We start from the raw sequence: 43,902 nt of genomic DNA, 5'->3' as shown, positions 1-43,902 counted from the left end.
ACTTCTTCTGCAAGCTCAAGGAGTTCAAGCGTATCGCCACGCGGAGCGACAAGACAGACAGATCATTCGCAGCGATGATTTATCTCTCCGCTGCAATCATCAATTCACGATAATTCCCAACAGGCCCCAGAAAGCTTCGAAGAATGCCACCTTTTTGAAAAAAGGCAGCACCCAAAAACTTTTGTCATTTTTTATCAATGATTTGTTTTCAAACAGTTTCTTAAAAAAGCATTGCCAAAAGATTTTTCGCGAAACGGATTTCAGCCCGCGTCACGCTGCATGATGGCGGCAAAAAAGCCATCCGTATGGTGCTGGCGCGGCGTCAGGCTGACCTGCCCATCCGTGCTCAGCCCCGCAGGCAGGTCATCCGCCGCACCATCGGGCACGACCAGTGAAAAGCCCGGGTTACGGGCCAGGAAGGCTGCGATCTGGTCGCCATTTTCCTCGCGCAGCACGGAGCAGGTGGCATAGACCATCCGCCCGCCCGGTCGCACCAGGGCTGCGGCGCGGTCCATGATGGCGGCCTGCTTTTCGGTCAGTTCCATAAGGTCCTGTTCGCGCAGGCGCAGGCGGGCATCGGGGTTGCGCCGCCATGTGCCGGTGCCGGTGCACGGCGCATCGACCAGCACGCGGTCAAAGCTGCCACTGCGGCGGCGCGCCCAGCGGTCGCCCGCCACCAGCAGGTGGCGCTCGGCATTATGCACGCCCGCGCGGCGCAGGCGGCGCACCGCCCCTTCCAGCCGGGGTTCGGACACATCGCACGCCACGATATGCCCGCGGTTCTCCATGGTCATGGCCATGCCCAGCGTCTTGCCCGCGGCGCCTGCGCAGTAATCGAGCACGCGCATGCCCGGCCGCGCGCCCACGGCAGCCACCACAAGCTGGCTGCCTTCATCCTGAATTTCGATCAGCCCGCTGCGAAAGGCCGCGCACGACGTAATGGGCTGGCGGCCCGCAACCCGCAGCCCCCACGGCGAGAGCGCGGTATCAACCGCGTGGATGCCCTCCGCCTCAAGCGCCGCCCGTGCCGTGGGGCGGTCGGATTTGAGCAGGTTGACCCGCAGGTCAAGCGTCGCCTCGCCATCCATGGCGGCGAGTTCGGCTTCCAGCCCTTCCCCAAAGGTGCGCTCAAGGCGGGGCAGCAGCCAGTCGGGTACCTCCAGCCGCACGGCAGGCGGCATGTCGGGGTGCAGCAGCCCGTGGCCTTCAAGCTGGGCATACAGGCTGCTCTCCGAGCCGATCAGCCCCAGCGGCGCGTACCGCTCGCCCGTAAAGAGGTGCTGCGGGTTCTCACGCGCCTCCGGGTCGAGCGCCATCATGGCCAGCACCAGCGTGCGCGGCGTGACCTTGCCCCCCACGCGCTCGATCCACCAGTGCAACCTGCGCCAGTGCCGCAGCACGCGCCACACGCGCGCCGAGATGGCCCGGCGGTCGCCGCCGCCAATATAACGCCGCTCCCGAAAGAAGGCATTGGCCAGCGCATCGGCGGGGCGCTGCGGCGTGGCCTCCATTGCGGCAAGCAGGTCAATGGCGGCGGAAAGCCGTGCGCTGGGTGTCATGAATCAGGGAACCGTTATTGTGGAGGGGCCGACAGGATCAGTCCTGCCGGTAGTTCGGGGCTTCACGCGTGATGGATACGTCATGCACGTGGCTCTCGCGCAGGCCCGCGCCGGTAATGCGGCGGAAGCGCGCACGCTTTTGCAAATCGGCAATGGTGGCCGAGCCGGTATAGCCCATGCCTGCGCGCAGGCCGCCCACGAGCTGGTGCACCACCGCCCCCATCGCGCCCTTGTAGGCCACGCGGCCCTCGATGCCCTCGGGCACCATCTTGTGCGTGTCCTTGATGTCCTGCTGGAAGTAGCGGTCCGCCGACCCACGCGACATCGCGCCAAGGCTGCCCATGCCACGATAGGACTTGTAGGTCCGGCCCTGATACAGGAACACCTCGCCCGGCGCCTCTTCCGTGCCGGCAAGCAGCGAGCCGATCATGACCACGTCGGCCCCCGCGCCGATCGCCTTGACGATATCGCCCGAGGTGCGCACGCCGCCATCGGCAATGGCAGGCACGTCAAGTTCATGGCACGCGGCCGCGGTTTCCATCACGGCGGAGAACTGCGGCACACCCACGCCCGCCACCACGCGCGTGGTGCAGATGGAGCCAGGGCCGATGCCCACCTTCACGCAGTCAGCGCCCGCGCCGATCAGCGCCTGCGCGGCCTCGGGCGTGGCCACGTTGCCGGCAATGATCTGGATCTCGTTCTCGATGGCGCGGATGCGCTCGATGCTTTTCAGCACGCCAGCCGAGTGGCCATGGGCGGTGTCGATCACCACCACGTCCACGCCCGCCGCGATCAGTTCACGCGCGCGGGCCACGCCATCATCACCCACGCCGGTGGCGGCAGCACACAGCAGGCGGCCGAGGCTGTCCTTGTTGGCCTGCGGGTACTGCACCGCGCGGTCCATGTCCTTGACGGTGATGAGGCCGATGCAGCGGTCCTCGTCATCCACCACAAGCAGCTTTTCAATGCGGTGGCGGTGCAGGAGCTGGCGGGCCTGGTCACGGTCCACGCCGTTGCGCACGGTCACGAGGTTCTCGCGCGTCATGAGTTCATACACGCGCTGGGCGGGATCGGTGGCAAAGCGCACGTCGCGGTTGGTCAGGATGCCGACCAGGCGGTTGGTCTCGCGCTCGACCACCGGCAGCCCGCTGATGCCGTGGCGCGACATGGTGGCGTTCACTTCCGCCAGGGTCTGGTCGGGATAGACGGTGACCGGGTTGACCACCATGCCCGATTCGAAGCGCTTGACGCGGCGGACCTGCTCGGCCTGCTGCTCGATGGTCAGGTTCTTGTGGATCACGCCCAGCCCGCCATTCTGGGCCATGGCGATGGCCATGTTGTCTTCGGTCACGGTGTCCATGGCCGAGGAAATCAGCGGAATGTTGAGGGTGATCTTGCGGGTCAGCCGGGTTTTGGTCGAGGTCTGCGAAGGCAGCACGCTCGATTCATCGGGAACGACCAGCACGTCATCAAAGGCGAGGGCCTCGCGGATGCGGTCCTCAAGCCGGGGTGTCGATGTGGTTTTGGAAATGGAAGACATGATGCAGGGCCCTCGTCAGCAGATGGCGGCTACCCCGCGCCTCGGGTCACCGACCGTTGGCGCCCCCTCTTAGGGGGCTTGGCGGGCGCTGGCAAGCATTACGCGCGGGCTTCGTGCGCTTTCTGGCCGCATGGGGCAAAAAAACACAGGCAGGCTGCGTTTATGCTGTCAGGCGCAGGCCGTCATACGCCGCCTCGACCCCGGCGGGCAGGTTGGCCAGCATCCAGGCCCAGTCCATGTCCGGCCCCATATGGGTCAGCACGGTGCGGCGCGGCTGTATGACATCGCGCCACGCCAGCACGCGCTCCAGCCAGCCATGCGAGGGATGGGTTTCGCGCTGGAAGCAGTCCACCACCCATGTGTCGACCCCGCGCAGCACGGCAAGGGCGTGCTCGTCCATCTCGGCCACGTCCGTGCAGTAGGCCAGCGGCCCCGCGCGCAGGCCCAGCGTTTCGGTGCGGCCATGGGTCTGGGCAAAAAGCTGCACCTCCATCCCGGCCATGACCTGCGTGGAGGGCAGGCTGACGACATTCACGTCGAATATGGGGCGGAAGATGGCAGGCGGTGTCCAGGGGCGGAAGGCGTAGTCGAAGCGGGTGCGGATCTCCTCGAGCACCGTCTTTGTGCCGTAAATGGGAATGGGGCCGTTGATGATGCGGTTGATGGCGCGCAGTTCATCAAGCCCCAGAATATGATCGGCATGGGCATGGGTGTAGACCACCGCATCGATCATGCCGATGCGCTGCGCAAGAAACTGGTCACGCAGGTCCGGCCCCGTATCAACAAGCAGCCTGCGGCCCGGCCCGTCATCGATCAGCACGGAGGCCCGCGTGCGGCGGTTGCGTGGCTCGGTCGGGTCGCATTCGCCCCAGTCCCCTGCACCATCCGGCCCGCCCAGCATGGGCACCCCCGATGAACCGCCGCAGCCCAGTATGATCATGTCCATGCCGTTATACCGCCTGTGTAAACAGTCGACTGAAATTGCGCGTGGTCATCTCGGCAAATGCCGCATCCTCCATGCCGCGCAGCTCGGCCAGCATGCGCGCGGTATAGGCCACGTAACCCGGCTCGTTGCGCTTGCCGCGCTTCGGCACCGGGGCAAGATAGGGCGAATCGGTCTCGACCAGCAGCCGCTCGGCGGGCACGTCCCTTGCCACGTCACGCACCGCCTGCGCACGGTTGAAGGTGGCGATGCCCGAGAAGCTGATATACCCCCCCAGTTCCAGCGCGCCGCGCGCAAGCGCAGGCCCGGATGAGAAGCAGTGGATCAGGAACGGGAACGCGCCGTGCTTCTCGGTCTCGTCACGCAATATGGCCAGCGTATCGTCATCGGCCTCACGCGTGTGGATGACCAGTGGCAGGCCGGTGCGGCGGGCGGCGTCGATATGCACCCGGAAGCTCTCCTGCTGGCGGGGGCGGACTTCTTCCTTGCCATGGAAGTAATCCAGCCCGCTCTCGCCAATGCCCACCACGCGGGCATCATCGGCCATGGCCGCGAGTTCGGCGCCGGTCGGCAGCGCCTCCTCGTCCACATGGTCGGGATGGGTGCCGATGGTGCACCACACCCGCAGCTCCGGCGCATCGAGCGTGGCCAGCGCCTTCTGCTGCGCCGCGCGTGACAGCCTTGTGCCGATGGTCACCAGCCCGTCCACCCCGGCCTCGCGCGTGCGGGCCAGGACTTCAGGCATTTCCTCAGCGGAGAAGTGGTCGAGATGGCAGTGGGAGTCGGTCAGTCCCGTGCGGGTCATGATGCCTGTGGCTCCTCATGGCGCGGGAACACGCCTTCGGGCTTGGGCAGCACGCGACCTGCGGGCAGCGGGGTGTCGAGGGCTGCAAAATCCCGCTCGCCTTTTTCCACGCCAAGCTGGGTCAGCATCCTGTCCATGCTGCCGGGCATGTAGGGCTGGAGCACGGTGGCGATGATGCGCAGCGCATCGGCCAGCACGCGCAGCACGTCGGCCATGCGCTCGGGGTCGGTTTTCTTGAGCTTCCATGGCGCCTGATGGTCGATATAGGCATTGCAGGCGCGGATCAGCTTCCACACTTCCTCCAGCGCATCGGTCAGGGCCTGACGGTCGATCTGCTGGTGCATGATGTCGGGCAGCAGGCTGGCGGTGGCCAGCAGTTCGCGGTCCTCATCGGTGTGCCTGCCCTGCGCGGGCAGCCTGCCTTCACAGTTGCGCGCAACCTGCGAGAGCGTGCGCTGGGCGAGGTTGCCAAGGTCATTGGCCAGTTCGACATTCATGCGCGTGATGATGGCGCGACGGCTCAGGTCGCTATCGCCGCCAAAGGGCATCTCGCGCATCAGGAAAAAGCGGATGGGGTCGAGGCCGAAGGTCTTCACCAGGTCGCGCGGGTCCACCACGTTGCCCAGCGACTTGCTCATCTTCTGGCCCTCGATGGTCCACCAGCCATGCGAGAACACGCGCTCGGGCAATGGCAGGTCGGCCGCCATGAGCAGCGCGGGCCAGTAAATGGCGTGGAAGCGCAGGATGTCCTTGCCCACAAGGTGCAGGTTGGGCGGCCAGAAGCCCCAACGCGGGGCTGTCTCGTCCGGATAGCCTACGGCCGAGAGGTAGTTGGCCAGCGCATCGACCCACACATACATCACATGCTTCGGGTCCCCCGGAACGGGAATGCCCCAGTTGAAGCTGGTGCGGCTGACCGACAGGTCGCGCAGGCCCTGCTTCACGAAGCTCCTGACCTCGTTGCGGCGGCTGGCAGGCTCGATGAAGCCGGGGCGGGTTTCATAGAGTTCGAGCAGCCTGTCACCGAATTTGGACAGGTTGAAGAAGTAGGACGGCTCCTTCACCCACTCGACGGCGGCACCGGTGGGGGCGACCTTCTTGCCGTCGGGGCCGTCGATGAGTTCTTCCTCGCCATAGAAGCATTCATCGCGGGTTGCGTACCAGCCCTCATAGGCATCGAGGTAGATGTGGCCGTTTTCCTCAAGCTTCTTCCACAGCGCCTGCGCCGCCTGCACATGGCGCGGCTCGGTGGTGCGGATGAAGTCATCGTAGGAGATGTCCATCGTGTCGTACATGTCGCGGAAGTCGGCTGCCACCGCATCGGCGAAGGCCTGCGGCTGCATGCCCTTCGCTGCGGCGGCCTGCTCCACCTTCTGGCCGTGCTCGTCGGTACCGGTCAGGAAAAAGACGTCGAACCCCGCCAGCCGCTTGAAGCGGGCAATCACGTCGGCTGCGACCGAGGTGTAGGCGTGGCCGATATGAGGCGCCCCGTTCACGTAATAGATTGGTGTTGTGACGTAGTAGCGCCGTGTCATGTTTCACTCACCCGCGCAAGGGCCGTAAGGACCGCCTGCTGTTTATCCAGATTGAACTGTTCCGTCTCCGCGCGCAGCCGCATCATGTCCTGCCACAGCAGGGCCAGGCGGGCCGGGCGCAGATCCTCTTTTTGCACCCTGTCCGTGCTGGCGGCCAAGGCGCGTGCCTTCTGAGATATGGCATCACACAGCAGATCGAAAAAGACGTAAAAGTCATTTTCCCGTTTTGTGACCTGCGCTGCGATGTCGTAACCCGCCTCCTCGCCTGCCGTGCCCGCCATCACATCCGCCACCAGCCGCGACAGGGCCGGGCCGTCACCGCCAAGCAGTTCGCGCGCCTTGCCCGGCGCACCATGCGCAAGTGGAATGATGGCCTCGATCTCATCGGGCGGGGGGGCATCGGGCATGGCGGCGAGTGCCGCGCGCATCGTCGCTTCATCAAGGGCCGACAGGCCCAGCACCCGGCAGCGGCTGCGGATGGTGGGCAGCAGGCGGCCGGGCACGGCGGTGGTCAGGATCAGGATCGCGCGCTCGGGCGGTTCCTCCAGAATCTTGAGGATGGCGTTGGCCGCCGTGCGGTTCATGTATTCCGCGCCATCGACGATCACCACCCGCCAGCCGCCCTCGGCCGCCGTGCGCCGCAGGAAGGCACCGATGGGGCGGATGTCATCGCCCACGATCTCGCGGCGCAGGCGATTGCGCTTTTCATCCATGCCGCGCGCAATGACCAGCAGGTCGGCATGGGTGCCAGCCGTGACGCGACGGCCCACCGGGCTGTCATGGTCCTCGGCGCGCAGCAGGGCGCGGGCCATGAGAAAAGCCATGCTGGCCTTGCCAATGCCCTCCGGCCCGGTCAGCAGCCAGGCATGGTGCAGTCGCCCCGTGTGCATGACCGCCTGGAATTCCCGCCATGCCGCGTCATGGCCCAGCAGGCGGCGGCAGGCGCGTGGGTCATGCATGGGGCAGTAGCGGGGCTACGGCATCGCGCAGGGCCTGCTGCACCGCCTGCGGGGTGCCACTGGCATCAATGCGGCGGCAGCGCGCGGCGTCGCGCCGGGCAATGGCGTCAAAACCCGCGGCCACGCGGGCATGGAAGGCGGCCCCTTCCGCCTCGTAGCGGTCGGTGCGGGCATCACCCCGCCCGGCCAGGCGGGCCTGCGCCACGGCAGGGGGCACCTCGAGCATGAAGGTCAGGTCGGGCGTGACCGGGATCAACTCACGCAGGGTGGCGATCAGGCCCAGCATGGCGGGGTCGCCGTGGCTCAGGCCGTAACCCTGATAGGCTTCGGTTGAATCGGTAAAGCGGTCACAGATCACCACGCCGCCACGGGCCAGCATGGGCGCGATGCGCTGATCGACATGGTCGGCACGGGCGGCGAAATGGGCCATGACCTCGGCGCGGGCCGAAAGGCCGTGCCCGCCAAACAGCAGCAGTTCACGCAGCGCCTCGGCCCCCGGCGTGCCACCCGGCTCGCGCGTGAGGTCGACATCATGCCCCTGCGCGCGCAGGGAGTCGGCCAGCAGCCGCGCCTGGGTGGACTTGCCCGCCCCCTCGCCGCCCTCAAGGGTAATGAACAGGCCGGTCATGGCCTAGCCGTGCCCCAGCTTGCGGCCCAGCACCGCCGTGGCGCGGCCCATCAGCCCAAGGCGCGGCACATCGGCCCCCGCCACCAGCGGGATGCGGATCTCGGCCAGGCCCGTATTGGCGATCACCATCTCGCCAAGCTGCTGGCCCGCGGTTATGGGGGCGGGCACGGGGCTGCGGTAGTCCATGCTCACATGCACCCGGTTCTGCCAGCCATGCGGCAGGGTGAGCGTGACATCACGCGTGGCCACCAGCGGCACGGTGGGGGCGTGGCCCAGCCACACCGGGGCATGATCCACCACGGCGCCATTATGGAGCAGGGTCGCGTTCTCGAAATTGACGAACGACCACTCGAACAGCCGCTCGCCCTCATTGGCGCGCGCGTTGCTGCTGGGCAGGCCGTTGATGGCCATGACCACGCGGTTGCCGCCGCGCTCGGCGCTGGCGCACAGGCCGAAGCCACCGGCATCGGTATGGCCGGTCTTGAGCCCGTCAGCCACGCCCCTGACCACCAGCGCGTTGCGGTTCTCCTGCGCGATCTTGTTGTAGCGGAAGCTCTTTTCCGAGAAGAAATGGTAGTATTCGGGGTAATCATGGATCAGGTGCATGGCGATGGTCGCCACATCGCGCGCGGACATGTAATGCCCGTCCATCGGCCAGCCGGTCGCGTTGAGGAAGTGGGTGTTGGTCATGCCCAGTTGTGCCGCCTGCGTGTTCATGAGGCTGACGAACTGGTCTTCGGAGCCTGCAATGCCTTCGGCCAGCACGATGCAGGCATCATTGCCGGACTGGATCACCATGCCCTGGATCAGGTCGGCCACGGCCACGGTACCGTTGAGCGGCACGAACATCTTCGAGCCCTGCATGCGCCATGCCTTCTCGCTGACCGGCAGCATCTGCTCCAGCGTCAGCCTGCCCGCGCGCAGCATGCTGAACACGATATAGGCGGTCATCATCTTGGTCAGTGATGAGGGCGGCATGCGCTCGTCGGCTGCCTTCTCCAGTATCACCGCGCCGGTGGTGTAATCGACGATGCACGCCCAGCGCGCGATGGTGTCGATCGGGCCGATCAGGCTGTTGGCGGGCGAGGACGCAACGACAGGCGCTGCCGCATCGACTGCGGCAGGACCGGCCAGGTGGCGGCGCCGGGCCGCGGGGGCGGCAAGCGCCGTGGTGGAGAAAAGAAGGCTGGTGGCCCCAGCCAGAAGGAAACGTCGGGTGTGCATTGCGTCCTTGGTCCGGTAGGTGCCAGCCGCGCGCAGGACTGGCGTGACGGGAGCCGTCAGGTGATTTCGTTGCCGAGCAGGCCCACGGCCAGCGCATAGAAATCGGAAGGATTATAGCGACGGATCGCGGCGAAATTGCGATAGACCATGAAAGCCTCGCCCCCTGGCCCATCGGGGCGCAGCACCGCGCCGGTCGTGGTGGGGTCGGCAAAGGGAGCGCCGCCCATCTGGCGGATGCCCAGGCTCATCCATTGGGCATGGGTGCGGATGTGGCCGCGCCCGAGTTCGGATTGCGCCACGCTGTCCGGCACGGTGATTTCCTGCCCCCAGCTTTCGCCGCCCACCCAGCCCGAGCCTGCCAGGTAGTTGGCGATGGAGCCAAAGATGTCGGGCATGGAGTGCCAGATGTCACGCCGGCCATCGCCGTCGATATCCACGGCGTATTTCACGTAGGCGCTGGGCATGAACTGCGGCTGGCCCATCGCGCCGGCGTAGCTGCCGGTCATGAGGTCGGGCGTGATGTCGCCCGCGTTGAGGATGGCAAGCGCGTGGAAAAGCTCATCATGGAAGAATTTCGCCCGCCTGCCCTCAAAGGCCAGCGTGCACAGCGCATCGACGACCGTGAATCGGCCGGTCAGCGTGCCATAGGCCGATTCCAGCCCCCATATGCCCATCACCGCGCCGGGCGAGACGTTATAGCGGGTCAGCACCTGCTGCTCGAGCACGTTGCGCTGGGCTGCGAAGGCGGTGCGTCCGTCACTGATCTTGCGCGCGCCGAGCACGCGGCTGCGGTACTGCGCCCAGGTCAGGTGGAATTCGGGCTGGTTGCGGTCGCGCTGGATAACCTGCGCATTGGGGGCGTGAAGGTCGAGCGCCTGGGTTACGGCTGGCGCGTCCAGCCCCTGCCGAATCGCCTCGCGCCGGATGCCGGCAAGAAAGGCGGCATAATCCCCGCCCCCCGCCGGTGCGGCCGGGGGCGTGTGGCGTGCTGCCTGCGCGGGCAGCAGCCATGCGGCACCCGCCCCGGCAAGGGAGGCGGCGGCGGCATGAAGGAGGCGACGACGTACGAGCATGTCAGATGCTGTGCCACGCCCCCACGCCCGTTTCAATCTCTGACTTGCGCCTGCGGCCCCCTGGCGGGTGGCGCGATACATTATGCGACATAATTTCGCGTTTGTGACCATAGGCGAAGCATGCAACAAGAACGCCGGACGCCGCCCCGCGTTGGGCGGATGGCCGATCTTTTTTACCTGCCCGCATGCCCCGCCCGCATGCCGGGCCGACCAGAAGGCACGTTCTTGTCCAGCCACGGTTTACCCTGCCTGCCCCGCCCGGATGTGCAAAAGCGCGCCGCATGCCCGCGTCGCTGACCGCTTTCCTTGCCACGGCGGGCGCCTCCCCCTTCATGCAGGCGCTGGCGATCATCGTCGGCACCTTCATACTGGAGGATGCGGCCACCATCCTGACCGCCATGCAGGTGCGCACCGGCCATGTGGCGCTGTGGGTGGCGCTGGTGGCGCTGTATATCGGCATCGTGGTGGGTGACATGGGGCTGTATGGCATGGGCAGGCTGGCTGCCCTGTGGCCGCCCGCGCGGCGGTGGATCACGCTGCCCGGCGGCGCGCGCGAGGGCAAGTGGTTCGACCGCAACGTGTTCCGCATCGTGTTCATCAGCCGCTTCATACCCGGCGCCCGCTTGCCGCTTTATACCGCATGTGGTTTCTTCCAGGCCCGGTTCGGGCTGTTCTGCATCGCGGCCATCGCGGCCACGCTGATCTGGACAACCATGCTGTTCCTTGTCTCGCTCCAGGTGGGGCAGTTCCTGATCGACCATCTGGGAACATGGAAATGGGCGGGCATGGGCGGTTTTGTCCTGACCATCCTTCTGATAAGCCGCATGATCGCACGTTTGCAGGGTAACGAGACCAGATGACCGACACCACCACCACCGTGAACGGCCGGCCCGATGCGCGGCCTGCCGCCCCCACGGTTTCCGCCTTCGAGTTCTGGCCCGGCTGGATCTTCTATACCCCCATCGTGCTGTACTGGATCCTGCTCGGGCTGCGCTACCGCGATTTCAGCCTGCCCACCGCCGCCAACCCCCGCATCGAGACCGGCGGGCTGTGTGGCGAGAGCAAAAGCTCGATCCTGGACATGGCAGGCGATGAGGCCCGCCAGTGGATCGCCCCCTACGCGGTGCTGACCACGGGCGAGAATGATACCACCCGCGCCCTGGCCGCCATGGAGCAGGCGGGGCTGTCCTTTCCCGTCGTGCTCAAGCCCGATGTGGGCTGCAACGGCACGGGCGTGCGCATCATGCGCGATGCCGACAGCCTGCGCGAGGGCCTGGCCGCCTTTGGCCGCGGGGTTGCGGTCATGCTCCAGCACCTGATCCCCTACGGGCATGAGGTGGGCATATTCTACATCCGCCACCCTGATGAGGTGGAGGGGCGCATCACCTCGCTCACCTACAAGGAAGTACCCTGCCTGACGGGTGATGGCCACTCCACGGTGGAAGACCTGCTCCACGCCGACCCGCGCACCCGCCTCGTGCCGCACATCTATATTCCCCGCCTCAGGCCGCGCCTGCAGGAGGTGCCGCCCGCCGGGCAATCCCTGCCGCTGGTCTTTGCAGGCAATCACTGCAAGGGCTCGATCTTCCATGACTGCGCCACCGACATCACGCCCGCCCTCACCGCGCGGGTGAATGCGATCATGCGCGATATTCCCGATTTTCATTTTGGCCGCATCGACGCCAAGGCCCCGAGCCTCGCCCATCTGCGCGAGGGCAAGGATTTCCAGATCATCGAGATCAATGGCGTGGGCTCCGAGGCCACCCATATCTGGGATGCGCGCACCACCCTGCGCGATGCCTACGCCACGCAGTTCCTGCACTATGGCGAGACCTTTCGCATCGGTGCGAAAAAGCGCCGCGAGGGCTGGAAGAGCAGCGGCGCGATGGCCATGCTGCGCGCCTGGCTGCGCCAGCGCAAACTCATGGCCACCTACCCGCTTAACGACTGAACCCGCGCGGTGGTCATGCATCGCGGTTCCCAACGCGCGGCGCTCCATCATTGCAGGCAGATGCACCGGGCGGTAGCGACCGGATTTTTTCCACCAGCCGCATCCATCGGGCGCCGTGTCCGTGCATGGCGCGGAGCGCACGCGCTCACGCGGCAGGCCGGGTCATAATCAGGCGGTATGAAGGGCGTTTTGTGCCTTTTCGGCCTGCGCGCGAAACCACGGGACCATGCGGCGGATGGCTTCCTCGATCAGGTCGGTCGATACGGCAAAGCTGAAGCGGATGAAATGCTGCCCGTCCACGGGGTCAAAATCGACGCCCGGCGCGGTGGTCACCCCCGTGTCACGCAGCAGTTGCGTGCAGAAGGCGATGCTGTCATCGGTCAGGTGACGAATATCGGCATAGATGTAAAACGCGCCATCGGGCGGGGCGATATGGGTCAGCCCCATTTCAGGCAGGGCCTTGAGCAGCAGGTCGCGATTACGCCGGTAGGTGGCCAGGTGGCCTTCAAGCTCCGCCCCGCAGTCAAACGCCACGAGCGCGGCATGCTGGCTCAGCGCCGGAGGGGTCAGGAACAGGTTGCCCATGCGCGCGCGGGCGGCCTCCACCTTTTCAGGCGGCACGACAAGCCAGCCCAGCCGCCACGGGGCCATGCTGAAATATTTGGAGAAACTGTTCACCACCAGCGCCTGCGGGTCATATTCCAGTACGCTGTGGGCGGGCTCGCCGTAGCTCAGGCCGTGATAGATCTCATCGGAAATGATGCGGATGCCGCGCGCGCGGCACACTGCGGCAATGGCCTGCATCTCATCCGCTGAAAGGATGGTGCCGGTGGGGTTGGCGGGGCTGGCCAGAATCAGCCCGTCAGGCGCCGGGTCGAGGGCTGCGATGGCCTGCGCGCTGATCTGGAAACGCTCGGCCTCCCCACAGGCGATCTCGATGGGGTCCATGTGCAGGGCGCGCAGCACGTTGCGATAGGCCACGTAACCCGGCCGCGCCATGGCCACGCGCGCACCCGGCACGAAGCTGACGGTCACGGCCAGCACCAGCGCGGGCGATGCGCCACAGGTCAGGATGACCTGATCGGGTGCCAGGGTGACGCCATAGGTATCGTGATAATGGCGGGCGATGCGGGCCTTCAGGGGCTGGCTTTCCCAATAACCCATGGGGTCGGTGGCGAGTACGTGCTGCGCGCGCTCGATCGCGGCACGGGGCGCGCCGGTGGAAGGCTGGCCGAACTCCATATGGATGATGCTGCGCCCCTCGCCCGCGAGTTGATGCGCCAGCGCGCTGATGGTCATTGCATGAAAAGGATCAATCCGGGGCACAGTCATCACGACCTCAAGACAGAAATGCAGTTGCAGATCATGCCTGCCATACAAGACAATACCGTGCCCCGTAAGGGCAATCAGGCCAGAACCACGGTGAATGACGCGTGACCGTTACGGATGATGGCCGCAAGGTCAGGTATGATCCGGCCCCGGCAGGCGACCACGCCGCCGGATCAGGTTATGGGCGGCATCTGACAGATACTGGTCATAACCGGGGCCGAAAGGTTCAGGCAGCACACGCTCGAGGGTACCAAGCAGTTCGTCAAAGGCCCAATAGTCTGCATCCCGATTGCCAGGAACCTGAAATTTTCCACATTCAGGGCGGTCCGGTTCCCGTGACAGGATTTCAAACAGGATCAGCGCTTCTGCCCTGCCGAGTGTGATGCTGACAGTCCCTGCCATATCATCGTTTTGTTCAGGAACGACTGCTAATCAATGACATCCTGAATGGTTTTTTCATGCCATGCCGCCGCAACAGGACCATTTAATTACCGGGCAGGCCACCATTGCCGAAGATGTAGTTGCTCACCTGCTGCTCAAGGCTGAGGGGTTCGCGCGTATTGGTGATGACCGTGCCCGGCGCGATGCGGCCCGGGGCCTGCCCGGCCTCGACCATCAGGGCGGTATCGGCCGTGAGCGTGGGGCTACCGATTGAAATGACTGTATCTTCCGGTAGCAACACGGTGCGGTCGAGTGTAAAACCCACATTGGCCATGTAGGTGGCGGGGTCGAGCGCAATGGAGGTGACGCGGCCCACGGGCACGCCATCCATGTCAACATCCGCGCCGACCTTCAGCCCGTTGGCCGACACGAAACGCGCCATGACGGGATAGCGGTCATGTGATCCACCGCTTTGCGCGGCACGGGCGTAAATACAGAAGCCGCCCGCCACCAGAAGGACCAGCCCGCTGCATATGATCGCCCCACTTCTCTGCCGTGCCATGCTGGCTCCCTGCCCGCCCGTGCGCCACACCATCCCGAAAGCTGCCGCAATGCGGTGCGAGGGGAATGCGGCGCGACATCTTGCCTTATCTTTTCATTCTACTGCGTCATGGACGGGGGGACAATGACACTCCTTCAGGCTATCATTATTGCCATCATTCAGGGGGCGACCGAACAGTTCCCCATCAGCAGCCTCGGGCATGCGGCCATCGTGCCAGCCATGCTGCACTGGCCACTCGACCTGCATGGGGAGATGTTCCTGCCCCTGCTGGTCATGCTGCACCTGGGCACCTGTGCAGCCCTTCTGGTCTTTTTCTGGCGCGACTGGGTTGCGCTGTTCACCGGCGCTGCGGGCCGGCATGGCGAGACCTGCCAGATGGACAGCATCCGCATCCTTGCCCTGCTGGTCGTGGCCACCATTCCCGCCGTGCTGATTGGCGGCCTGTTCGAGCATGCCATCCGCAACCTTTTCGGCACGGCGCGTTACGCTGCGGTTTTCCTCACCCTCAACGGCGTCATGCTGCTGGCTGTCGACCGCATGCGCGCCACCCTGCGCCACCACAACGACCGCCCGCTCGCAGCCCTTGGCTTTGGCGAGGCGCTGGTGATCGGGCTGTTCCAGTGCCTGGCCTTCTTCCCCGGCCTGTCGCGCTCGGGCGCGTGCATCGTGGGCGGGCTGCTGCGCGGCCTGTCGCATGAGAATGCGGCGCGCTTCTCCTTCCTCATGGCGCAACCGGTCATTCTGGCCGCCACCGTGCTCGAGGCGCTGAAACTGCGCCATGCCCCGCCCCAGCCCGAGCAGATGCACATGGCCATCATCGCCGCCATCGTGGCCGGTGTCGTGGCGCTGGTGTGCACCGGCATCCTCATGCGCTACTTCCGCGACCATGAGGACTGGGCGCTGCGCCCGTTTGGCTGGTACTGCATTGGCGCAGGCGCAACCGCGTTTCTCTACCTGTCGTTCTGAGCCAGTTGCATGGCGCGCTCAGCCATGGCCCTGGCCGCCATCGCCGAGCCCCATGCCACCGCCACCCGCGCCATTGCGCGGGCCAAGATAGGCCCCCGGCGGCGGCCGCCTGACAGGGGGCGACAGCGCTGCCGGGTCGGTCATCACATCCAGCCCCGAGACGGACGCCACATGCGACAGGCGCTCACGCGGCAGCGCCTCTGGGCATTCATCACGAAGATAGGCGATGATCTGTTCGCGGATCTCGCAGCGCAGGTCCCAGCTCTGCATGGCCGAACGCGCGCTGGCAATCACGCGCACGGTCATGACATGTGCATTGCAGTCAGCCACCTGCACGGCAAACTCCTTGCCATCCCACAAGGGTGCTGAATGCACGATCTCACGCAGGCGCTCGCGGATGCGGTCCATCGGCGCGTTGAAATCAAGATGCAGGAACACAACCCCGATCAGGGCCGCCGAATTATGGGTCCAGTTCTGGAACGTGTTTTCAAGAAAATACGAGATCGGCACGATATGCCGCCGCCAGTCCCACACCCGCAGCACAACATAGGTTGAGGTAATCTCCTCCACCCAGGCCCAGTCGCCATTGATGATGATGAGGTCTTCCATGCGGATGGGCTGGGTCATGGCGATCTGCATGCCCGCGAACAGGTTGGTCAGCAGCGGGCGGGCAGCCAGACCCACGACAAGGGATGCGGCACCGGCGGAGGCGAACAGGCTCAGCCCGTACTGCCGCACCGGCTCGAATGTCATGAGTGCGGCCCCTATGGTGAGCAGGCCGATCAGCAGGTCGCTCGTGCGGCGCAGCACGCGCACCTGTGTCATGTGGGTGCGCAGCAGGATGTCATCCTTGTCATCCTGGCCGTTGATGCGCTTGAGGTAGGCATCGGACAGGATACGGGTGGCCACCACGGCGGCATAGCCCAGCATGAGCACGAACAGCACCACCAGCGCGTGGGTGGTGGCCTGCATGATGTCATAGGGCAGGCCCGACACCGGCAGCGCCGTGCCCACGAACATGATGACCAGCATGATGCGCACCGGGCGCTGCATGGCCATGGTGAACGAACGCACGAAGGCCCCACGCTTCTGCCCCGGTATGCGCACGATGAGTTTCGTGATGAACCGGCTGAACATTTCCGCCACCAGTCCCGCCACGCACAGCATGAGGATGGAGGACAGCAGCCCCGGCAGCCATCCGAACAGGTGCCTGATACGGGTCAGAAGTGTAAGGAATTCGGTTTTCACGAAGGATGCACAGCCTTTTCTGGTCGTTTCCGTTTGAAGGGGTGGGTCTGCCTTAGTACCCCCTACCGGGTGGATGTACCAAATCCGGGGCTTTTTTATGTGTTTTGTACCCGAATGCGAAAACACGGGTTGACTTGCCCCATGAGCACGGGTATTCCGCACTCATCCTAACGCGATGGCGGTGTAGCTCAGCGGTAGAGCAGGGGAATCATAATCCCTTGGTCGGCGGTTCAAATCCGTCCACCGCTACCATCTGCGTTAGGATTGATTTTCAAGGACTTATGCAGAGCGAGATGGCTCGTTATAGGAGCCGATGCTAGTCACTTGATTTCCCCCTTTCTAAAAACGCTAGTCACTCCCCTCGCCTTCTCCCTGATATCAAGCGCGCAGGCAGAGAACTTGGCAATGGCGCTGACGGCACAGGTTTTCTGCTCGGCATGGCGCACATAGACGCTCCCTGATGCTGCCGCTGCGTCGTGCAGCCCGTGATCATCAGTACAAGCCATATGCCCCATATGAAAGGGTGCTGGACAGCCGCAGGCCTGTTAAGGGACTGTCTGCCCGTGACTACGGATCATGACGGATGCGAAGCCACCGCCGCCCACCCCACGCCGGGAGACAGTCTGCTGGGCTGATCTGTAGTAGCCATGCTACGTGCGAACAGTGCCTCTTTCGTCCACGCCCTGGCGCAGCCATCGTTACAGCTCTGCTCTATCACGACAGAATAGCGGAGATTGACCTTAAGATGATGAATATTATTCCGATCATGCCGCGTATATCACCATAACTCACCGCCCAAAACACAATATGTAGTATTCGTTCCTATTTTGTTTTTCGATATATGGTTTTCTAAATGTCATACCATTTTGCACATATGTAGACTGCATACCTCGAGGGTTTGCAAAGAAGAAATAATGTGATGTTGTGCGGGCGACAGGGCAGGATTTTCAACCATTCCTGCGAAAATACGTTAAGAATTTTAGTAAGCTATAAATGGAAGGCTGTGAGGGAATTATGAGCGATTTTCGTCCATGCAAATCCAATCACGCGATAGAGCAAGCTGTGGTCGGAGTACGTATCTCAAAAATTGCACCTGATGACGTTTACAAACGAGCCTGTGAACAAGCTGACGTATTAGCAGTTTCAAACAATCTCCCCGGGAAAATGCAATTAGATCCAATGGCACTGTTCATGGGACGACAAGTTATTTCTCCAGGTTACGCTCCGATGCAAATGGGAACGCCTGGCATGCTATATCAGCGAGTGGCGCCCAATGGAACTGTCGTTGAAGAAATTACTCTTGAGCGGAGCGCTATTACCTACAGAACACATAAGTATAATAGATGGGACGATGTTGTACGAAAAATTCAGGATGTTCTTATTCCTTTAGCTAACACTCTATGTGGTGGTGATCTTTCGTCAGTATCTGTTGTAGAGTTACGATGCATTGACCGGTTCATGCTTCATGGTGATGACGTACCAAGTTTATCAAATGTAATTAGATCTGATTCTCCTTACATATCGTCTAATCTCTTAGATAAAAAAGAAATGCTCCATCAACATATTGGTTGGTTTGAGAGTACAGACCAAAATAGAAGGACACTTCTAAATATAAATATAGACTCTGTAAATGACAGCAGCGAAAAAAGAAATATTATTATATTGCAAGTAATATCGGAACAAGGGAAAGACGGGCATGTTCTCCATGAAGATGGAACCTCTTTAGAAGAAGCTCTACTCAATAAATTCCATCATCTACACGAGCGAGATAAAGAAATTTTGTCTTCTCTTTTGACAGATGAAAAGCAATCTTCCATTAATTTAAATCAATAATTAAACTAAAGGGAGCGAATAAGTGAGCCATTCGCACTTGTCTCAATCGATAACAAACAGTCTTCCACCCATTACCCCATTTTCGAATGAGCTAACCGCTCCTGCCTGGAACACTGACGCCGGTTTAGATTATCTGATTGGAAGTAAAGTTACTATCAATCTGGATGAATATGTTTATACTGACGGAACTTGTGTACAAATATTTGATGATTTTCACAAACAACAAGTGTTTGTAATTAGTAGGATGACAAATGTCGAGAGCATTTCAGGCCTTGTTGTTTTAGCTAAATCTTCCCCTCACATAGATCAGAGATCTAGGTGGAGGCGCATTTCTGAAAGTGGCAAGCATGAATTGAGCATCCTAGAAATCAAGACTATTATTAAGGATATTAGTTCAAGGCTCTCTAAGAATGCATTTGCAGAGATTGGTTCAGATATAGCCTCCCTTGACATTTCTCAGATGGGAGAAGATGCGATAGTTGCGGTATCGAGAACTTTATTCCCTGTATCTAGTAAATTGCCGTATTGGAATCACTTTATTGAGAAAGTCAAAACCGAATCACGTATTGGCCATATCGATATAAAGGTTTTATCTGGGATTTTCTAGCGATGATGCATAAAATAGAAAGCGAACAAATCCTCAAAGACAGTTTCTTAATATTTAGCTTTGCTATACAGCGACAACCGCATGGTCATCACCATTGCGGTTGTCTGTTCGCAGACGACGACGGAAACATTAGCTTTCTTCATCTAGCTTGGAATTATGACCTGCGATGCGATCCAGTGCCCGAGGGTTATTACTGGAATAATATAGAGATGTTACCTTCCCACAAAAAATACCTTGCTGGGCTATGTGGGTGCATACAAGACAAACATCCAGATGTTCCTTATGGACTAGATCCTAATGGAATTTCCTTTAATGAAGATGGAAGCATAAATATTATTAGTGACAGTGGCACAGGTCTAACATGCGCCACTTTTATATTAACATTACTAAAATGTTATGGATTTTTACTTCTTGATGAAAAGACATGGCCAACACAAAAAGATGAAAAAACTCAGCGTACAATTATCATTGGCCTACAAAGAATCCCCCCCCAGGCAACACAAGAAAAAATAGTACAAAATACAAACTGTATAGGAATGAGGTTTTTTTATCCAAACGAAGTTGTTGGCGCATCTCTTTGCAATGAAAAAGAATGGCCTGTTGCTTACGAAAGAGCAGAAGAACTCGCTCGTATTGTAAATACATATACAGACTCTGAAGTATTAGCAATTCCTAAGTCGTAGCGTCAAACCCGTCCCCTGCTACCATCTGCATTAGGATTGATTTCCTATGACTTGGCAGAATGAGATGGCCTTTTAACGGAGCCGATGCCAGTCACTAGTACTACAGTTGCAATTTGTTTTTTCTCTAATTGTTCATGACTCTTATACGTTCCAAAAGACTCGAATTTCAGACTGCAACTGTAGTGCTAGATTTCCCCTTTTCCAAAAACGCTAGTCACTCCCCTCGCCTTCTCCCTAGCATCAAGCGCGCGGGCAGAGAACTTGGCAATGGCGTTAACGGCACGGGTTTTCTGCTCGGCATGGCGGACATAGACGCTCACCGATGCGGCCGTCGTGTGGCCCGTAATCGACATGATCTCCCTCTCCGTGCATCCCATCTCCGCCAGCCATGAGGCTGCTGTAGCGCGCAGGCCGTGCCAGACGATGCCTTGCAGGCCTGCGCCCCGAATGGCCTTGCTTACAGCGGTCTGAAAGGGTCCGAGTTGCCAAGGTTTGCCCGTAGCGCCTGTCAGGATGGTCTGCGCCGTGCGCAGGGTCAGTTCCCTCTCAAGAGCCGCCTTCAATTCAGGATGGCACGGGATCCATACCTTGGCGCCCGTTTTTTCCTGTACGACCTCAATGACATCTCCGTCAAAGCTGCTCCAGGTCATAGCGATCAGGTCGATGCCGCGCTGCCCGGTGCCGAGCGCCAGCAGCAGCGGCAATCGGAATGCAGGCATTTCGCGCAGGAAGGTCTGGATTTCCACACGCGTCCAGGCACGGTAACCCGGTCCTGTCTTGAGGCGCTTTGGCCGCAGGGCGGGATTATCCGTACGCATACCGATCTCGATCGCATAGCTCATCAGAATTGACAGCATCGATACGGTTTTGTTGGCGCGGCGGGGGCTGGGGATCGGATCATCCCCTTCCTTCCGACCCGGTCGGGTCGCGTATCTGTCTCTGACCAGACGCACAGCAGCCCTATCCAGTTCAGCCACGAGAGCCGTGCCGAAGTCATCTTCCAGCGGCTGCAGAAACTTTTCATAGTCCTTGCGGGTGCTGGGCTTGAGCTGTGCCCATTCGGGTGTTGCGCGGTAGCGAGTGATTAGCTCGCACAGACTACCCGGCACGATGCCAGGACGTGGCTGCTCATTGCGTTCAAACCGATCATGGATTTCCTGATAGGACTGGAAAAACGTGGGGGTACCCACCTCTCCGGCAATCCGCAGCCGCACGCCCGCGCGGCGGTAATAGGCATATTTCTTGCGACGCGACTGGTAGGTATTAACGTAAGGGAGAACGACGTTGGCCACTGGTCTTTCCTGCTGCAGCAGCTGCTGCAGCCCATGAATTCGTTTTTTGCTTCTGTTCGGGCTGAGTTAAGGCGGCCTGTCCTTTGATCCGATCCATCCATGCATCCAGTTCTTCAATGAACCACACGACACGGCGACCGGAGATATGATGTGGCCGAGGGGCTCGGCCTTCCGAGACCTCTCGCCTGAGTGTGGCAACACTGATGCCGCCCGCATAAGCCGCTGCCATTTCTTCGCTCATCGCACGCGGCCAGTGCGGCAGGCGTGATGCATCTTTCATGTTCCCGTATCCTTCGGCCAGGCCAGTGTGCCGCGCGCCCGAATGAGCTTGCGGCCGTTCTCGGTTACCAGCGGGCCACGGAACACGATGCGGCACGGGCCATCATCCTCGCGCACGATGCCCACATAGTCGCCCCGGCCGTTGCCGTGGATCTCGATGCTGTAGATCTCGCGCCCGAACTCGAGGCCCTGCAGGATCGGGTGACTGGCGAGGTCGCTCATGCCCGCCCCTCCCCGTTCAGGGCCGCATCGGCCAGGTGCATGGCCCTCATACCGGCAGCGACCATACTGTTGGCTGGTGTCGGTCCCTCGCCTGCCTGCAGGCAGGTTGCGCGGATATTGGCCAGACAGCTTTTGAGCTGCTCTATCCTGTTGTTGAGCGCAGCGATCTGCGCCTCCATGTCGGTGCGGCGGACCAAAGGAACCGACCACGGATCACCAGCAGAACGATAGATGTTCGTCACGCCTAGACGCTTGTCGGCGAACAGGTTGGCCTTATCCGGCACGTAGCCAACAGTCTCCACATTTGAGTACGGCTGGATGGGAGTGCCGACAATAGCGAAGGCTTCTTCTAAGGGCATCACGCAGTCCAACGCGTGATAAAATGCTTCACGCTGCGCGTAAGTCAGCTGCGCCGGAACTGCGTAATACTTTGCCCCCTGTGTTTTCGTCTCGGTCATGACTGCTCCTGTGCCAGCGCACGCAACTGCTGCGACACGGCTGCCCGGTCGGCGTGCTGCTGCCGGGCAAAGCGGAAAGTGTTGGTGAGACCAGTGCCGGGGGCTTCCTCCAGGCACCAGCGTTCATGAATGCGGGCCGCGCTGGCGGCTGTCATCAGGATCAGGCGGCAGGGCTCGGGCCAGATAAGGTCGGGCGGCACGTCATCGGATCTGATCTTGCCGGTGGCGAACAGCAGGTCACCGCGCCCGTTTTCGCGCAGTTGCTCCACCACGACGCGGGTCCAGGTCGTGGAGAGGCTGATGCGGACATCCTCGGCCGGGACGTGGGCGATCAGGCGTTCCCAAGCTTTGGGGCGGCGTGGCAGCAGGTCCAGCGGGTTTTCCTGGGGTGCCGCTGCGGGCGGCGCGGACATGCCTGCAAGGTAGTCGACAAGATCGAGCTGGCGGGTTTCCATCATGGCAGCGCCTCCAGCACCAGCAGGATCACCGCGCCCCACACAAGGCAGCACAGGAAAATGGCGGCGGCGATTTCCTGCATGTCGGGCAGATGGTTGCGGATGCGGTCGATCTGGTGAGCGGGGATCTGAACTGCCCCGGGTTTACCGGAGAGCGATTTGTTCAGTAATCAGGCAGCGATATCAAGCCTGCTCTGATCTGCATAGAAGACGCGTTCGGCTTCGGCGGGCGGCCTGTAGCCGATTGGCGCCAGCAGACGTCGGTTATTGTACCAGTCCACCCATCTGAGGGTTTCCCATTCGACCTGCGCCATGGATTTCCATGGCCCCAGATGATGGATGACCTCGGCTTTGTATAAACCGTTGATGGTCTCTGCCAGTGCATTGTCGTAGCTGTCCCCAACCGTGCCGACCGAAGCATCAATGTCAGCCAGCGCCAGGCGTTCGGTATACCGGATCGACAGGTATTGTGATCCACGGTCCGAATGATGGATCAGCGCTTTGTTTCCCGAGGGCTTTCGTTGCCAGATGGCCTGTTCAAGGGCGTCGAGCACGAACTGGGTGGTCATGGAATTCGAGACCTTCCAGCCCACGATCCTGCGGGCAAATACATCGATAACGAACGCCACATAGACCATGCCATTACAGGTCTGGACATAGGTAAAGTCCGAGACCCAGAACTGGTTGGGGCTCTCGGCCAGGAACTGCCGGTTGACCCTGTCATCGGGACAGGGGCGCGCCGTATCCGGACGGGTCGTGATGACCTTCCGGCCCCGGATCACACCCTTCAGACCCATCTGCCGCATCAGGCGCTCAACAGTGCAGCGCGCAACCTGTCGCCCTTCACGGTGCAGGCTGTGCCAGACCTTGCGCGCACCATAAACAGCACGATTATCCTGCCAGATCCGGCGGATATGTTCCATCAGTTCCCTATCGCGCAGGGTACGCGGGCTGGCCCTGGCCGGATCTCCTGCCAGGGACGCCTGCTGGTAAAACGTGGACGGGGCAATCGGCAGAACGCGACAGATTGGCTCGACCCCGTAATCGGCACGGTAGGCTTCAATAAACGCGATCATTTGCGAAACGGGCGGTCGAGCGCTACCTGAGCAAAATAAGCCGAGGCCTTCTTGAGGATCTCATTGGCCTGACGCAGTTCACGGACCTCACGCTCCAGCGCCTTGATCCGTGCTGTCTCGGCCGTGGTCGGTCCCGGTTGCGCCCCAGCGTCCTGTCGGGCCTGCTTCCACCAGTCGTGCAGGCTGTCGCCCGAACAGCCCAGCTTGCCACCAATCTCGCGACAGGCTCGGGTAATCCGAGCGATGCTCATCCAGAAGGCGCACGGCGCGCTCACGGAACTCAGGCGAATAACGCGATGTCTTCTTCTTCTCTACCATAGGGCTCATCCTCCGAGAGTTTTACTCTCCGGTAAACCCGGGGCAGTTCATCGAGACCAAGGTCGAATCAACCGAGACCGACCTGCGCGCCCTGCGCGGCGAGGTACGTGACCTGTCAACCGAGATGCGCGAGTGCATGAGCCAGCTCATCGGCGGCATGAAGGCCCTGCGCCAGATCGGGGCGGCCATCGTCGGCCTGATCACCGTGATCGGCACCGTCGCCGCCGCCCTGTTCGCCTATCCGCCCTTCTGCGACTGGTTCGGCCAGCTCCTCCACGGTGGACATCCATGAGCCCGGGCAATGCCCCGAAAAGGAACCTGACGCCATGAGCGAACTCCCGCGCGGCATTCGCAACAATAACCCCGGCAATCTCGACTTTGCCCACCAGCCCGGCGCGCATCTGGAAACCGGCGTACCCTGCCCGCGCTTTGCCGCCTTCCCCACCATGGCGGATGGCATCCGCGCGCTGCGTGAGCAACTGCTGCGCTACGGGCAGCGCGGCCTGACCACGGTGGCGGCCATCATCTCCGTCTATGCGCCCCCCAGCGAAAATCCCACCGGGGCCTATATTCATGTCCTGTGCAGCCGGATGGGCGTGCAGCCCGGCACCACGCTGGACCTGAACGATGCGCAGACCATGCGGCAGATGATCTTCGGCATCACGCTGATGGAGAACGGACCGGGGCACATCACCCTGCCCCAGATCGACCAGGCGCTGCACGGCCTGCCTGCCCTGCCCCAGCCTGCCGAGGCCTGACATGGATCCCTTCTCGCTCCTGCAGGATGTGCTCTCGATGCTCCCGGCCCAGTATGCCGGGGATGTCGTGGTGATCCTGTCGTTCCTGATCTCGACCTGCGCCCTGATCGCGCGGTTCTGGCGGCCGCCGGACCCCACCTCGAAATGGGTGCTGGTCTGGACCATTGTCACCGCCATCGCCCAGGCGCGCGGGTGGAACCTGCCCGCCTACCAGCCGGGAAAGAAGGCCGCGATGGTCCCGGCCACCGTGCCCCGGCAGGAAGTCGAGCAGCGCCTCGATGTCCCGCCCGGCTCCACGCGCCCCGGAAAGCCGCCTGCACGCGCTTCCCCGCCTGCCTGACTGGCCGGTCCTGGCTCAATCATCCTGATCCCCCAACCGCCCTCGAGGCGGTTTTTTTGTATGGAGATGCCTCTCATGGCTGACACAACCACCACCGCCATCCCTGCCCTCGAGACCCTGATCGAGACCGCGCTGGGCAGGAAAGACACGGCCACCGCGCAGGCTGACATCGCACTGGCAGGCACCCTGCTGCAGACGCTGGTGCCGGTGATCGTGGCCCGCGCCGCGCCCAACCTCGACCTGGCGGGCATCGATGCCGCCGTGACGAAGATCCTCACCGGCATCACTGACCTGAAAACGGCGATCGAGACCATGCCTGCCACGGCCAGCGCGACCCCGGCCGCAGCGCCTGCCCCGGAAAAGGTCGAGGCCCAGCGCCCGGTCGTGCCGGGCCAGCCCGCGCGCTGAGCGGCTGGCCTGAACGGTCGCAAAATTTAAGGAAGACAGCCCCGGTGCTAGGTGGATGGCCGATGCACTCCGGGGCTGCACTCCTCATAATACGCAACTTTAGGGCGAAAATATGTCCTGAATTGCAACCCAAAGTAACCGCCCCGCAGCCGGGCGATTTTTGAACGGAAGCCCTCCATGCACAACCCCACCCGCCGCGCCTTCCTGCGCTGCTCGTCCGCCCTGGTCGCAGGCGCGGCCCTGACGGCCTGCACGATCACGAAGAACGGCAACGTCACCACCCTCACCCTCAACGTGGCGGCCATCAAGGATTACGGGCAGGCAGGCTTGAACGCCGTCTCGACCATCCTGAGCATCGCGGCGCTGGCCAGCGCCATCGGCGCGCCGACCGTGGCCATCATCAATGCAGGCGATACCGCCCTGGATGCTGCCCTGAACGCCTTTTCTTCGGCGGCCGGTTCCACGCTGACCATCACCTATGATGACACGAACTGGAAAAGCCGGGTGGACAGCGTGCTCTCTGCTCTCGGCACGGTCAAGAAAGACCTGAGCGCCGCCATCACCGGCGTGGAGACCAAGGTTGCCAGCGCCGACCTCTCCAATGCCAATACCGCCCAACGCGCTGGCCACCATCGTGTCGGCATTCAAGGCCCTGCTGGACAGCGTAGCCGTGCGGCGCCCCGTCGGGGCAATGGCCAGCGCCACGCCTGCCCCTTCGCAGGCACAAGTGCAGCAGGCGCTCAGGGTGCTGGGGGTGACGGCATGACGCCCTTTATGGAGGGCATCATCACCGGTGCGGGCGGCGTTGTCGTCCTCATCGGGTTGCTGGTTACGATCCCACTTAAATTGCATGCAGTACGTATAAATTTACAGCTTCACGATAGCCTAATAAAATAATTATTTAAATATATTCTATTCTATTGCGCAGTCATTCCTAGTATTAAAGTTATTTTCAAATGAGGCTCCATATATTTTTACTGCCGCAACATCAGAACTAGAAAAAGAAAAAGCACTATTCTCATAATCTGCACCGAATGGCCGCGTTTTTCCTCTCACCCACAACCGCATCCAGCCTCCTGCACATTCTTCAACGCCACTATTAAGTGGATTTGCCTCGCCATTCCAATGTGCTTCCTGCTGCACAAAATCCCATGTAATGGCACCATCAAAACCACCAGGAAACAAAAGACGCCAAGTAGCGGACTGAGCCTTATCATTTTTTACGAAAATTGAACCGACATAATAGCTATCTTGTTTCAAGATAGGAGACGGATCAGACTGAATGGAAAAGACATTTTGACTATGCTCTAATTCAGGCTGTGCAATAGAAAGCGATACAACAGGGCCATTCATCTGATATGCCATGCGAGGAGGTATAGTGTCTGATGCGATAAACATATTTTGCAACCGCCCCCTCTGCTCAATTACCTTCCAATTTGCAACACTTGCTTCAGATTTTTCGTATATATTCATAGGCGCAATTGCCTGATCTGTCCATGCAAGAGTAGCATCCGGAGTGCTTAATAGAGCGCGTCGGATATCGCGACTGAACCAGTATTCTCCATGAGCATTCAGGTGAGAGTCATCTCCTACTGCAGAAGCCGGAATTTCCCTAAATGGCTCACCTAACACATGCCACTCACCTGCTTTCTCTCCACTTTTGATATAATCTACATATTTCTGGACCATATCTGCTGCATACAATGGTACGAATTCAGCATTACGCGGGGGAGCCACAAAATAAACGTGGATTCCATGCTCTTTAGATAAATCAGCGATCCGTTTTAAGTATTGATCATCCTCTGGCGTAATAGAGTATCCATGCATTTTACTTTCAAGATCAGGGTAGTGCGATTCAACTGATTGGCCATATGAAACATGTCCATCATCAGCAAGAGCATCATTATAAAGATGTTTATATTTATTTTTTCTTGCAGATGCATCATGCCGTATAACATCCTCTTGAAAATACCCTAAGAAAGACGGGAAATAGAATGTCGGAAAATTATGCGTATACAGAAATATTTTCAGGCGCGCATCAATGTCAAATAGACTTTTGGACCCAAAAAGCTGCGTATCCTTACTTTCTCTAGCAATATGCAAGATTTCCTTAGTATCCTGCCACGAGATTATATTCCAGGGAACAGATCGAGCCCACATAAGTAATGCCATATCCTGCGCACCTGCACCCAACTTGAATGGTGTGAAGGAAAGAATGACTGCCTTAGGTAAAGACGAACACGTATTAACGATGTGTTTCATTATAAAAAAACTCTCGAGTGGAGATCCTCCCCCCACAGCAAGTGTTCTTACGTCTGGACCGATTTCTTCTGGGAGATAATCCGCAATACCAGTGGAATCACCTAAAATAGTCAGTTTTCCGACATCGCATTTTTTTTCAATTTCTGTATGAGCATTATGAACGGCCATCTCAGGGTCCATAAATATTTTTTTCTTGTAGTGACATGCCCCCCAAGTCAGACTTAAACCAGCAAATGCTGTTAACGTAAAACCCGCAATGAAGCGTTTCATCATGCGGTTTTCATGCCCCGGTAACATTGGACTGCCCGAATTCTGTGTCATTATCAGTTTCTTGCCCAGCGCTCAGAATTGGAAATAGAGGAACTCTGTCGAGCCACTCATATCAAGAATGGCAATAATTAAAAGAATTCCGAGTGCAAGTCCCCATATAACCGTTGGCTTCCATTCCAGTGGGAAGATGGCAGGTTTCGAACGAATTTTTGTCAATGAAGGTGCATATTTCCCAAATACCTGCAAAATATTTGGAAATGTCCATACTACAAATAAACCAGAAATGATGGTCAATGCATTTCCAAGGCCATAAACTGCCATCTTATCAATCCGTACCAATGTAGGATGATGAGTTATTATCATCCACCCGTCCTTGATCATGGTTTCTACCATACCAATCTGCGTGGATGCGGCAAGTTCTGTTCCGTGAATACCAACCATTGCTTTCAGAACATTCCATGCGACCATCAAAGAGGGGGCACGAAAGAAAACCTGACCGATCAAAACTGCGATACATGTGAGCAGGATTTTTCCTGACAGAACCAGACGAGCACGGAATATCGAAACATTTTTAGCGGGTTTCGGTCCCCATGTTTTCCAGGCATGGGCAATAGTTAAATATATCCCATGCAGAATACCAAAAACAAGGTATTGAAGGCCCGATCCGTGCCAGACCCCGGCAAGAGTCATTGTTAGAATTGTAGGAAATGCAACTAGTGTCGCAAATATATGAGGAATTTTTAGCTTAGCACTGGTAATGATACCGTACCGCGTTACCATACGTCGATTGAGTGCAAGACTTACAGGACTGTATACGTAAAGCGTAAGAAAGCGCGTGAGAGAAATATGCCAGCGCTGCCAGAAATCTATGACATTTGCTGCCTTATAAGGTGAATCAAAATTGGCTGGAAATGTAATGTTAAACATACGCGCCAGACCGATTGCCATTTCGGAATAGCCAGAAAAATCAAAATACAACTGCAGGAAATACGACAGTACGCCGCTCCAGGCAGCAGCTGTGGTCAAGTGTATGTGTGGTTGAAATGTTGATGCCACATAAGGGCGGAAGCAGTTATCGGCAATAAGGACTTTCTTGGCCAGACCGATCGTGAAAATTGCCAGGCCAATCGAAAAATTGTTCAGATTGAAGTGATATGTTTCACGTTGGCGAAACTGGGGCATCATCTCACGATGATGCAGGATAGGACCTGCAATCACATGCGGAAAAAACGTAACGAATAGAACGTACTCAACAAAATTCTGCGATTTCGTAAGCCCTGCGGCACTGTCTACAAGAAATCCTATCTGGGTGAACGTAAAGAAGGAGATACCCAAAGGCAGAATGGCACTTCCAAAAGCGATATCCGGATGCCCGATATGTAGACCCAACCACGTTGTAAAATCGAACATATATTTGTAATAGAATAACGCTGCCAAATTGGTAATGACACCAAACGCAAGCATCATCCGTGCACGTACATCCCCTTCTTCCTGCCGGGCAATCATCCTTCCGATACTATAATTGAATAAGATCGATATAACCAGCAGTGGCAAAAACGCAAAGCCAAGCCAGCTATAAAAGATGATAGATGCCAGCCCCAGAAAGGCCTGCCCTGCTTTAAGCGAAAAACGCCCTATAGAAAAAAATGCGACAAGGCATACGGGTAGGAAAAGCAGCAGAAAGCTGAGAGAATTGAAAAGCATGTTAATCCAGGCACAAAAACAAATCGGGACAGCCAGAAATTTCTTCCTGCTTGTCCCGATAGCCAAAAGGCGTGAAGATTTTTATACGATGCCTTTTTTTTCGGCAATCAAATCGACAAAATCGCCGACAGAATGAAGTTCTTCGATCTCTGCGGTGCGGAACTTGATGCCAAATTTCTGTTCCGCTGCGGTTACAATGGCAATGTGGCTCATTGAATCCCAGTTGGGAACACTATCAGCTGTCGTTGCCATGGTAAGGGTCAGGCTGTCATCGTCCAGAATATCACGACAGAGTTCGGTCAGTTCGGTCAGGATCTGCTGCTTTTGGGGGGAGAGAGACATATATCAGGCCTTTTCAAGATGGATATGATGGGGGAGATCGGGACGCGGGATGTCCAGCCGCCATAATGTGCTTCCATCCTCCTGTTCCCCGAACTTTGAGAAACCAAGACGTTCATACAGGTCAGCAACCATGGCATTACGATCCGTTGGCCTGTATTCGCCAATGATTGCCGTTTTTCCACGCTGGGCTGCTATCATTGCAAGCAGGTTAATTGCAGCCTGCTCAACCCCCCGCTTGAGAACACGACAGCTCATAACCCATCGTATGATACGAAGGTCGGAAGTTTTTTCTGTTTTATTACCATCAGCGTCCTGACAGGTAATAACTGAAATAATGCCATTATCGCCAAACGTGTCCTTCAGACGCATGACCAGCACTACAGAATGGGGATCATTCATCAAATGTGTGATCTCCCCTTCATCCGTCCGAATTGTCGTAAGGTTGAACTGGTTGGTCTTGTTTATGAGTTGCGTGACCCGAGGCAGGGTTACGGGAGTGATTTTGTCATTCCAGATCATCGTCATATCGAGATTGGTCAGATAGGCATCGATATCGGTGGTGACTTCTGCCAGTTTTCGACGTTGAATGTTTTCCTGATACTGTGCTGACCGTGCCAGGTCATCATCCGTGACACGTATTCCTTCGAAATAACCACTGCGTGCAAGCGCCCCTGCGTAAAGACCTGCATCTTCAGGCAGTTCAGGAACGGCAACCATCGGTAATTCCTGCCGCACGATTGCCCGTTCAGCCGGGTTGTCGTCCGCAAAGACAAGCGAATCAATGCCGATATTCAATGTCTGAGAAATCATACGCAGATTGGTCGCTTTATCAGTCCAGTTTGCAACGAAACAGGCGATATCCGACAAGCGGATTTTCATCTCCGGATGCTTCTCGAAGACCTCTTTCGCCACGCTTTCAGTATTTTTGGAGCATACGGCCAGAATGACCCCGCGCTGTTTCAATGCCAGAACATACTCCTGGAATGCCAGATAAGCCTCTCCCAATGCGCTCCCCTGGCCCAGCGCAATGCCTTCCATGCCGTCATCACCGATTACCCCGCCCCACAGGGTATTGTCGAGATCAAGAACCAGGCATTTTTTCGAGAGACCACGCAGTGCGGCCAGAAGGCGTCCCGCCATGTCGCCATACATGGCCGCAGCCATGGGATGGATTTCCTGCTTTGCGCGATACCAGAGCATCTGGTCATACCATGCAGCGAGGCCATCCTGCGCAACTTCTGCATCGACCGATAGCAGCAAAACATCTTCATGCCGCAGGCGGTCGTTCAACCATGTAATCGTGGCATTGCGACTATGCTCACATCTGACCTCATTGTTGCCTAACACGGTCGGAAACAGAGGCAGAAAGGTCTGCTGGATAACAGTCGCTCCCAATCCCTCTCGTGCAGTGCGCCATGCCCATTGCAAATGAGCAAGAAACTTTTCACGAGCGACAATTGGCTCCTTAGCTGAAGCGATAGAAGCTGTAGCGTGATGTGAATCGAGACTGAAGAGCACAATATCGGGCTTGAATGCATATAATGCAGAGCTTGCATCACTCAGTTCATGCACATATTGCCCAAAATCAGTCGTGTAAATATCTATCCACAGATTTCGCCGTGCCGCGGCCACACGAATTGCGGAGAGCAAATGGCCGATCGTGCAGGAAGAAAGGATCGCCAATCGGATAGGCGCATTGGGCAGTCCATCTGGGACGCCATCCATGAATATGGACGAAATCGCTTTATCCACTCTCCGGATATCAGATATAGATAGATCATATTGGCAATTTTTTCGTATAAATTCCCAACATTCCAGGTCATTACCGGATAATTCCATTCCTTCCACAAACTGTTTTTTCCATTCTGACGATGGTTTCGGTAGCCATGAAAGTTGTAACATCGGTAATCCTTCCGCATACAGAACTAAAAGTAAATTATTATAATGTAAACATATCAATTTTATATTTATTTATGATATATTTATTTTATTATTATTATTATTATTATTGAATCTATAAATCTTCCTTTTCCTATTTACCATTTATACAAATAACGGAGCAGGAGTTACCGGCTACCATATAGCGATCATAACTTTTCCGACCACGATATCGCTCAACGCGAATGGCCATGTCAATCACCGTTGGCAAACATGCAGACATATAGATATTCATGAACATGAAACCATCCAGATTTGCTAATAAGCGTAAACTCGGCTGCCTTGCTCCTCAAACGCGCGCAGGGCAGCCCTCTATGTCGGTCATGCGCAGCTTCATGGCCCGGCAGGCTCCTGCCCGGCTTGACCGCAGCCATATTGATCCTGCTCCGCTGCTGCTGGGCAATGATATGCTGGGGGACTGCACCTCGGCCGGGATCGGCAACCACATCCGCGCCACGTCCGTCCTGAACGGATTCCAGACCGACGTCACTACGCCGCAGGCCGTGGCGTTCTACTCCCGCTCCACTGGCTATGTGCCGGGCCAGCCGGGCACAGACCGCGGCGGCGTGGAGGTCGATGTGCTGACCACCGCGCTGCATGATGGGTATGCCGTGACCAACCAGACCCTGTTCCCCCTCTGGGGCAGCGCGGATCCGGGTGACCTGAATGGCGTGCGCAATGTCATGGCCGGGCTGTCGGCGGCCTATCTCGGCGTGCAGCTGGCCGACGCCGATCTGTGGGAAGATGAGAACGGTGCGCTGGCTCCGGTGTGGGATACCGACACCCCGGCCGGACATGGCGATCCGAACCCCACCCCCGCAAACGGCCATTGCCTGCTGGGCTGGGATTACACCGGCACGGATGACACGGACATCGTGACCCTGCTCACCTGGAGCACCACGCAGCGCGCGACCTGGCGCTGGGTGCGCTCGCGCATCATGGAAGCGCACGCGCTCGCCTGGCGCCAGCTGCAGCCCGCCATGACTCTGGCACCGAGCCAGCCGGACTGGGAGGCCTTGGTCGCGGCCAATGATGCATATCTGCGGGGTGTGGCATGAGGGCGCTTCTGGCGCTGGCCTGCGCCCTCGGCCTGTCTGCCTGCGCCCATCAGGCGCCCGTGCAGACCACGATCCCGCAGGCCATGGCCTCCATCCAGTCCAGTCTGGCGCAGGCCGGGGTGGTATCGGTCTCGCATGCGGGTGACCGGACGGCAGAGCAGGATGCCCGATTCACGCGCGCCGTGCGCGCCGCCCAGTGCAGCCAGCATACGCCCGACCCGGTGGTTGGCACGATTGCAGGCGACGTGACGCTACAGCTCTCCGGTCAGTTCACGCAGGGCGGTCAGTTCGGCGTGGGCGCGGCGACCACGGTGCCGACGTTCGGGGTGCAGGCCGATGCCAGCCGGACGCGCGGGCAGACGATCAGTCTGCCTGTGGCCTATGCGCCGCTGTCGTCCATGCCTGATGTGGAGATGTCCCGGCAGATCAGCTATGAGGCGGCTCTGCTTAACCAGAATGATGTCGTCCGGCGCACTGAGGTTGCCCATCTAATCGCAGGCCGCCACAAATTGTGGGCACGAGTGCAAGCTATGATGAATCATTGGAGTGAGATTGATTGCGCCAGCCTCGTGCCTGTCAGGCCATTTTTAAGTGGCAGCAACCATAGATCTGACCAGTAACGGCTGCATAGCAGGGCTTGAGCCGTCGCTGGAGCCCTGCATCAAACAAATACATAGTTAGAGTTGGTTAAGCTTCTCGCTTATGTGTCTCACCATCAATTGGTGTTGGTGCACCAGATCATCGTCCTGCTGTTGAAACTGGACCTGGTACTTCTGGCGGTCCTGCTGCAACAGATTCATCTTCTGGTTGAAATCATTGGTTTGCTGAGTATTTAAGCGTACACATTCATCACCCTGCCCCTGCCTTGCAAGCTGATCACATTTTCGGCCATTTGCATAAATTTGATTGTCATTCCAGTCAACTAACTTTTGTATTTTATTATCAGATTACTTCATATACTGATTGAGATGATTGTTTAATTGGGTTTCCTTGTCACGAAACTGCTTATCTTCTTCTGATTCTTGCTGTAGAAGCTGCTGACGCTTGGCTTGGCTAGCGCTATCGGCATGGGCCATGCCTGCGACAAGCATACCCCCAGAAAATGCCAGCGCTGCGAAAGGGTAGTAGCGTCTAAAAGAGAGAGAACCCATAACTGCTTCCTTGTGCTAAAAATATCTCTCTTTTTACAGACTTGTAACAGGTAAACTACCCCTGCTTTAACTAGAGGGGGTTATGTACTTTCGTTCCTGATTGGTGCAGTAATGAGAGATGGCACCCGCACGCAAACCGTATCCCTCTGATGTATCAGACGAAGAATGGTCTCTGGTCGTTCCGTATCTGGTCCTGATGCGAGAGGACGCGGAACAGCGGCATGATCTGCGCGAACTGTTCAACGGGTTGCGCTACGTGATCCGCTACGGGATTGCCTGGCGTGCGATACCAAACGATCTGCCGCCGTGGTCGGCGGTTTATCAGCAGTCTCGTCGTTGGATGGATGCCGGCTGCTTCGAGACGCTGGCCTGCGATCTACGTGCCGTCTTGCGCATGGCTTCCGGTCGCCAGCCGGAACCCACCGCAGCCATCCTCGACAGCCGGACATTGCGTTCGACACCCGAGAGCGGGCCTCGCGCCAGTTACGACGGGGCCAAACGCAAACGGGGCTCGAAGCTGCATATGGCTGTGGATACGCTGGGCCACCTGCTGGCCCTGCATGTCACGCCAGCCAACCGGGATGATCGCGCCGAGGTCGGACGCCTCGCCGCTGCCATTCAGGAGGCCACTGACGAAAGCGTCGAACTAGCCTATGTCGATCAGGGATATACGGGCTCAAAACCAGACGAGGCGGCTCGCACGCACGGTATCGCACTCGAAGTCGTCAAGTTGCCCGAAGCCAAGCGCGGCTTTGTCCTGCTGCCGCGCCGATGGGTCGTCGAGCGGTCTTTCGCATGGGCCACACGATGCCGCAGGCTCGTCAAGGACTACGAGCGTTACGCTTCAACCCTCGCAAGTCTCCATGTCGTCGCTTTCGCATGTTTCATGCTCAGAAACGCCGCTATACTCGCTCAAGGTGCATAACACCCTCTAGAGTGACACTTATGCCTCTCATCTCGAAAAACAACTGTAGTGCTAATTCGAATCGCAAAAGCTGTTAGTCAATCTTCAAACGACTCGTGATTCTACGGCATGCTGCATATGGGCAGTTTTTGACCAACATCTTTGATTTCATGGGGGAAATAGGAAAATCATAAGCCCTTGATCGGCGGTTCAAATCCGTCCATCGCTACCATCACGTTAGGGTTTATCTTCAGTGACTTAACCGACGTTTTTACGGCTCCGCCGCAGTCGCTGTTAGTCACTTTTTTCCCCTGTTTGAAAATGTTAGTCACTCCCTGCTTTCTACCCGCCTGTTCCAGGGGTCGGTTAGAGAGCTTGGCGATGGCATTAACTGCGCGTGTTTTCTGCTCAGCATAACGCACGTACACGCTTACTGATGCAGTAGTCGTGTGTCCGGTGATCGACATGATTTCGTGTTCCGTGCATCCCATTTCCGCCAACCACGAAGCTGCTGTGGCACGCAGGCGGCCATGCCAGACGATGCCGCGCTGCCCGGTGCCGAGCACCAGCAGCAATCGGAAAGCGGCCAGTTGGCGCAGGAATGTCTGGATTTCCTCACGCATGCAGGCACAATAAGCCCGGTTCGGTTCAGCCACGAAAGCAGTGCCGCAACCGTCCTTCAGCGGCTGGAGGAAATTCTTATAGCCCTTGCAGGCACTGAGCTTGATCTGTGCCCATTCGAGGTGTTAAGGCACGCCACTCTGCACTGCTGTGATAGCGCCAGAAAATCGCGGATATCGTCCGCCGAAGAGCCTTCGGTGAGGCTTTCGGACGGACTTCCCCGATCAGCATGTCCCAGACTGCATCATGCTTGTCATCAACAAATATACAATTCGTTCTGTTATTATTGAAATATTAAAGATAAATACTCCTATTTAACAGCGATTCGACCCGTATTGTCAAGGCGATTTAATAGAATCGGCTTATCTGAGAAATATTCATCGACTGCTTTTCGAGCACCTGCCCAGTATCCATAATCATCAATTATTAAAACCCCACCAGGAACCAAGCGCGGATAAAGGTGCTCCAGTTCATGTCGGGTCGATTCGTACCAATCTGTATCCAATCGCAACACTGCAATTTTCTCGGGAGCTTGCATTGGCAGAGTCTGTTCAACCATACCTTGCATAATGTTACTCGTTTCATATCATATGAGGTTGAGGCCATATTGATGGTCACATCTTCTATGGATGCGTTGCACCATATTTTGTCTGATTTCTTCGACAACCTGAGAAGTTCTGCCGCTGCGGTTCCGTCTTTAGCCCTCAGATCATGTGTTGACGGAGAAGACATGCCTTCGAACGTATCAAAGAGATAGATGGGGCGTTCCGTTTCACCGGCAGCAATAAAGCTGAGTGCAGCAGCCATACTGCTTCCGCCACGCCATACGCCGCATTCGACATAAGCTCCTGGAATTTTAGCATCAGTTACATAACGAACTGCTTGGCACAAGCCAGCAATACGCTCAGGTGAAGTCATCGTATATTTAGCAATACGATGATATATTTCACGTGTCTGCGCATCCACGTCTGGCATCCGGTATTTCAATGATAATCTGCTATTAGCTACCGTCTCAATGCAACGGTTTATGACGTCTCGAAGGCTCATATTTAACTCCCATCTTAAATTGTTCCGGCACTTCTCAATATATTTCTATTTTATTTCTGATAGATATGGAAGCGTCTCTCCGCTTACACCGGGAAATATTTTAGATGTTCCATGCAATAGGACCAGGGTCTGTCAGGTCTTGATATAATCTGCTGTAGCAGCATCAAGAGAAGAAGAAGGATACGACGGTTTTTTCGTATTGAATTGCGACAGGCCATCATTTCTTGAGCCTTACTCACAAGTTTTCGACCAGATGCCGGTGCCTGCAAGCCCATTTGGGACGGGCAACTTCACGATCATTCCTGCTTGGCAGGATGAGATAGGACGAGATCTCTGATTCCAGAGTTCTTCACAGAATTTGTGCGAAGCATACCCACGATTGCAGACGACATAGGTCGGCGGTCTACCCGGTTCGATCGCAGCCATATCGATCCTGCCCCCCCCCTGCGGCGGAGCAATGACGTGCTGAATGACTGTACATGGTAGCCTGCCCCCTTCCCTCCAAAAACGGCCACTACTTGCTGAATTGGGATTACACCGGCACAGACAATTACACGCTCACTTGGCGCCAGTTACTGCCTGCCACAACTCTGGCACCAAGCCGACTAGACTAGAAAGCAGCGGTCGCTGCCAATGACGTATATCTAAAAAGTATAGCATAAAGGCAGTACTGACATCGGCCGGAATAGATCCGCTACAGAAAGTAAAAAGTGGGCCGCCTATTTTACCTGACAGCCAGCCTCGTACAGGATATTGGCAAAATGTACATTATTTGGCTGCATGAGTTGGGCTCTTCTCTGACTGAATAGACCTTCAATAGGACGCAGCGCTTCAATCGGCAGCATCATTACACTTGGATGCGTAGAACAGAGCGCCTTAACGAAATTGTCTGACATGAGATCACCAATCAGCCTGACAGGCCGATTGCTCAGATCGGGTCGATTGAGAACCACATCCCAACCAAAAAGAGGAAGATCTATGGCTCCGGTATAAATAAAATAATCTGCATCCATGGAAGCAATGCGCTTACTCTCCTGCGAAAAAGTACTATAAAAATGATGAGAAAAGAACAGTTGCATCGGTATCATTACAATAGCGATACCTGCTGATGTATACACCATCAATGAACGCCATTTTGGCTCCTGCGGAACAATCATTTTCCAGCCATATACCGCCAGCAATATAAAATTGCCCAGCAATCCGTTAAAATAACGGTAACCAAAAGCATGGCCCTGATAGGGCATAATGATCATCATGACCATAAAGGTCAGGATAATGCCGCCTGCGAGAGCCTGCACAAGGCGTTGTCGCCAGCATAGGCTAACACCAATCCAGACCAGAGGCAGAAGCAGGAGATGATTCCACGCAATCAACCGCGCCATATTGAGGAGCATATAAGGAATGGCCATCAGACCATTTCGTGACACTGTTTCAACCAGTCGGGAAATATAGTCCGCGCCTGGAGGCGGGGCGACTCCCCCACTCTGCACCAGAGTTGATATGTAGGCAGGCCACTTCAACCAGAACAGGCCGATCACGGCATAACCGATAAAATAAAATGCCACGCGCGGCCATTGCCGTTGAAAGACCAGCAGGCAGAGGAATGGCGCGGCAAATAACGGATGCATAATGGGTTGATGCAGCCCAACTGTAAAAAATGCCACGACAAGCGCAAGGGTATCGGACCACCAGCGTTTCTGCAGGTACAACCATAGCCAGATAAGGTCGAAGGTCAGATGTGCAGGCATGGCGTAGGCCGTCATGCCCAGACATAGAATCTGCCCCGACAAGCAGTAAAGCAGGAGCGCGACCCATGGCGCCTCCTTATCCTTGGGCCACAACTGACGCACACAGGCCCATAATGCTATGGCACCCAAGGCTGTGATGAGTGGATTAGCCAGTTCCGGGAAGGCAAACAGGCGAAACAGAGCCCTTATGGCGGCATTGATGGGAAGATAGGCAGAAACCCATGCCCCACGATGCACGGATGGATAAAGAAAATTGGTATTCAGAACGTCCGAATTATCGCGCCATAATTCACTTAAAGGCGCGACCAGATGACCGGATGCAAAAATATAAGAGTCAAAATTCGCCATCTGCTCATCACGGCTGGCGTCGTATCCACATAAGACCAGCCAGTGACCGACCAGACAGAACGCGCACAGACCTGCCGCAACGGCCCAGATATATCTTGGCAAAAACGTCAATTTCAGGGGGAGCGGCCGTAATGCGGAAAACCAGTTTGCTAGACCGACAATCCCCATTGCTGCCAGCAAAAGCCATATATCTTGGTGGACATAATAAAATGCCGCCATGCTTTTATGAATATCATCAATGCGCGTAAATCTAAACAATAAAATTATAGAAATAATATAAAAAATATAATATAGTTTTTTGTTTTCTATTTTCATATTACATGCCCAATATACAAATATTATTTAATTCTATATTTATCGTATTAAATATGGAATTCACAAATATTTTTACCGATATCCATGATGCGCTCAGCAAATAGAGTCCAGTCATAATGTGTCTTGGCATAATCCATCATCTTCCGCCGTTCGCCAGCGCTCATTTCCAGCGCGTCAATCGCGGCACCAATCTGACTGGCTGTCTGTCCGGGCCTTCTCAAGTCAATGGTAACACCCCGTAGCCAAGTATGTGCTGCCGGATCCGCACGCGCACTCTCGCTTCCACACACAACAGGCAGGCCAGTTGCCATGGCTTCCTGTATGACAAGGGGATAACCCTCGCCAACGCTGGGGAGGAGCAGAAGGTCTGCGGTTGCAAACAGGCATGCAACCTCCTGCTGGGACAATCTACCTAGCACGTGAATATTGGGCAGATTCCAGGCCAGGGGATCAATCGGGCCGCTACCCGCCAGGGCGAATTGCAGATCTGGCCGGTTCTCGGCCAAGGATCGAAGTACATTCAGGCCTTTTTTTTCTACAAACCGGCCGACAAAGGCAACGATCCTGCCCTTTTCCGGTAAACCAAAACGCTTGCGCGCCGATGGCATCTCATGAAAAATACTGCTGTCAACGCCATTGAAAATGAGTTTGGGTGGCTGCTTTTTGCGATAAGAGGCGAAGTCATCAAGCACGGTCTGACTGATGAACACGACCTGATCTGCCGCGTACATCATGGAACGTGTCACGATATTATTGGCCAGTTTCATGACCAGCCTCAGCACAGGCGATGAAAAGGCGATTTCCGCGATATGTTGAATCATGATAACCGGTTTACGTTGCAGTCTGGCTGCCACCATTGCCATGATTGACGTGCAGTAAAGCGCGTCATGCACTACAACAATATCTGTATTGCCAATAGCGCGCCATAAGCGGTACACGGCCAATGGGCCGGGAATGGGCATGGGTAAGCCAGTCAGCGCTTCCGTAGGGTTAATGCACGATAGCGGCAACGTGCGATAGGCAACGCCTTGCGGTGCCGGATCTGCATTGCTTGCCGCCCAGACAACATCGTTGCCAAGGGCGGCGAGATGCTGACACATCTGCGCGGCAACCCTTTCCAGGCCACCACCATGACTGGCAAAAAAAGAAGTCACATTAAGAAAACGCGTTACGGTCATTTTTATTTTAATATACTATATTACGAAGGATCAAAACGCATCGTGGTTTCTAATCTATTTGGAAACAACACTGCAAAAAGACCAGAACGATATGGAATATTACTGATCTGGGCTGAAATCGTCCATCCAGTGTTATCGGCCAGAGATTGCCATTCCTGCTGTGACAGATACTTGGCCTTGATCATGCCGCCAAAGGGAATATTCCCGATAGCGTCCAAAGCGGTCAGACGGACATCATCGATCAGGCCAGTACTGACATGATCCTTGATATAGAGAGGACCATGTACAACACGTCGGATCTCGCGGAACAGATTAACTCTTTCCTCTACAGGAACATGATGTAAAACATTGTTAAGTGTTGCCGCATCAAAGCTCCCCGTTTCAAATGGTATGGTTCGTCCATCGTAAGAGTCGGTCGCAACGGTTAAGCTTTTGCAAAAACGGTCAACAACATCAATAGTCTGAACTTCATTTACCGGGAATAGCTGCGATATGGCCTGTGCAATCACACCGGTTCCGCCCCCCACGTCGATCAGACGTTTGGGATGGCCGGTCCATAAAGTGCGCAGGCTATTAAGCATCATCGTCTGATAATGCGGCATTTTGGACTTATACATTGGCAGATGTGACGCCAATATTTTTTGCAGGTCGGTCGCCTGAAAGGCGTTTATTTCCATTTCCTTATTCTCCTGCAATGGTCGGACGCATAATAGCCCAACGCACCAATAGATAATTTATGATAGTGGTACACAGACTTGCTGCAGGTGCTGCAATCCACATTGGCAAGGCCAATCCAACCTTCCAGCAATAAATGATAGGGATTGCGACCCCTACGCCCATCGTCATGCTGAGTATATACCGCCCGAAACCGGGGAAACTCATCGGTTGACGAAAGACAAAACTGCTATGGCCCGCATAACCGACGCCACCGACTATGCCGAAGGATACGACAATCGCAAGCAACAGCGGTACACCTAGAAAATCCAGTAAGATCATGATGATGTTATGTGTCATCATGCAAATGGCCGATACCACTGCAAACAAAATTTTCGAGCGGTGCCCCTTCATACAGGGCGAGCCTTGACCCAATAAACACAGGCATTATCCATGCACATCTGCGCCGATGTAATACAATCTTCCATCAACCCACGCAGGTTCATGATGACGGCAATAATGCGGGCCAGAAAACGACCCACTACGGGAAGCTTGCGTAACACATAAGCATACCCCGTAAGACGCAACATTGTTGTCGTGGCCAGAGGACCAACAAATCCACGCATTTCCTTGCCATGCAAACCACGCGTTTCAAGATCATGAATCAGGCCGGTACGTGTCCAGCGGCGATGATCCTCGGGGTGGGGATGATACAGCCATGTGCCATGCGTGGACAGGAACAACGTTCCATCAGGACGCAACAGGCGGTGAATCTCACAGCAATAACTGTCCAGATCACGGACGTGCTCCAGAACCTGAACAGACAGGACCGCATCAATGCTGTGATCAGGCACATCAACCTTGCCATCCTGGCTTATGCGGATATCCGCCCGACCATCAATATCCGCCCCGAGATAACGGATACCCTCATTTTCAATGATCTCTCTATACGGCATGTCTACACAGCCCAGATCCAGCAAGGTCTGCCCTGGTCTAAACGCGCTGGAGGTTTCTTTGCGAATGACATGCACCAGTTGGCGCAGAAGAAGCCAATCAGTATCCCATATACGGGGTCTGGAGCGATCAAGGGTCGTCATATTGTGTTTCCAGTTTCGTCCAAGCGCGCTTCTGGATTGGGTGCCTCCGGTGAGGTGATGACCAGTCGCGCACTATGCCCGGCGATGATTGCCAGCAGAAAGCCCCCCAGAATAGACTGGATGCCAATGGTGCCGATAACCGCGCACAAGACGATCGGGAATACTGAAGGCAAAGCGACAAAGCCGATGTGCGTCCAGTTCCAACCAATGCCAACCATGCCAATGATGGCCAGGAGAACCAGACAGGCTCCGCCAATCAGCGTGGTTTCCAATGTCAGAATCTCACGAAAGCGATTAATGCCTGGATGGAGATTTCGATACCGCTGGTTAACACCATGCAGATGCGTAACAAGCATCATGATGAGTGAAAGATGGCCGATCGTGGTCAGAAAACCGCCCACGATCACCCATGAATCACCAAACATGCCCTTGCCGGACAGAAGGCAGACATCATGCAGGCCAGCAATCCCCAGAATAACTGCGCCGACCACAAGCGCGCATAGCGCTGGCACGCCAAAGACCCATGTCGGGCTGAGCATGAACAGGTAGCGTAAATGCCGCCAGCCATCGCGCCAGGGCAGAAGATGAGGCGGACGATCACGCAGATCGGGAGAAAGGGTGACAGGAACTTCAGCAATTTTCAGTTTGAGCAACGAGGCCTTGACCACCATTTCACTGGCAAATTCCATACCTGTGCTTTGCAGGCCAAGCCGCTGGTAAGCCGCACGGGTAAGGGCGCGCAGGCCGCAATGTGCGTCATCAATACCCGAGCGGAAAAACAGGTTCAAAATACCGGTCAATATCGGGTTGCCGATATAGCGATTCTTCCACGGCATGGCACCGGGCGCAATGCCGCCCTGAAAGCGCGACCCCATGCACAGATCCGCTCCTGCGATCAGTTTGCCAATCATCTCTTTGCTATCAATGAAATTGTAGCTGCCGTCACAATCTCCCATAATCAGATAGCGCCCGTAGGCCTGATCAAATCCGCCAATAAGGGCGGCACCATACCCTTTCCGTTTGATATGGACAACACGCGCCCCCAGACTGGAGGCCAGGGCCTGGCTCCCGTCGGTTGAACCGTTATCGGCAATCACAATCTCGCCGTTCAGGTTATAAGCGGCGTGTATTAAATCCAATGCAGCATGCGCATTTCGAATACAGTGCTCTAGAGACTTAATTTCATTAAGGCATGGCATAACAATTGAAACATCAATCGCTTTAGGCTGATTCACAATACTCTTCATCCTCAAACAAAACCTACGCCCTAAATCTGATTCGGCATAATGCAGCTTATATAAAAATATTGATAGGTAATACCCTCAATCTTTTACCATCTGCATCCCGCAAAAATCCGGGGCGCGTCGTCAGGGACAGGATAACCGCCTTTCCTGCAGCGTCGATGATCACGTGGATTTTCGAGGTCAGCCTGCATACGAGACGGTCTGATGGCCTGATCTGCCCCCTTTTTATGGACTCCCCCACGGTGCTGATGTACCTTAACGAATGGTGTTATCAATCATCATGCGTTCATTGTCGGGATTGACAGCCAAATACCCGAAAATCCGCTCTATGACACTGCTTTCGCACCAGTAATGCAGATACCTGCAAACATTCTTCCAGTCACCAAAGCAGGTTGGCAGATCATACCGGGGAATGCCTGCTTGATAGCAATACAATACGACTTTAACAAACAGAAGATGGTTACTAGGGCCTGTTAGATCTTGAATTTCTTCCCATATTGTAGGGATGGAAGAAGGAGACAGAACAGGCACCTTTACGGACGAGACATGGGCGATCTGGGAACCTCTGATTGAGGAGGTTCGCCCGAGG

The 43,902-nt window shown here is 57.0% G+C and carries 46 protein-coding genes, 1 tRNA gene, 3 pseudogenes and 1 other annotated feature; of the genes and pseudogenes, 16 read left to right on the top strand and 34 right to left on the bottom strand.

What is annotated here, in order from left to right:
* A pseudogene (locus tag HNW77_RS17765) lies at nt 1-113 on the top strand (IS5/IS1182 family transposase); the annotation flags it as partial.
* Nucleotides 114-260: 147 nt separating this feature from the next.
* Here HNW77_RS17765 and HNW77_RS11860 read toward each other — a convergent pair.
* The 9 genes from HNW77_RS11860 to HNW77_RS11820 form a co-directional block, all read right to left on the bottom strand.
* Nucleotides 261-1,559, bottom strand: a complete 1,299-nt coding sequence (locus HNW77_RS11860; protein WP_172157868.1) for an RsmB/NOP family class I SAM-dependent RNA methyltransferase — start codon at nt 1,557-1,559, stop codon at nt 261-263.
* Nucleotides 1,560-1,596: 37 nt separating this feature from the next.
* Nucleotides 1,597-3,099, bottom strand: coding sequence for an IMP dehydrogenase (gene guaB, locus HNW77_RS11855; RefSeq protein ID WP_172157867.1), 1,503 nt, complete (start codon nt 3,097-3,099; stop codon nt 1,597-1,599).
* A gap of 160 nt (nt 3,100-3,259) precedes the next feature.
* Complete coding sequence (locus HNW77_RS11850) at nt 3,260-4,045, bottom strand: MBL fold metallo-hydrolase (protein WP_172157866.1); 786 nt, start codon at nt 4,043-4,045, stop codon at nt 3,260-3,262.
* Between the two features lie 4 nt (nt 4,046-4,049).
* Nucleotides 4,050-4,847 carry a TatD family hydrolase gene (locus HNW77_RS11845; RefSeq protein ID WP_172157865.1) on the bottom strand — a complete coding sequence of 266 codons (798 nt, stop codon included), beginning with the start codon at nt 4,845-4,847 and terminating at the stop codon, nt 4,050-4,052.
* Nucleotides 4,844-6,382 carry a methionine--tRNA ligase gene (metG, locus tag HNW77_RS11840; RefSeq protein WP_172157864.1) on the bottom strand — a complete coding sequence of 513 codons (1,539 nt, stop codon included), beginning with the start codon at nt 6,380-6,382 and terminating at the stop codon, nt 4,844-4,846. Before metG ends, HNW77_RS11845 begins: the two co-directional genes overlap by 4 nt.
* Nucleotides 6,379-7,341 carry a DNA polymerase III subunit delta' gene (locus tag HNW77_RS11835; RefSeq protein WP_172157863.1) on the bottom strand — a complete coding sequence of 321 codons (963 nt, stop codon included), beginning with the start codon at nt 7,339-7,341 and terminating at the stop codon, nt 6,379-6,381. Before HNW77_RS11835 ends, metG begins: the two co-directional genes overlap by 4 nt.
* The gene (gene tmk, locus HNW77_RS11830; protein ID WP_172157862.1) at nt 7,334-7,969 is read right to left on the bottom strand and encodes a dTMP kinase; all 636 of its coding nucleotides are present in this window, start codon (nt 7,967-7,969) and stop codon (nt 7,334-7,336) included. Before tmk ends, HNW77_RS11835 begins: the two co-directional genes overlap by 8 nt.
* A gap of 3 nt (nt 7,970-7,972) precedes the next feature.
* Nucleotides 7,973-9,193, bottom strand: coding sequence for a D-alanyl-D-alanine carboxypeptidase family protein (locus HNW77_RS11825; RefSeq protein ID WP_241694436.1), 1,221 nt, complete (start codon nt 9,191-9,193; stop codon nt 7,973-7,975).
* Between the two features lie 56 nt (nt 9,194-9,249).
* Nucleotides 9,250-10,266: a lytic murein transglycosylase gene (locus HNW77_RS11820; RefSeq protein ID WP_172157861.1), complete on the bottom strand. Its 1,017-nt coding sequence runs from the start codon at nt 10,264-10,266 to the stop codon at nt 9,250-9,252.
* A gap of 281 nt (nt 10,267-10,547) precedes the next feature.
* On the opposite strand from HNW77_RS11820, the gene HNW77_RS11815 reads away from it, so the two are divergent.
* Nucleotides 10,548-11,126 (top strand): DedA family protein, encoded by a 579-nt coding sequence (locus tag HNW77_RS11815; protein ID WP_172157860.1) that lies wholly within the window; start codon nt 10,548-10,550, stop codon nt 11,124-11,126.
* The gene (locus HNW77_RS11810; protein ID WP_172157859.1) at nt 11,123-12,217 is read left to right on the top strand and encodes a D-alanine--D-alanine ligase; all 1,095 of its coding nucleotides are present in this window, start codon (nt 11,123-11,125) and stop codon (nt 12,215-12,217) included. The genes HNW77_RS11815 and HNW77_RS11810 overlap by 4 nt, the downstream gene beginning before the upstream one ends.
* Nucleotides 12,218-12,385: 168 nt before the next feature.
* Here the strand turns inward: HNW77_RS11810 and HNW77_RS11805 are convergent, their stop codons facing one another.
* The 3 genes from HNW77_RS11805 to HNW77_RS11795 all read right to left on the bottom strand — a co-directional run bounded on the left by HNW77_RS11805 (nt 12,386) and on the right by HNW77_RS11795 (nt 14,489).
* Nucleotides 12,386-13,549: a pyridoxal phosphate-dependent aminotransferase gene (locus tag HNW77_RS11805; protein ID WP_172157857.1), complete on the bottom strand. Its 1,164-nt coding sequence runs from the start codon at nt 13,547-13,549 to the stop codon at nt 12,386-12,388.
* Between the two features lie 129 nt (nt 13,550-13,678).
* Nucleotides 13,679-13,948 (bottom strand): hypothetical protein, encoded by a 270-nt coding sequence (locus HNW77_RS11800; RefSeq protein WP_172157855.1) that lies wholly within the window; start codon nt 13,946-13,948, stop codon nt 13,679-13,681.
* Between the two features lie 82 nt (nt 13,949-14,030).
* On the bottom strand, nt 14,031-14,489 hold the full coding sequence (locus tag HNW77_RS11795) for an MlaD family protein (RefSeq protein WP_172157853.1): 459 nt from the start codon (nt 14,487-14,489) through the stop codon (nt 14,031-14,033).
* 123 nt (nt 14,490-14,612) lie between these two features.
* On the opposite strand from HNW77_RS11795, the gene HNW77_RS11790 reads away from it, so the two are divergent.
* On the top strand, nt 14,613-15,455 hold the full coding sequence (locus HNW77_RS11790; RefSeq protein ID WP_172157851.1) for an undecaprenyl-diphosphate phosphatase: 843 nt from the start codon (nt 14,613-14,615) through the stop codon (nt 15,453-15,455).
* 18 nt (nt 15,456-15,473) lie between these two features.
* Here HNW77_RS11790 and HNW77_RS11785 read toward each other — a convergent pair whose 3' ends face one another.
* Nucleotides 15,474-16,703, bottom strand: coding sequence for a mechanosensitive ion channel domain-containing protein (locus tag HNW77_RS11785; protein ID WP_172157849.1), 1,230 nt, complete (start codon nt 16,701-16,703; stop codon nt 15,474-15,476).
* A 177-nt stretch (nt 16,704-16,880) separates the two neighbouring features.
* On the opposite strand from HNW77_RS11785, the gene HNW77_RS11780 reads away from it, so the two are divergent.
* From HNW77_RS11780 to HNW77_RS11765, 4 genes are all read left to right on the top strand, one after another.
* Nucleotides 16,881-16,955, top strand: a tRNA-Met gene (locus HNW77_RS11780).
* Nucleotides 16,956-17,717: 762 nt separating this feature from the next.
* Entirely contained in the window at nt 17,718-18,536 is an 819-nt protein-coding gene (locus tag HNW77_RS11775; RefSeq protein WP_172157847.1) for a TIGR04255 family protein, read from the top strand.
* A 22-nt stretch (nt 18,537-18,558) separates the two neighbouring features.
* Nucleotides 18,559-19,143 carry a hypothetical protein gene (locus tag HNW77_RS11770; RefSeq protein ID WP_172157845.1) on the top strand — a complete coding sequence of 195 codons (585 nt, stop codon included), beginning with the start codon at nt 18,559-18,561 and terminating at the stop codon, nt 19,141-19,143.
* Nucleotides 19,144-19,352: 209 nt separating this feature from the next.
* Complete coding sequence (locus tag HNW77_RS11765) at nt 19,353-19,826, top strand: hypothetical protein (protein ID WP_172157843.1); 474 nt, start codon at nt 19,353-19,355, stop codon at nt 19,824-19,826.
* A 185-nt stretch (nt 19,827-20,011) separates the two neighbouring features.
* Here HNW77_RS11765 and HNW77_RS18070 read toward each other — a convergent pair whose 3' ends face one another.
* The 6 genes and pseudogenes from HNW77_RS18070 to HNW77_RS11735 form a co-directional block, all read right to left on the bottom strand.
* Nucleotides 20,012-21,118 carry a tyrosine-type recombinase/integrase gene (locus HNW77_RS18070; RefSeq protein WP_172157841.1) on the bottom strand — a complete coding sequence of 369 codons (1,107 nt, stop codon included), beginning with the start codon at nt 21,116-21,118 and terminating at the stop codon, nt 20,012-20,014.
* Nucleotides 21,090-21,398, bottom strand: coding sequence for a helix-turn-helix transcriptional regulator (locus HNW77_RS11755; protein ID WP_172157839.1), 309 nt, complete (start codon nt 21,396-21,398; stop codon nt 21,090-21,092). Before HNW77_RS11755 ends, HNW77_RS18070 begins: the two co-directional genes overlap by 29 nt.
* Nucleotides 21,395-21,619, bottom strand: a complete 225-nt coding sequence (locus HNW77_RS11750; protein WP_172157837.1) for a hypothetical protein — start codon at nt 21,617-21,619, stop codon at nt 21,395-21,397. The genes HNW77_RS11755 and HNW77_RS11750 overlap by 4 nt, the downstream gene beginning before the upstream one ends.
* Nucleotides 21,616-22,077, bottom strand: a complete 462-nt coding sequence (locus tag HNW77_RS11745) for a hypothetical protein (protein ID WP_172157835.1) — start codon at nt 22,075-22,077, stop codon at nt 21,616-21,618. The genes HNW77_RS11750 and HNW77_RS11745 overlap by 4 nt, the downstream gene beginning before the upstream one ends.
* The gene (locus HNW77_RS11740; protein WP_187353245.1) at nt 22,074-22,535 is read right to left on the bottom strand and encodes a hypothetical protein; all 462 of its coding nucleotides are present in this window, start codon (nt 22,533-22,535) and stop codon (nt 22,074-22,076) included. Before HNW77_RS11740 ends, HNW77_RS11745 begins: the two co-directional genes overlap by 4 nt.
* 167 nt (nt 22,536-22,702) lie before the next feature.
* A pseudogene (locus HNW77_RS11735) lies at nt 22,703-23,926 on the bottom strand (IS3 family transposase).
* Nucleotides 23,534-23,650: a sequence feature (AL1L pseudoknot), on the bottom strand. Its footprint overlaps the pseudogene before it by 117 nt.
* 136 nt (nt 23,927-24,062) lie before the next feature.
* Between HNW77_RS11735 and HNW77_RS17755 the strand changes: the two are divergent.
* The 5 genes from HNW77_RS17755 to HNW77_RS11710 all read left to right on the top strand — a co-directional run bounded on the left by HNW77_RS17755 (nt 24,063) and on the right by HNW77_RS11710 (nt 26,329).
* Nucleotides 24,063-24,218 carry a hypothetical protein gene (locus tag HNW77_RS17755; RefSeq protein WP_241694435.1) on the top strand — a complete coding sequence of 52 codons (156 nt, stop codon included), beginning with the start codon at nt 24,063-24,065 and terminating at the stop codon, nt 24,216-24,218.
* 34 nt (nt 24,219-24,252) lie between these two features.
* Complete coding sequence (locus tag HNW77_RS11725; protein WP_172157833.1) at nt 24,253-24,684, top strand: structural protein; 432 nt, start codon at nt 24,253-24,255, stop codon at nt 24,682-24,684.
* Nucleotide 24,685: 1 nt separating this feature from the next.
* A complete protein-coding gene (locus HNW77_RS11720; RefSeq protein WP_061273035.1) occupies nt 24,686-25,024 on the top strand; it encodes a hypothetical protein in 339 nt (112 codons plus the stop codon).
* 75 nt (nt 25,025-25,099) lie between these two features.
* Nucleotides 25,100-25,432: a hypothetical protein gene (locus HNW77_RS11715; RefSeq protein WP_241694434.1), complete on the top strand. Its 333-nt coding sequence runs from the start codon at nt 25,100-25,102 to the stop codon at nt 25,430-25,432.
* Between the two features lie 177 nt (nt 25,433-25,609).
* Entirely contained in the window at nt 25,610-26,329 is a 720-nt protein-coding gene (locus tag HNW77_RS11710; RefSeq protein WP_241694433.1) for a hypothetical protein, read from the top strand.
* A 15-nt stretch (nt 26,330-26,344) separates the two neighbouring features.
* Here the strand turns inward: HNW77_RS11710 and HNW77_RS11705 are convergent, their stop codons facing one another.
* The 4 genes from HNW77_RS11705 to HNW77_RS11690 all read right to left on the bottom strand — a co-directional run bounded on the left by HNW77_RS11705 (nt 26,345) and on the right by HNW77_RS11690 (nt 31,912).
* Nucleotides 26,345-28,015, bottom strand: a complete 1,671-nt coding sequence (locus HNW77_RS11705; protein WP_172157829.1) for a hypothetical protein — start codon at nt 28,013-28,015, stop codon at nt 26,345-26,347.
* Nucleotides 28,016-28,036: 21 nt separating this feature from the next.
* Entirely contained in the window at nt 28,037-29,668 is a 1,632-nt protein-coding gene (locus tag HNW77_RS11700; RefSeq protein WP_172157827.1) for an MBOAT family O-acyltransferase, read from the bottom strand.
* An 81-nt stretch (nt 29,669-29,749) separates the two neighbouring features.
* On the bottom strand, nt 29,750-30,010 hold the full coding sequence (locus HNW77_RS11695; protein ID WP_172157825.1) for an acyl carrier protein: 261 nt from the start codon (nt 30,008-30,010) through the stop codon (nt 29,750-29,752).
* Nucleotides 30,011-30,013: 3 nt separating this feature from the next.
* Entirely contained in the window at nt 30,014-31,912 is a 1,899-nt protein-coding gene (locus HNW77_RS11690) for an HAD-IIIC family phosphatase (RefSeq protein WP_172157824.1), read from the bottom strand.
* A 350-nt stretch (nt 31,913-32,262) separates the two neighbouring features.
* Here HNW77_RS11690 and HNW77_RS11685 point away from each other — a divergent pair, with 350 nt between their 5' ends.
* Nucleotides 32,263-33,006, top strand: a complete 744-nt coding sequence (locus tag HNW77_RS11685) for a hypothetical protein (RefSeq protein ID WP_172157822.1) — start codon at nt 32,263-32,265, stop codon at nt 33,004-33,006.
* Nucleotides 33,003-33,626: a hypothetical protein gene (locus HNW77_RS11680; protein ID WP_172157820.1), complete on the top strand. Its 624-nt coding sequence runs from the start codon at nt 33,003-33,005 to the stop codon at nt 33,624-33,626. Before HNW77_RS11685 ends, HNW77_RS11680 begins: the two co-directional genes overlap by 4 nt.
* A gap of 327 nt (nt 33,627-33,953) precedes the next feature.
* Here the strand turns inward: HNW77_RS11680 and HNW77_RS11675 are convergent, their stop codons facing one another.
* The gene (locus tag HNW77_RS11675) at nt 33,954-34,157 is read right to left on the bottom strand and encodes a hypothetical protein (RefSeq protein WP_172157818.1); all 204 of its coding nucleotides are present in this window, start codon (nt 34,155-34,157) and stop codon (nt 33,954-33,956) included.
* Between the two features lie 118 nt (nt 34,158-34,275).
* On the opposite strand from HNW77_RS11675, the gene HNW77_RS11670 reads away from it, so the two are divergent.
* Entirely contained in the window at nt 34,276-35,082 is an 807-nt protein-coding gene (locus tag HNW77_RS11670) for an IS5 family transposase (RefSeq protein WP_172157816.1), read from the top strand.
* A gap of 167 nt (nt 35,083-35,249) precedes the next feature.
* Here the strand turns inward: HNW77_RS11670 and HNW77_RS11665 are convergent, their stop codons facing one another.
* The 10 genes and pseudogenes from HNW77_RS11665 to HNW77_RS18165 form a co-directional block, all read right to left on the bottom strand.
* Complete coding sequence (locus HNW77_RS11665) at nt 35,250-35,684, bottom strand: hypothetical protein (RefSeq protein ID WP_241694432.1); 435 nt, start codon at nt 35,682-35,684, stop codon at nt 35,250-35,252.
* Nucleotides 35,685-35,992: 308 nt separating this feature from the next.
* The gene (locus HNW77_RS18170) at nt 35,993-36,196 is read right to left on the bottom strand and encodes a TylF/MycF/NovP-related O-methyltransferase (protein WP_368734801.1); all 204 of its coding nucleotides are present in this window, start codon (nt 36,194-36,196) and stop codon (nt 35,993-35,995) included.
* On the bottom strand, nt 36,109-36,729 hold the full coding sequence (locus HNW77_RS11655; RefSeq protein ID WP_275942151.1) for a TylF/MycF/NovP-related O-methyltransferase: 621 nt from the start codon (nt 36,727-36,729) through the stop codon (nt 36,109-36,111). The genes HNW77_RS18170 and HNW77_RS11655 overlap by 88 nt, the downstream gene beginning before the upstream one ends.
* A 719-nt stretch (nt 36,730-37,448) precedes the next feature.
* Complete coding sequence (locus tag HNW77_RS11650; RefSeq protein ID WP_172157810.1) at nt 37,449-39,140, bottom strand: hypothetical protein; 1,692 nt, start codon at nt 39,138-39,140, stop codon at nt 37,449-37,451.
* A gap of 47 nt (nt 39,141-39,187) precedes the next feature.
* Nucleotides 39,188-40,318, bottom strand: coding sequence for a glycosyltransferase family 4 protein (locus HNW77_RS11645; protein ID WP_172157808.1), 1,131 nt, complete (start codon nt 40,316-40,318; stop codon nt 39,188-39,190).
* 20 nt (nt 40,319-40,338) lie between these two features.
* The gene (locus HNW77_RS11640) at nt 40,339-40,995 is read right to left on the bottom strand and encodes a class I SAM-dependent methyltransferase (RefSeq protein ID WP_172157806.1); all 657 of its coding nucleotides are present in this window, start codon (nt 40,993-40,995) and stop codon (nt 40,339-40,341) included.
* 4 nt (nt 40,996-40,999) lie between these two features.
* Nucleotides 41,000-41,386, bottom strand: a complete 387-nt coding sequence (locus HNW77_RS11635) for a GtrA family protein (protein ID WP_172157804.1) — start codon at nt 41,384-41,386, stop codon at nt 41,000-41,002.
* Nucleotides 41,383-42,069 (bottom strand): class I SAM-dependent methyltransferase, encoded by a 687-nt coding sequence (locus HNW77_RS11630; RefSeq protein WP_172157802.1) that lies wholly within the window; start codon nt 42,067-42,069, stop codon nt 41,383-41,385. Before HNW77_RS11630 ends, HNW77_RS11635 begins: the two co-directional genes overlap by 4 nt.
* Complete coding sequence (locus HNW77_RS11625) at nt 42,066-43,316, bottom strand: glycosyltransferase family 2 protein (RefSeq protein ID WP_172157800.1); 1,251 nt, start codon at nt 43,314-43,316, stop codon at nt 42,066-42,068. Before HNW77_RS11625 ends, HNW77_RS11630 begins: the two co-directional genes overlap by 4 nt.
* Before the next feature lie 252 nt (nt 43,317-43,568).
* A pseudogene (locus HNW77_RS18165) lies at nt 43,569-43,902 on the bottom strand (hypothetical protein); the annotation flags it as partial.

Origin of the sequence: Komagataeibacter melomenusus (assembly GCF_013155395.1) — a bacterium.
In the GTDB taxonomy this organism is placed as follows: Bacteria; Pseudomonadota; Alphaproteobacteria; order Acetobacterales; family Acetobacteraceae; genus Komagataeibacter; species Komagataeibacter melomenusus.
This window is presented reverse-complemented; position numbering and strand designations above follow the sequence as displayed.

Coding starts and splice junctions, on each gene's coding strand:
- HNW77_RS11860 (WP_172157868.1), bottom strand. CDS start 1,559: ATGACACCCAGCGCACGGCTTTCCGCCGCCATTGACCTGCTTGCCGCA.
- guaB (WP_172157867.1), bottom strand. CDS start 3,099: ATGTCTTCCATTTCCAAAACCACATCGACACCCCGGCTTGAGGACCGC.
- HNW77_RS11850 (WP_172157866.1), bottom strand. CDS start 4,045: ATGGACATGATCATACTGGGCTGCGGCGGTTCATCGGGGGTGCCCATG.
- HNW77_RS11845 (WP_172157865.1), bottom strand. CDS start 4,847: ATGACCCGCACGGGACTGACCGACTCCCACTGCCATCTCGACCACTTC.
- metG (WP_172157864.1), bottom strand. CDS start 6,382: ATGACACGGCGCTACTACGTCACAACACCAATCTATTACGTGAACGGG.
- HNW77_RS11835 (WP_172157863.1), bottom strand. CDS start 7,341: ATGCATGACCCACGCGCCTGCCGCCGCCTGCTGGGCCATGACGCGGCA.
- tmk (WP_172157862.1), bottom strand. CDS start 7,969: ATGACCGGCCTGTTCATTACCCTTGAGGGCGGCGAGGGGGCGGGCAAG.
- HNW77_RS11825 (WP_241694436.1), bottom strand. CDS start 9,193: ATGCACACCCGACGTTTCCTTCTGGCTGGGGCCACCAGCCTTCTTTTC.
- HNW77_RS11820 (WP_172157861.1), bottom strand. CDS start 10,266: ATGCTCGTACGTCGTCGCCTCCTTCATGCCGCCGCCGCCTCCCTTGCC.
- HNW77_RS11815 (WP_172157860.1), top strand. CDS start 10,548: ATGCCCGCGTCGCTGACCGCTTTCCTTGCCACGGCGGGCGCCTCCCCC.
- HNW77_RS11810 (WP_172157859.1), top strand. CDS start 11,123: ATGACCGACACCACCACCACCGTGAACGGCCGGCCCGATGCGCGGCCT.
- HNW77_RS11805 (WP_172157857.1), bottom strand. CDS start 13,549: ATGACTGTGCCCCGGATTGATCCTTTTCATGCAATGACCATCAGCGCG.
- HNW77_RS11800 (WP_172157855.1), bottom strand. CDS start 13,948: ATGGCAGGGACTGTCAGCATCACACTCGGCAGGGCAGAAGCGCTGATC.
- HNW77_RS11795 (WP_172157853.1), bottom strand. CDS start 14,489: ATGGCACGGCAGAGAAGTGGGGCGATCATATGCAGCGGGCTGGTCCTT.
- HNW77_RS11790 (WP_172157851.1), top strand. CDS start 14,613: ATGACACTCCTTCAGGCTATCATTATTGCCATCATTCAGGGGGCGACC.
- HNW77_RS11775 (WP_172157847.1), top strand. CDS start 17,718: ATGAGCGATTTTCGTCCATGCAAATCCAATCACGCGATAGAGCAAGCT.
- HNW77_RS11765 (WP_172157843.1), top strand. CDS start 19,353: ATGTTACCTTCCCACAAAAAATACCTTGCTGGGCTATGTGGGTGCATA.
- HNW77_RS11755 (WP_172157839.1), bottom strand. CDS start 21,398: ATGAAAGATGCATCACGCCTGCCGCACTGGCCGCGTGCGATGAGCGAA.
- HNW77_RS11750 (WP_172157837.1), bottom strand. CDS start 21,619: ATGAGCGACCTCGCCAGTCACCCGATCCTGCAGGGCCTCGAGTTCGGG.
- HNW77_RS11745 (WP_172157835.1), bottom strand. CDS start 22,077: ATGACCGAGACGAAAACACAGGGGGCAAAGTATTACGCAGTTCCGGCG.
- HNW77_RS11740 (WP_187353245.1), bottom strand. CDS start 22,535: ATGATGGAAACCCGCCAGCTCGATCTTGTCGACTACCTTGCAGGCATG.
- HNW77_RS17755 (WP_241694435.1), top strand. CDS start 24,063: ATGAGCCAGCTCATCGGCGGCATGAAGGCCCTGCGCCAGATCGGGGCG.
- HNW77_RS11725 (WP_172157833.1), top strand. CDS start 24,253: ATGAGCGAACTCCCGCGCGGCATTCGCAACAATAACCCCGGCAATCTC.
- HNW77_RS11720 (WP_061273035.1), top strand. CDS start 24,686: ATGGATCCCTTCTCGCTCCTGCAGGATGTGCTCTCGATGCTCCCGGCC.
- HNW77_RS11715 (WP_241694434.1), top strand. CDS start 25,100: ATGGCTGACACAACCACCACCGCCATCCCTGCCCTCGAGACCCTGATC.
- HNW77_RS11710 (WP_241694433.1), top strand. CDS start 25,610: ATGCACAACCCCACCCGCCGCGCCTTCCTGCGCTGCTCGTCCGCCCTG.
- HNW77_RS11705 (WP_172157829.1), bottom strand. CDS start 28,015: ATGACACAGAATTCGGGCAGTCCAATGTTACCGGGGCATGAAAACCGC.
- HNW77_RS11700 (WP_172157827.1), bottom strand. CDS start 29,668: ATGCTTTTCAATTCTCTCAGCTTTCTGCTGCTTTTCCTACCCGTATGC.
- HNW77_RS11695 (WP_172157825.1), bottom strand. CDS start 30,010: ATGTCTCTCTCCCCCCAAAAGCAGCAGATCCTGACCGAACTGACCGAA.
- HNW77_RS11690 (WP_172157824.1), bottom strand. CDS start 31,912: ATGTTACAACTTTCATGGCTACCGAAACCATCGTCAGAATGGAAAAAA.
- HNW77_RS11685 (WP_172157822.1), top strand. CDS start 32,263: ATGTCGGTCATGCGCAGCTTCATGGCCCGGCAGGCTCCTGCCCGGCTT.
- HNW77_RS11680 (WP_172157820.1), top strand. CDS start 33,003: ATGAGGGCGCTTCTGGCGCTGGCCTGCGCCCTCGGCCTGTCTGCCTGC.
- HNW77_RS11675 (WP_172157818.1), bottom strand. CDS start 34,157: ATGGGTTCTCTCTCTTTTAGACGCTACTACCCTTTCGCAGCGCTGGCA.
- HNW77_RS11670 (WP_172157816.1), top strand. CDS start 34,276: ATGGCACCCGCACGCAAACCGTATCCCTCTGATGTATCAGACGAAGAA.
- HNW77_RS11665 (WP_241694432.1), bottom strand. CDS start 35,684: ATGCGTGAGGAAATCCAGACATTCCTGCGCCAACTGGCCGCTTTCCGA.
- HNW77_RS11655 (WP_275942151.1), bottom strand. CDS start 36,729: ATGAGCCTTCGAGACGTCATAAACCGTTGCATTGAGACGGTAGCTAAT.
- HNW77_RS11650 (WP_172157810.1), bottom strand. CDS start 39,140: ATGAAAATAGAAAACAAAAAACTATATTATATTTTTTATATTATTTCT.
- HNW77_RS11645 (WP_172157808.1), bottom strand. CDS start 40,318: ATGACCGTAACGCGTTTTCTTAATGTGACTTCTTTTTTTGCCAGTCAT.
- HNW77_RS11640 (WP_172157806.1), bottom strand. CDS start 40,995: ATGGAAATAAACGCCTTTCAGGCGACCGACCTGCAAAAAATATTGGCG.
- HNW77_RS11635 (WP_172157804.1), bottom strand. CDS start 41,386: ATGAAGGGGCACCGCTCGAAAATTTTGTTTGCAGTGGTATCGGCCATT.
- HNW77_RS11630 (WP_172157802.1), bottom strand. CDS start 42,069: ATGACGACCCTTGATCGCTCCAGACCCCGTATATGGGATACTGATTGG.
- HNW77_RS11625 (WP_172157800.1), bottom strand. CDS start 43,316: ATGAAGAGTATTGTGAATCAGCCTAAAGCGATTGATGTTTCAATTGTT.